Source organism: Longicatena sp. 210702-DFI.1.196, from assembly GCF_020563125.1.
GTDB classification, from domain to species: Bacteria; Bacillota_I; Bacilli_A; order Erysipelotrichales; family Erysipelotrichaceae; genus Longicatena; species Longicatena caecimuris.
This window is the reverse complement of sequence record NZ_JAJCPX010000028.1, coordinates 1-40874: the sequence shown is the minus strand read 5'-3', so window position 1 is coordinate 40874 and position 40874 is coordinate 1. Positions and strand designations below refer to the sequence as shown.

The following is a 40874-nucleotide window of genomic DNA, read 5'->3' as shown; positions in this document are numbered from 1 at the left end:
ACGCCCCGAGGGATTTTCACCCTAGATATGTGGCATGCCCGCCACACATAAAAAAAACAGGAAGCGTTCCTGTTATCCATTGAAATTCACTTTACCAAACTTTGCGCCATTTTTCTTATTTTTCAACTTACGTTCTAACAGGGAGCCTTGTGGCTTCTGTTTTACGCTGCGACTTTTTTCCAGCAAAGCTTTCGTATCTAATTTCTTTTTTTCACTCATGCATTTCACTTCCTATCTTTTACTAAGTAAATATTGTTTTAATTCTTCAACATCGTTCACGATGACATCCGCACCTGCAAGTTGTAATTCCTCTTCATCTCCATAACCAAACAATACACCGACACTGGCAAGATCATGTTCCTTTGCCCCCAATATATCATGCTTACGATCACCAACCATCACACAATGCTCTTTTTCTAGGTTTTCCTTTTCCAAAATATAGGCGATGACTTCACCTTTACGACTTCTTGTGCCATCCAATTCACTGCCATAAATACCATCAAAATATTCAGCAAGTTGATAATGATGTAAAATCGTTTTCGCAAAAACATGTGGCTTGCTCGTTGCCACAAACAACTGTCTTCCATCTTCCTTCAGTTGTTGCAACATCGTTTTTATACCAGGATATACTTTATTTTCCAGGATTCCCTTTTCTTTAAAATAAACGCGATATTGTTTGATTGCTTCATCGCACTGTTCCTTATTAAAACCATAAAATTGTGCAAACGAATCTGCTAAAGGCGGACCGATAAAGGTAATTAAATCATTTTTATCTTCGATAGGGATACCCGCTTTTTCTAAAGCATATGCCACGGAATTTGTAATGCCTTCCTTAGGATCCGTTAAGGTACCATCTAAATCAAATAGAATTGCTCGCATTATTCATCCTCCTCTAATATAGAATATAACTCTTTTAAATTGGTTATTTCATAGGTAATTGGTAAATCCTGCACATTTGGTTTTTGTTTAGGATTCATCCAACAGGTCGCAATACCTGCATGAATACCTCCCTGCATATCACTTGATAAGGAATCTCCGATTATTAATGTCTGCTCTTTTTCAAATGATGGAATATGAGCAAAACAATAATCGAAATATTCCTTCATTGGTTTTCGATAACCGATTTCTTCTGATATGAATGCTTTACGGATATGTTGATCTAAGCCTGAATCATGCAAACGCGAATGCTGCGTTGCGCTTACCCCATTTGTTACGATATACAATTCATAATCTTTCTTCAAATGTTTCACAAGTTCGAGCGCATGTGGCATGAGGGCATGTCCTTTTCCTAATTCTTTTTGATATATATGCTCAAATTGAACACCATCTTCAGCAATATGGAATTCATCAAACAGCTTACCAAAGCGTGTAAAGATAACTTCTTCCCTTGTCATTCTTCCTTCTTCATAGGCATTCCATAAAGCAGTGTTAATCTGCAGATAACGGTTTTTCATCGCTGGAGTAAAGGGAATATTCTGCATGGTAAAGGTTTTACGCAGAGCTTCTTTTTCCGTCTTATCAAAATCCAACAAGGTATTATCTGCATCAAATAATAGCGTTTTATATTTCTTCATACTGACTCCTTATGCGTAACGTTCATAATGCCATCATAACTTTTACAGCGGCATCACTTTATCACAAACTTCATTCTATTCCTTTACGTATTCATTTTAATCCCACATAACTATATCATAAACAGGAGATAAAACCTATAAAAATTGCCGATCCTATGCTTTTCTACAACTTAGAACCATGATACAATCATACCATAAGAGCAGGAGGGCATGTGAATGAAAGAATTAATTTTAGTGGGATGTGGAGGCGCCTTAGGAGCCATATTGCGTTATGGTTTAGGACTTCTTCCGATGCGTACTTCTTTCCCCTTTATGACTATGCTAATAAATATTCTTGGTGCACTCTGTATTGGTATGATAATAGCTTATGCTCAAGAAACAAAAGCACAACCGGATATCATACTTTTCATTAAGACTGGATTTTGTGGAGGCTTTACGACTTTTTCTACCTTTTCTTTAGAAACGGTGCAGCTTTTTGAAACACAACGTTATCTTAGTGGCAGTATATATGCATGTGGCAGTCTGCTGTTTTGTATCCTTGCTGTCTTGTTAGGACGATGGCTAATGTTGCTGTTTCTTTCTTGATATACTATAAAAGATGATTACAGAAACACTGTATTTATCAATGATTACTGTATTAGCACTCTCATTTATAGAGTGTGTTTATACAAGTGATGTTGATGGATGTTGATCAAATAAGCTCTTGTAGTTTTTCTAAATCAAATAAATTTGTCGGTAAGGTTAATAACGCTTTCTTCCTTCCATCATTATAATTATCTAATAAATATTGAATTTACGACGCACTCCCACCATTTCCTAATGAAAGGTTTTTTTCCTCATATGTTTTAAGGTTAAAATCATTTATAAAAGATACCCATTTTTTGTATACAACATCGGAATATAACGAATGCCTCCGGCTTCAATTTCATGATTGATGGCGCGAAAGCCTAAATGTTCGTACACTTCTTTTGCATAGAGTGAGGAATTCACCGTGATGATCATTTGTTTTTGTAAACGCAACATGCTTTGAAACAAAGCTTTCCCTACCCCTTTGCGATGGTAGTGTTCATCTACAAAGAAAAGTGAGATGTGTCCCTCACACATTGCCATTACTCCAATCAAAATATCCTCTTCATATGCTCCTAAAAAGATGAGACGCTCAAAAAGATCATCCCGCATCAGATAGGCATAGAAATCCTTCACACCTTCTTCACTATAATCAACTGCATCAAATCGCAAAAAGGTTTTCCATATCAGCTCCCTCACCTGAACATCTTCTTGTTTCGATATCCGATCAATTCGCATTTACGCTCATCTCCTTTCCATATTTGCGTATATGCAATGTTTTTTAAACCCATCGTTATACTTGCTGATAGATAAAAATATTATTTCATTATCAGATTATTTTTCTTACCTATAGCATACCATGAGCAAAAGAAAAAGCATATCCTAAGTATGCTTTTTCTTTAATCATTAAGCTGAATTCTTACTTTCTTGCATATAGTGTCTGTTTATAACTCATGCACGTAAATACATAATAGCTTCCATAAATTAAGATAACGACAATGGCACAGAAGAAATTAGCTAATCCTATATCACCGATTCCCAAACCGGACATTAAAGATGTAGATACTACAGGAATACCAACAGATGCATGAATAACAGCCAACACTAATGGCAATAAGAAATAAATAGATATCTGTGCATAGATGGAATGATTCATCATCTTTTCACTTGTACCGATTTTTCTTAAAATCAAATAACGTTTTTGATTATCCTCAGCCTCAGAAAGCTGTTGCAATGCTAATACTGCTGCACTTGCCACTAAGAAGACTACTCCCAAATACAAACCGACATACGTGAACAGCATACCCAATCCTGCCTGATTATCAATAATCAATTTACGAGTCATAGAAGAATAGCGAAGAGTTTGTTCATTCGTTCCCAACAGCTTCTTTGCATTCTCATGTACCTTCGTATCATATGCCTCGATCTTACTTTCATCTTTAACATCAATATTCCAGAAAGTATGATGGCTAGCTATTTGCGGTGGCAATATGGCATCAGGCACAACGATGGCAGCCCCTGTACTAAACCCAAATTCTGTGGCAATATTGATGGCTTCCTCTTGCTTTACTTGTAAATGCAGTTTATGATTAAACACCTGCAGTGGCTTTTTCGTCTGTTCTGCGATTTCATTTAAGGTTGGAATGATACTAGATGAGCCGCTGATAAAGAAAGTTTCATCCTGCTTTAACTGCATGGGAGATAACTTCCAGGCACGTCTGGCTTTATTAAAGTCACTTAATGTGATAATTTCCAGATCTGCATCTTTATACAACATACCAGTGTCTACATCTTTCGCATAATTAAATAAATCCTTTAATTTCAGATGATCCGTATAAACGGAAATTGTCTCACTACTCGTTATATTTTTATCCGTGTCTAGCATCAAGATCTGACGCATCTTTTGTGTATCAGCTTTTTGATATTGGGTAAAGGAATAAGCATATGGTGTCTGTGTATCCAAGGATGTTTTTAATGAATCATTCAGATTCCATCCTACAGATAAGGCTCCTACACTTAATAACAGCATAAGGCAAACTATGCTCATAGAAACAAAACTAGTATTGATTTTGGCATTTACCTGACGTAATACAAACATACGCAATCCGCGATAGTATAAACGCTTGCTGGAACGTATGAACTGTAAGAGGAAACCCGATAGGGACAAAAAGAAGAACAATGTTCCTAAGCTTCCCATAATTAGAATAGGAACTAAACAGCTCGCAAACATCTGAGTAGAGCGTGTCGCCAGATAATAAGCTGCCCCTAACAACAACAAAGAAACGATAAAGATAAGTACAGCGATGAAAGGTTTTTGAATTCTAGCTTTTTCCTGTTTACGCTCAGCCTGCAATAGTTCTATCAATTTTACTTTCGCTATAACTCTGGTGTTCAGCAACATGATAACCAGAAAAATAATCGTAAAGGAAATAGCAGTGATAATAGCTGCTGATGGCGAGAAGACAAAGTTATAATTTACTTGAACTGAGAACAGATGTGCGGTAAAGATGCCTAAGCCTTGTGAGCACAATATACCTAGTAATAATCCAACACCAAGTGATACCACACCAATGCATACGGTTTCATAAATTAAAACCTTAGAGATATCTTTTTTCTCCATGCCCAACAACATATATAAACCAAATTCTTTTTTCCGTCGTTTAATCAAAAAGTTGTTGGCATACATGACCAGAAAGGCCAGTACGATAGCCACAAAAACGGATAAGATTCCCATGAAAATACCAAGTGTTTGTAGCATGATGGATTGTGAGTCATTTAATGACATGATTTCCTTTTGCGCTTGAAAGGAATTAAAGGTATAGAATAAACAGATAGAAAACATCAGAGTTAGAAAATAGATCATATAATCTTTATAGCTTTTTCTGACGTTATGCAGCGCAAGTCTGGTTAATTTCATTTACATCCCTTCTTTCACTGCAATTATAAAAGAACAAGTATCTCGCTGCCATCGTTGTCACTTACACTTTCCTTACAAATTTGAAATAATAATAAATTTTTCCACATAGCATTGGCCAAAAAAGCATAAGAGGGGTTATGTATCTAGAATGCCTTATGATACGTTATATTATAACTATAAAAGAAAAAGAACTAAAGGTTAAGTAAGCAGCAAGAGACTATGAAGTACTTCAGCAGATGCCTACGTCATACATACAATCCGACTTTATGAAATAAAGATATCTTATGATGATAAATGCCGAATGGAATATGCTATAGGAAGTAGTCAAAGCGAAATTAGGCAACAGAATGCTGAACATGGTATGTTTGTTCCTATAAAACAAAAAGACAATATTTTCCATCCGTATGAATACTATTTTACCATATGCTGGCATGTTAGAAAGTACATATTTTTCCTTATTTTATTATTGCCAGATTTTATTTTCTATGGTAATATAGTTAAGCAGTTAAATCTTAGGGGTATAGTACAATGGTAGTATAACGGTCTCCAAAACCGCTGATGGGAGTTCGATCCTCTCTACCCCTGCCATGAAAAATAGCCAGACACCGAAACGGTGTCTTTTTTTTATAAACCGGCAGGGGCAGAGAGGTCCTTATAAACAGACCATATCTTTCCATAGCAAAAGATAATACTCAATATGCTATAATAAACGCATGAAAACAACACATAAAGAAAAATTATATCTGAATGAACATGATAAAAAACAATTAGGCGCTATGATACGATGGCTGCGATTACAAGCCGGCTGGACACAACAACAACTTGTTGATCAAGTAGGGATCCTCTCTTTACGGACATTGATATCTTTAGAACAAGGAAAAATTGTAAAAGATGATGATATTTATGATACGTTACTGGATCAATTTGCATTATCCTTTAATTATACGCACCCTATGGATAAACATATCGAGCAAATGCTATCGGCTATGCTTTCTGCTTATGCGCATTATGATGACGAAGCTATGTGTGCCATCTGCATAGCTTTATTGCAATCCTTACTTCCCTATCAGCAACATGTGCAGGAATTCTTTTATATTCGCATATTACAAGTCTTTACTCGCCTTTGGACAAGTCAGGAATATCTTTCATCAAAAGATTACCAATTATTTTTATCCTGTCATGATTTTCTAAGTGAATCCTTGCAAATCATGATGGAGGATGCTCTTTATCAATGGCAATGTACTTTTCCCCATAATAACATTGTATTAGAACAACTTTATCAACAATTCCATATGCATTACCATCATCATATCACCCGCTTTTCAATTGGTATTGTCTTACATTTAAGTGATAAACATCACGACTATCTACAAGCTTTTCTCATCTTAAAGGAATGTGAACAATATGAGCTAATGCATAAGGACAATCCCCATGCACTTTTTTCCATATATCATTGGATGAGTAATCTTGCCATTTTTATAGAGCCCCAGCAATTTGAATTCTATAAAGAAAAAGCTTTATCTTATATGAAACAAACAAGCCTTTCTTCTCATACGCTTGCTATCTTCTATTATAATATTGGCGGATGTTATTATTATCAGAAACAATATGCCAAAGCGCTGACATGTTATCAATCTTCTTTCGATACAAAGAGCCATTCCCCCTTGCCTTTATTGATATGGATGTGTCATGCACAATTCTGTCTTGATAAAACATTGCCAGCCTGTATCATGCAAAAAATTGATGTACAAGCCTGCAGTAAAGCATTACGCGATTGTTGGCACTATTTTATCTTAAAGCGTGATGGTCAAAATGCCCAGACATTGGAAACCTATATCATGAAAACACTGTTACCTGTCTTACAGACTCTGGCACCGGAATTTCATAAGGTTTACCACGATGAGTTAAAAGCTCTGCTTCCTCTAACACGCAATTATAAACAACTATTGTTATTTGAAGAAAAATTAAATCTCGCCTAACTATCTTTTCCCATTTCTTTTGCATATGCCTTGTTTTTTTCTTCTTAACAAGCGTCTTTTACCTATACATGCAGATTTATTGGAAGGCATTTTATCAGTGGTACAATAAGCTTTACAGGAGGCTGATATTTATGAATTTAGAAGAACTTTATCAACATGTTCATGAAGAAGAACGATTACAGAAATCACCCGCAGCGCATATCGAATTTCTTACGACCACGCAGTATCTTACACAATATTTGCATGGACATGAACGTATTTTAGACTTAGGAGCTGCCACTGGAGCTTATGCTTTACCGCTTGCTGAAGCAGGCTATGAGGTATGTGCCATGGATCTGATGCCCCATCACCTAAATCGTTTGAAACAACAAAAGAAGAAACAGATGAAGCTGACCCTACACCAAGGAAATGCTATGGATCTCTCCAGGTTTTCAGATGATAGTTTTGATATCATACTATGTATGGGACCTCTATATCATCTTAAAGAAGAAGAGCAACGAATCTGTTTGGATGAAATGCATCGCGTTGTAAAAGATGGTGGAATTATCTTTTGTGCATTTCTTAGTAACCTTGCCGTGTTTACCACGGAAGCCTTATATCCGAATAGTTCTTTTTTGAATAGCTCACAATATGATCCAACTACCTTTAAAGTCATCAATGATCCCTTTGTAAGCACCTATGTGCAGAAAGCAGAGCAACTCTTTCAAAGCATGGGCTTTACGCTTTTAAAAACCTTTAGTCAAGATGGACTTGCTGAAGTATTGGCAGAACGGATCAACGCATTAACAAAACCACAATATGAAGAATGGCTGCGTTTTCATCTGGCCATTTGTGAACAAAGAGAGCAACTTGCACATTCCAATCATCTCATTAGTATTTTGCAATCCCATAAAACACGTCAACGTTTACAGGATACAACGCGTTTACGGCTGCAGCGACTGTCTATGCAAGATCATGTACAAATGTACGAGATGGCTAAAGATCCTGACGTTGCTCGCATGTGCGGATGGAAGCCGCATGCTTCTCTGGAAGAAACAAAACAAATCTTATCTAATTTTCTGATAAACGATCACACATGGGGCATTTATCAGAAAACGGATAATACTCTGTATGGACTCATCAGCTTAGATGCGGATCAACATCGTCCTCGCAATGGCTATCGCATGTTGGGCTATTGGATCGGAAAATCCTATTGGGGCAAGGGCATTGTTGTCGAGGCTGCAAAAGAAGTCTTGCGCTATGCATTTGAAGATCTGCACTGCACAATGATCAGTATCTATCATTTCCCTTTTAATACACAAAGTAAACGTGTTATCGAAAAACTGGGATTTCAATTTGAAGGCACCTTGCATGATGCTTATGAATATTACGATGGTACCTACTTTGATGAAGTTTGTTATTACCTAAAGCAGAAACCGTCATAGCCATCTTGTGATTTCTCACTTTATAAAAGTTAAAAAGGTAAAATCTTGAATATGTGATGCTATACTATTGCATACAAAGTATTCACAAATTGGTGGTATTTGCCAATACGAATGGTGGTAGCATTTCTACGCTTTCTTCTGATGAATTCTTTCCTTCTTACATTGATAAATTTTTTAATCTTCATCGCGTTTCATCTGAAATAATGATACAATAATAAGATGAAAGATAAGGTGATGGTATGGAATTTACAATAGCTCAGATACGTGACTTTGCAGGCGATGAGCAAACATTTGAAAAGGGAGAAAAATTGATGAAGGAAAAAGCCATCAAATCGTTGGATATCGATGACTTTTCAAGTCCTGAGATCATTATGGTCAATGCTAATGTCGTAGATAAAAAAGTATATCGGGAAGTGAATATGTCAATCGATAAGGATGACTTCATCGTAAGAGCTCATTTGTGTGGCTGTGAAGAGCATGCCCAAAAAATGACCTGTGCACATTGTGTCGCTGTTTTGCTGCGCCTAATGGAAGACAGTAAACGCAAAAACGCGGAAAAGGAACAGATGGAAAATAAAGTAGTCGATAAACATGCCATTCAGATCATGAATATCTACGAAGAACAAATCGTCTATTCTTCATTGGCCATGAACTTAAAAACAGCCATTCATTTGGAACCCGTATTAGAAATACGTAAAAAAAACATTCTTGCGTTAACCTTAAAAATCGGCAATGAAAAACAATATATCGTCAAAGACATCGCATTATTTCTGGATGATATTGCCCATAATGTAAAAAAAGCCTATGGTAAGGAACTGGAATTCATGCATAATTATTATAGCTTTGATGAAACGAGTCAAAAGCTGATTGATTTCATGCGTCATCATGAACATGATGTTTTGTATTTTTTAAATCATCCTACCTTAGAAAAAGCCCCGCAATCCCGTAATATGTGCATGACGCCGGATGCTTTAGATGAATTTTATGAATTATATACCGATCAGGATGTCATGCATCGCATGAAAGAAAAAACATTGATCAACATGCGCTTTCTTGCTATCAATCCCCCTTTTTCTTTACAGATACACAAAGATGCCCAGCAGATTTTTCATATTTCTCTGAATGAAGGAGACTATCGTCTGTTTAAAGGACGAAACCATCTATATGTTCTTATGAATCATATCCTTTATCGTTGTGATAAAGATTTTACAAAAGCCTGTGAGCCAATGCTCAGCGGATGCTTAGAACATCATAATACCTTAACCGTGTCAGATGGCTTGATGAGTGCCTTCTATAATAATGTTATTTTAAATGTCAAAAAATATCTGCCTCTGCATGGTGAAGATATTTCTATGTATGCGCCATTACCATTAGAATGTAAGGTGTATATCGATATGCCGAAACAAAATGTCATATCTGCACGTTTGCTGTATTGTTATGGAGATGATATGTATAATGCGTTCAGTGATACTTCCTTATCTGCCAGTCGCAACTTCAATGATGAAATTGCCGTACGTCTGATTTTTACCAAATATATGACACGGATTGACGCTATGGAAGGACTTGCCTATATTGAACATTCACAAGATGCCATATATGAATTTTTAAATAAAGGCTTTGAAGAATTATCACAGACCTGTGAAATGTTTGCCAGTGAGAAATTCCGCAAACTGCAGATACGTGATAGTGTGAATATCTCCATGGGTGTACGTATTGAAAGTGATTTGCTAGAAATTGATTTTGATACCTTTGATTTTCCTGTCGAAGAGTTGCAAGAGGTATTAAAAGCATACCGTTTGAATAAAAAATACTATCGTATGCGCAACGGTTCTTTTGTCAATATTGAAGATAGTGCTTTGCAAGAGTTGTCTTTTATTTTAGATGGCATGCATGTAAGTGAAAAAGAGCTCGAAAGTGGTAAAATCAAGGTTCCCAAATATCGTTCTTTATACATCGATAAAAGCCTAAAAGATGCTGAGATGATCAAGGTTGAGCGCGATGCGACTTTTAAAGATATCATCCGTAGTATACGCAATGTTAAGGACTCTGATTTTAAGGTTCCTCACAGTCTGAAAAACATTTTGCGAAATTATCAAAAAGATGGTTTCCGCTGGCTAAAAACGATGGCCAATTATGGTTTTGGAGGAATTTTAGCTGATGATATGGGCATTGGTAAGACCTTGCAAGTAATTACTTTATTGGAAGATGAAAAGCTCCATGATCCACAGGCTATCTCTCTTGTTGTCTGTCCAAGTTCACTGATTTTGAACTGGCAAAGTGAAATCGCGAAATTTTCTGATGCCTTAACGAGCATTTTGATTACCGGGAATATGGAGGAACGAAAAGCCTTAATCTACAAAGCGAAAGATTATGATGTCGTGATCACCTCTTATGATTATCTCAAACGTGATATTGAACACTATGAAAATTTCCACTTTACTTATCAAATCATTGATGAAGCTCAGTATATCAAAAACCATAATACGAAGAATGCCGTATCTGTCAAACAGATTCAGGCAGCCCATCGATTTGCCTTAACCGGAACACCAATTGAAAATTCATTAGCGGAATTATGGAGCATTTTTGATTTCTTAATGCCAGGTTATCTATATACTTACCCTTACTTCAAAAAGCAATATGAGATTCCTATCGTGAAAGAAAATGATCCTATAACCTTAAAGGAATTAAAGCGAATGGTAGAACCGTTCATCTTGCGCCGTGTAAAGAAAGATGTCTTAAAAGAACTTCCTGAAAAAGTCGAACATACGATGATGATCGAATTAGATGAAGAAACCCGAAAATTATATATGGCAAATGTATCTTTGATACGAGAAGATTTGCATAAAAGCTTTAAACAAAAAGGCTTTGAAAATAGTAAGATCATGGTGCTGAGTATGTTGACCAGATTGCGCCAATTGTGCTGTGATCCCCGCTTGCTGTATGAAAATTACCAGGGGGTAGGCAATAAAATTAACGCGTGCATGGAATTTATCGAAAACTGTCGTGCATCGGGTAAAAAAGTCTTATTATTCTCACAGTTTACCTCACTGTTATCGTTGATTGAAAAAGAGCTAAAGCAACGCGAAATTGATTACTATCTATTAAAAGGCAGCACCCCAAAAGTACAGCGTCAGCAATATGTAAATGCCTTTAATGTTGATGCTACACCGGTTTTTTTGATATCTTTAAAAGCCGGAGGAACCGGGTTGAATCTTACCAGTGCCGAAGTTGTCATTCACTTTGATCCATGGTGGAATGTATCTGCCCAAAATCAAGCTACCGATCGAGCCTATCGCATCGGACAGCACAACAATGTACAGGTCGTTAAACTAATTGCCAAAGATACAATCGAAGAAAAAATCATGCATTTACAAGAATTAAAACAAGATTTAAGTGATAGTATCATTCACTTGAATGACGGTTTGATTACTAGCATGAGCAAAGATGAAATTATGGATTTGTTCTAACTTACAAGAACAAGAGGCTGGATCCTTGCAAAGCGCATATACTTTTAAGGACAGCCTCTTTCATTTCGTCTATAAGATTTTCAACGTTTTTTTAGTTATAGAAACAAGCTTTTTTTCAACGCTTTTTTTATTTCTTTGTTAACATGGATTGTGCCTTTGTGAATAATATCGGCTGTATCTGAGGATATGTCCACTCTGGTATCTTCTTTACATCCGTGAAGAAAGCAATTTCCTGTATCTCACTTTCAGGAAGTTCATCAAAGTCATACACCTCTGCATAATACAACATACCAAATGTTTCATGCTCATCACTGCTTTCTTTTACGCGTGTTTTACCAAGGCAGGAATACACACACAAGGGAATCAGTTGATATTCCTTCGCTCCACTCTCTTCATAAAACTCCCGTCTTGCACAATCCAGAATAGACTCATTTGCTTCTCGATGTCCGCCGCATAATTCATAGCTGTTGCGCTGTTTGTGTTTACAAAAGACCCATTGTTCCTTATATTTAGCCACTATGACAGCAAATAGCAACTTTTCATCATCAACCTTTTCATAAAATTTGATTTTCATAAGACCACCTCTTCACATTTTTCATGCAATTGTTATGGTTTTATATAGGTAAAACCTTTTTCTTGCAATGCGACAATATCAGCCACACCTGCTTCAACAATGACGATATGCTCAAGAAGATCGACAGCTTCTAACTGCTGTGCACGCAACGCATTTTGACATGCGTGAAAAGATATTCCCTTAGCAAATAAAGCAAGGATTTCCTTTGCAATATTTTCCTGTGTGTCCTCTTTCCCATATCCTTTTACGGCTTCACCATTTGCTACGACGACGATTTGAAACACCTCATCATGGTGTTCATAAAACGTGATAAGATTCTTCACATTTCCTAATGTTAATGACCAATTCTTCATTTCATCTATATGAAATACAACTTTTTTCATATTCAACACTTCTTTCTGTGCATTCTTTTTTTTATTATAGCACATCTATTCTTACACATAACGATGATTGCTAGGAAAGCATGTTTTCAACAGATCATTTGACTATTTTGTTAATGGCGAGCATACCTATTTAACAGGTGATACTATGCTGTTTGCATTAGAATTTGATGAGGAAGTCAGTGCTCGCTCTTATTTAAAAGAATTATTAAAATGTTATCCATACGATATTGAAGAGACCATGGTGCTTTCTCTTTTAACAAAAAATCCTTTCCCTTACCGTCCTTTATTAATTTTTCTGCAATACTTTTCTGCTATTGGTAAAATTCACATCATCACCAAGCCAGATGTTCCTTCTCCCTCTTTACAGCATCTTTGGGAAAATATGAGTCGTCTTGTTCAACAATCAGGCTCCATTTTACCCATGCATCAATTTGCTTTTGATGCTACCTATCAAGTAAAGAAACACCCCTTATCGCATCCCTATGCGCATCTTCCCTTGAGTCATATTCCTTTCTTAAGCGAAGTACAGTTACACAGTGTTCCGGTCATCGCTATGGCAAAACATTCTCATCAATATCCGATACGAAAAAGCGATACTTTTTTATATCGGGATATCAGTATGGATGCCACTAGCTACCTTGGCATCTGTATCCGCATCGGCAATTTTCAAGGCATTGTTTTTTTACATCGTAAAGCATTGTGGTTTGCGGCAGCTCTGTCCGCCATGTATCCTATTACAGAACCAGGTGTTACTTATGATTTTCTTCTCTTGTTTGGATTACAAAGCCATCGTAAACAGCGGAGTTACTATTACGATCAGACAAATGCCTTATACATCGGTATGGTCAGCGGTGGGGATGAGATGTTACATTTTCTCTACTTAAAAGAAATGATCTTAACCTTATACAATGCGCTTTGTATTCAAAAGCATGATCTCCCTATTCATGCCTCCATGGTGCATATTGCATATTCGCAACAGCAACAAAATCTTGTCTTTGCCGGGATGACCCACAGTGGTAAGAGTGAATTATTAGATGCCATATTGAAAAGTTGTCATACTCGCAAGATAGCCGCAAGTGCTTATTATGATGATAGCGGCATTTTGCACTATCTTGATAATGCCATCGTCAGTACCGGTAGTGAGGTCAGTGCCTGTAAAGATATCTCTTATGTAAAAAAGCAACAACTATTCGCACATTATGCATCCGGCATCTTTCTAAAAGAAGAAGATACTATTCGTTATCAGATCACTCCTTTGACAACCTATGAAAGCAGTCTGCAATTTTATCCGGTCCATGCCTTATTCTATTTAAACGCAAAGGCAAAGTTTCAAGGATGGCGAAAAGTTGAGAGTTTGGATGATGCCATCGCTTTATTTCTCGGTCATCATGATAAAGAAGATTTCTTCTGTCAAACCTTAGCTGCTTATGATCATCAGGTAAAAAGCCAAGAACTCATTCATGAATTTTTAACCATTCTATATACACAAAACGTAGGTATTTATGAGCTGAGTACGAAGGGAACACCGTATCAGAAACAATTTCTTTTTGAGCGATTGGCAAATGCTATTCTTGATGAAATCCTGGACGGGAAATGATTGCGTTTAAAGGCGGAAACAGGTATACTATGAGTAGTGTTTTCAAGGAGGATCTGCATGGAAACAAAAGAGATAATCGACGCTTTAGGATTGCGCCGCAGTTTAACCAGAATTACACATGAAATCATTGAACATAACAAAGGTGTTGAGGATATCGTTCTTGTCGGCATCAAGACCAGAGGTGAAATTCTCGCTCAGCGTTTAGCTAAAATGATTGCGCGTGTAGAGCAAGTACAGGTACCTTGTTATGCATTGGATGTTTCCCATTGGCGTGATGATCTGGAGCAGGCACACCCTTTACCAAACCAAACCATGCCGGTAAAGGATAAGAAAGTTATTTTAGTAGATGATGTCTTATTCAAAGGACGAACCGTGCGCGCTGCCATGGATGCCATTATGCATTATGGAAGAGCAAAAGAGATACAATTGGCCGTCTTGGTTGATCGCGGTCATCGTGAATTACCGATACGCGCAGACTACATCGGCAAAAACATTCCTAGCTCTTTACAGGAACAGATTCGCGTAAAAGTTGAAGAAATTGATGATTGTGATGGTGTGTACATCTCACGTTAAATCACTAAGTAAAAATAGAAAGTAGGTAAGATGATGATGAATAAAGAATATGTTGTAGCATTCGCAAAAAAGTTATTAGCAATTGATTCCCCTACCGGGTATACCAAAAAAGCCATCGACTTCGTTGAAGAAGAAGCAAAGCGATTCGGATATCAGACAAAACGTAATCACAAAGGCAATTTATGGATCTATGTAAAAGGTAATCATCATCATAAGACACTTGGTTTATGCGCCCATTGCGATACCTTAGGTCTTATGGTCCGCTCGATAAAAAGTGATGGAAAGCTTGCCTTAACCAATTTAGGCGGTCCTATCATTCCGACACTGGATGGGGAATATTGTCGTATCTATACAAGAGATGGTCAATGCTATAGCGGAACGATTTTATCCACTTCTCCAGCAGCCCATGTCTATAAAGATGCCAGCACGAAGAAACGTGAAATTGATGAAATGGAAGTACGCATTGATGAAGTCACTTATACAAAGGAAGATACGCAGAAACTTGGAATTCAAAATGGAGATATTGTTGCCATCGATCCAAAAGTACAAATTACCGAAAGTGGTTTTATTAAATCTCGTTTCTTAGACGATAAGATCAGCGTTTCTGCATTGATGGGCATTTTACATCATTTAAAAGAAAATGCCATTACCCCTGCTTATGATTTGATCTTTATGATGAGCACCTATGAAGAAGTCGGACATGGTATGGCGCATATCCCAGATGAAATTGCTGAGCTTTTAGCTGTCGATATGGGATGCATCGGCTTAGATTTAGCATGCACAGAACAAGATGTTTCCATCTGCGCCAAAGATTCCAGTGGTCCTTATGATTATGATCTTACCAGCAAACTTATTGAGCTGGCTAAACGTGAAGCCGTATCTTATGCAATTGATATTTATCCACAATATGGTTCAGATGTCAGTGCCGCAAGAAATGCCGGAAATGATATCAAAGGGGCATTAATTGGCCCAGGTGTTCACGCTTCTCATGGTATGGAACGTACACATATCGATGGTGTCCTTAACACCATGAAATTGATCCTTGCCTATATTTGCGAGGAATAAAGAATGCATTTCTTACCCGTATGATTCGTACGGGTTTTCTTTTGCTTAGGGCTTTTTCAAAGTAATCCCTATTTTACTGACGCTTACACCTTTCCTTCTTCATATTTATTTTGTCGCAGCAGGGAAAGGATGATTTTATACATGAAAGCTCTTTATTTCACATATAGTAAAATAAGAGGTGATCTTATGTTGCTGCATACGTTTTTATTTGTTTTTATCGCGGAAATGGCTGATAAAACACAACTTATGATGATGGCGCTCACCAATCGCTATCGTATGAAAAGTGTGATATTAGGGATGATGTTAGGGGTCATCATCATCAGTGCTTTTTCTACATTGGCCGGAGATCTAATAGGCGATATGATCCCTATGCAGTTTATCAAATTGGCCGCTGCCGCAATGTTTCTAGGCTTTGGTTTTTTTAACTTACGCATTACAAAAGAAGAAAGCAAGGGGCATCATATTTCCTTAGGATTGCCTATTTTTTCTATTGCCTTTACCTTTATTCTAGCTGAGCTCGGTGATAAGACGCAATTAGCAACCGTAGCGCTTTCAGCCGATCACATGGACCAGCACCTTCAAGTTTTTCTGGGAGCATCCTTAGGCCTTATCATGGCAAATATTTTTGGTATCTTCGCTGGAAAATTTATCTTTGCCCATTTAAGTGAAGATAGTGTTAAAGTAGTTTCTTCCTTTTTCTTCTTTCTCTTTGGCTCCATTACCTTGTTTGAGGCCTATCCAGCAGCCCCCTTTTTCTATATCATCTATTCCATTCTCATCATCAGCATTGCCTGTATGATTTATGAGAAAAGTCATAAAGAGATAGCATAGTATTATCTTCACATTCATCAAAAAAGAAGAATTGCTTACGGCTTACACACTCTTCCTTCTAAGAAAATAAACCTTCCATAATCTTCTCCTTCATTTTGGAATTTCTATGCTATAATAGGGGTAATCTAACAGAGAAAGAAGGTCTAAAATGAAAGAAACTTGGTCACTTGATGTCCTCTATAAGGGTTATGATGATCCGCAATTTGAAGCAGATATCAAGAAACTTGATGAATTGATTGCACAATGCAATACCTTGGCAGACACCTTATCCCATAAGGATGAAACTGCTACCTTGAAACAAATTCTAACTACATTAAATGAATTAGAACAGATCAGCTACCAGCTGTTGGCATATGCCAATCTGCGCCAAAGCTGTGATACCACTGATGCGCAAACAGCAGCTTATTTAGATAAGATCACTAAGAAAACAAGCAACGTGGCAAAAGCAAAAGCAAAATTTAATCGCTATATTGCACAAATAAAAGATCTTGATGCTTGCCTGGAAAAAGAAGAAGCATTACAGGAATATACCTACTTGTTACATTCGATTCAAGAAGATGGTCGTTACTTACTCAGTGATGATGTAGAAGAAGTATTATCCAAGATGGATATCTCGGCAGGACAGGCTTGGGAAACCATGCAAAGCTATCTGACCAGCACCTTAGAAGTAGACTATGATGGAAAAACAACTACCCTTTCACAGATTCGCAACTTGGCATATGACTCTGATAAAAAGGTGCGTAAACGCGCTTATGAAGCAGAATTAGCTGCTTATGCCAAGATTCGTGATGCTATTGCCTTTTCTTTAAACAACATCAAAGCACAAGTCTTAACAGAATGTGAGTTGCGCGGTTTCGCTTCTCCTTTAGCAATGACACTGCATCAGTCCCATATGAAACAGGAAACCTTAGATGCCATGCTATCGGCCATGGATGATTATATGCCGGTATTCCGTAAATATTTAAAACGCAAGGCGGAAATGTTAGGTTATCAAAACGGACTTCCTTGGTATGAGCTATTTGCACCTATTGGAAAAGACGACACAAAATTCACGATTGAAACAGCAAAAGACTATCTGTTGAAACATTTTGCGCCTTTTGCACAGGATATGGCGGATATGATGGAAGAAGCCTTTGCAGATGAATGGATTGATTTCTATCCACGTAAGGGTAAGGTTGGTGGAGCATTCTGCGAAAATCTCCCTTTCTTGAAACAAAGTCGTGTTTTAACGAATTTTGATGGTTCCTTAGGCGATGTTGTGACATTGGCTCATGAATTAGGACACGCATATCATGGTATGATGATCCAGGATCACAAGATGCTTAATACAGATTATTCCATGCCAGTTGCCGAAACTGCTTCTACCTTTAATGAAAATATCATCATGAATGCTGCAATTGATGAAGCAGAAGGAGAAACAAAGCTGGCATTAATAGAAACACAGCTTCAAGATCTTACACAGATTATGTGTGATATTTATTCTCGTTTCTTATTTGAAAAAAAGGTATTTGAAAAACGTAAAGAGGGGTTCCTATTCCCGGATGAACTAGAAGCGATGATGTTGGATGCACAAAAACAAGCATATGGTGATGGCTTAGATGAGCAGTATTTGCATCCTTATATGTGGATCAATAAGAGCCATTATTATTCATCAGCTCTGAGCTTTTACAACTTCCCTTACGCTTTTGGCGGTTTATTTGCCCGTGGCTTAATTGTAAAATATCATGAAATGAAGGATGCTTTCGTACCAAAATATCGTGAATTGCTACATGCGACAACGGTATCCGATGTTGAAGATGTTGCTAAATTGGCTGACATTGATCTGACTTCTAAAGATTTCTGGATCAGTTGTTTAAAAACCGCTGAGGAAAGAGTAAATGAATTCTTAACTCTGAGCGAGTCCTTTAACAAATAAACCCTATGTTCATATAAAAACGGTAACTATTCGCCATATCTTAACATGGCATGTAGATACCGCTTTTTTTGCATATTCTAATTGTATTGTTTCATAAAACACAAACAACAAAATGCTGTATCATACATCGTTTTTTTAACTGCTAGGTATCAACAATTTAGAAGCTTATTCTTCTCTATTTTGATACTAGAAAATACTCTATATGTATATGCATCATCTTTTTTATTTTTCATAGTATCATATACGGCCTGATTCATAATTTCTAAATAATCCGTAGTTATGATTTCAACATCTACTGTGACTTTCTTTTTTGACACTTTTTGCTTGCCTACTTTGAATACCACAGCGGCATAGCTTTCTTTCGTTGTCTTTTTCTGCAATGCCGAGCTTTTATCATAGGATGTTTGATCAAAATTAATACCTGCATATTCACAAGCTTTTTTGTAATCATCCGTCTTCATGGAAGTCAAAAAAAAACTCTATATTGGATTATCCAATATAGAGGTACATATACCTGTAAGATTCATTTCATAATAGGTATTCTTAAATAGTAACTGTCTTGACAGGTCTTTTATAAGACTTTCGTTTCTCATTAAATAAGCGATAAGCTTTATTGAAGGAAGCAATTACTTCTTGATCTGTTGTTTTTTTCAGTCGATAATGACGACGAAAATACTGACTGAGCTCCATCGTCACCTTTTCTGCACCAAAGATATTCAAATGTACTCCGGAATCATTCGTATCCCTTCTCCAATCGATGTTCTTCTCCATATTCGTATTTAAATCTAAATATGGCAGATGTCGTTCTTTTGCATACAACTCTACTGCCTCTTTTTTACTTTGATTCCATTCTTTGGCACCCGGTACTTTTAATAACATAAGCTTAATATGATTCTTTTTACATATATCATGAATCATATCCATATATTTTTTACTATTCGCATCAAACATCGCCTGTGAAGATGCACGCATATAATTGGTCTTCCCTTTATACGGTTTTTGCTTGTAGCTACTAATAAAGCCCTTCGTATCATTCATTGGCGAACCAAAGGTTTCAGCTATATCAACCGCATTTATTTCATTATAACGATTATGATATAAAAAGACAGGGAATAATAAACTTATTTTATCAGTTAAAGAAAATTGAAATGCTGCATCTTGAATCATATTAATTTTATTCATCGAAAGTTTCATGTGATCGATAATCTTTCGTTTATTTCCCATAGAATATTTATGATCATTAAATGCGCAATTCACTTCCATAACGACTACTTTTGGCTTTTGCGTTTTTAATGCTTCTTCCAATAAATAATACAAAGCATAGGTTCTTACCGAAGGAGCGCCCAGTGCATAACTGGTAAAACCATTTTCCTTCCACAACTTAGCAGGTATGATACTGCGATACATACTACTATCACCAAGAAATAAAACATCTAATGAGTTTTTCTTTTCTTCATAGAAGCCACGTATCGTTTTGCTCATCTTATTATCTTTGGGAATTAATATCATGGAAAATAAGTTTAATAATAGAGCAAAAATAACAATAAAGGATGTAAAGGCTAGGATAGATTTACGTCTGTTTTTCATGATGTTTGCTCCTTTCACTAAAATTCACCATATATAAAATCGCTTGCTTGATAACCATGACCATAAATACCAAATACGATAATGGATACCCCTATGATAAGGATAATACCATAACGCAACAACAGACTTTTCTGATCAAATAATGCAAATAAATTTACACGTCTTTCCTTTAAGCCTGCTATTATAAACATCAATACCAATCCCCATATCAAAATGCCAAAATCAACAAGAGTCAGCCCATGTGCTAAGATATCTGTTTCCTGCATCGTAAAGATCCGCAACAGCATTTGCAAGGCATCATCTAGTGAGTGCGCACGAAAGATCAGCATGCCACCAAAAACAATCAATACCGTACGTAAGATACAAAAGAGACGATAGCCTTTTCGCTGTTCATGAAGATGCCATGTATCTTTGATTTTCGTAAAAACAGGGGCAAGCAACAAACCCATCATCATAATTAGATAATAATATAAACCATATACAATATATTTCCAGCTGGCGCCATGCCAGAATCCATTGAAAAACCAGACAAAAAAGAGGGGAAATGCGCTTAGGATAAATCTTCCGAAATTCCCTTTCATATGCTTTTTCACAGAACGGTTCAAATTCATATTCATTTTAGATAATGATATTGAATAAAATACGTAATCTTTTAGCCAAGTCCCTAACGTACGATGCCAGCGACGCCAGAATTCAGCTATACTTTTTGAGAAAAACGGTTGTTCAAAATTTTTCTCCATGTGAACACCAAACAAATAGCCAATTCCACGTACGATATCCATAGCGCCACTAAATTCAGCATATATTTGTAATGTATATAAGGCAACAGCTAAAAAAGCGGTAAAACCTCCATGCATACCACTAAATACTGGATTCACATATAGCGCAGCTCGATCAGCGATGACTAATTTTTTAAAAAGTCCCCAAAGAATTAGATATAAACCACTCTTGAATTTTATAATGTCAAATTCATTGCCCGCATACAATTGATCGGCTAACTGATCAAAACGTGAGATCGGACCTTCTGTCATTTGTGGGAAGAAGGACAAATACAAAGCGACTTTCCCAAGCTGAGGGCTTGCTTCGTATTTGCCTCTATACACATCTACCATGTAACTGATGGCCATTAAGGTATAATAGGAGATTCCAAGTGGCAGTACAAATTTTTTTACTGCGATATTAACATTAACATGCAGTAAAGCATTTATGGCATTCAGATTACCGGCAAAAAAACCGTAATATTTTAAATAGCATAAGATACCAATATTGATTGCCAATACGACGATCAAAATCAGTTGCTTCCGTTTCTTCATCATAGCCTTATAGGCTTTCTTTTGGTCTTTTTCTAAACTTTTTATGGTAGCTTTTTGCAGCTTTATCTGTTTGTTAATAGCTAAGCCGCCGATATATACACTCAAAATACTACCTATCAGGAAAATGATCAATGCCTGCGAGGCCGCAACATAAAAGATGACATTTGCTAAGAGCAAAATACACCATCGCCACTGTTTCGGCGCAAGATAATAAAGCACACAAGATGCTGTCACTAACAGCATGAATGGCAGCGATATCAATGACATGATACAAATCCTATTCTTCCATTAATCGCTCAATCAGCGCATATAGCTTTTCTACATCATTGAAAACCTCTGGCTGCACTTCCATAACTGGAATTTCAACATCAAATTCATCATCGATAGCCGCAATGATTTCAACGATATCGAAGGAATCTAAAATACCATCCTCAATAAGTTTTTTTTCTTTTTTAAAATCGACTCCTGGCTTCATATCTTCTAAGATTGCTAGTAATTTCTCCATATTTTTTATCCTCCTGCATACATAGCTTTTAAAGCTTTCCGATCTATTTTCCCATTTGCATTATAAGGCATGCGTTTTATAGGAATAAATTTATTGGGCCACATGTAATTGGGCAGCTTGGCCTTTGCCTGTTCCAAAATTGCTTTTTCCGTTAAATTTTTGCCCTGATAATATAAGATGATCCATTTCGCTTGTGTATCATAGATACACGCACAGGCATCCATCCCCTCTATCGCAAACATAGCGGTTTCAATTTCACCAAGTTCAATGCGATATCCCATATGCTTGATTTGAAAATCCTTACGTGATAAGTACATCAACTCACCGTATTCATTGTATTTCACAATATCACCACTGCGATAAATAAGCTCTGGATAATGAGGCTGCAATGGATTTTGAATAAACACTTCGCTTGTTTTCTCCACTTGATCATAATATCCATTTGCCAAAAAACTTCCTCGTACACAAAGTTCACCGGCTTCATCGCCTTTTGCTTGTGTACCATCTTCTTTTAGCACAATAACATCACAATTGTTACAAGCATTTCCGATTGGCAAAGCTTCATCATCCGCAAAATCACGGTTTACAATATAATACGTACAAATATCGGTAACTTCTGTTGGACCATATAAATTTGCATATAAAGCATCAGGTAAATGTCTGCGCCAGATATTTAAAATCTTTGTTGGCATTACTTCACCTGCAAACAACACCTTTTTTACATCTTTAGGCGGCAATACTTCTAAACCTTTTAAGTTTGCCACGATACCTAAAGCACTCGGCACCCAGTAAATGGTATTGATCTTATTTTGAATCATGCAGTCCAAAAGCTTTGCTGGAAAAGAGAAATAAAGTTTTGGCAGCAAATAAAGACTAGCACCTGATAAAAGGGTTGCATAAATATCAAGCACAGACATACTGAAATAAAACGGTGTCTGATTACCAAAGATCGTTGTTTCATCGATTGCAAAGGTTTCAACAACCCAATGGGCATAGGCAAGGACACTGCGATGTGATACAACTGTTCCTTTCGGAATACCGGTAGAGCCGGAAGTAAACAATACATATGCCGGATCCGTATCAATCATCTTTCTTCGCCTGGATAATAAGTTTGCTTCTTCTATCGCATAGGTCTTGTTTTCTTCATAAAGCAACAAATCTCCTTTAAAATTTAACTTTTCGGCTGTTTTCCATTGCTTATGATCGCTAATAAGCAGGCTTGGCTGCAACGTATTCAGTATACATTCCATACGCTCAACGGGCATCTTTACATCTAAGATCGTATAATAATTTCCACTATATAACACTCCCATCATTGATACGAGAGCCTGAATGCTTTTATCAATCAAAATGACAACAGGCTGATTCTGTGATGGTATTTTTTCTATAATCTTACAAGCAATCGCTTTTGCTTCATTGACAAACGCTTTATATGTAATGCTCTTTTCCGGTTCCATAAGCATTGTTTTATCAGGATAACGAGAACAACTGTTTTCCAGCATCTCAACTATATTCTTCATAACAATTAGCTCCTTTACATAAGAAGGAAACACCCTTCCTGTTCACCTGTATTATAGCATCTAGATGCATTTTTACTTCTTAAGGGTTCTTAATTCTAAATGACATATATGTCACTTTTATCCTTACATTCTCCTACAAAGAAAAAAAGTCATTTTTACTTATGTTAGAATTATCGGTAAATAAAACCTAAAAAAAGTAAGCTAACATGCTTACTAGACAAACACATCATGTAAAAAAGTCATGTTCTGGGAGTAACATGACTTTTTTAAAGAAAAAGGATTCATCTAAGGCTGGCTGGTAACAGCCTTACATTATGGTATTGCAGATAGTATTATTATAGTCTCTTTATCTGCATTTTTATTATAGAATGAAAAAATAGTAAAATTTAGCTATCTTTAGCAATTCTTTGTGTTTAACCCCATACAAAGCTATTATTCCTTGTTCTCAAAGGTATTTTTATATACCTTTGGGGTAACGCCGGTATAATTTTTAAATACTTTAGTGAAATAATTTTGCCCTTGGAATCCTACTTCATAAGCGATTTCTTTTATACGTTTATTTGTTTTCAGTAATTCTTTACTAGCCTCTACACGTCGTTCACTCACCAGTTCCGTAAATGTTTTATTCAAAGAGCTGCTGAGTAATTTGGAAATATAATAAGGTGATACCTGTAATGCATCTGCCATATCACTCAATGTAATTTGTTTACGATAATTACTGTCAATATAACGAATGGCATGACGTACCAGTAAATTCGTATTACGGAATTTCTCCTCAGCAATCAGATCATACAAGCGATGTATTTGCATATGTAAATATAAAGGTACTTCTTGGTGAATACTGCTTGTCACACGCAAAGGTGTAATTTTGACTTTAGTAAAATCAATTTCCGGATATTGTTTTTCACAACTGTTTTTCAAAGACGTAATTAATTCAGATACATCTTTATACAATTGTTCTTTTTCCTCCTGAATCAGTTGAAGACTTAATTGATTCAAATGTTTTTTTAAAGATTCTTCATCCATCTTCTGAAATGCTTTCATGAATACTTCTACCTGTGTAGCAATATTTACCGCATTTTCTTCACTGCTTTTTTCATCTTCCATCAATAGCTTCAAAGCTGGCTGTGCCTGAGCACTTAATCGATCTCTCGCCAAATCAAAGGAATGATGAAATTTTATTAATTCACAAACAATAGGACCAATACCAATTACGACATCTTTATATTCACTACGCAAACCATCGATATATCCTGCCAGCTGTCGGACTTCCTGTTGGTCAATCGGACGCTCAAAAAGGATAAAGAAAATTTGCAGTCCATGAAACAATTCTTTGATACAGCGATATCCCTGCTTTTTAAAGTTTTCACAAATGGTATCCATGGCTGTGGTATGAAAAGCACATGTCAAACTCTGCATGATCATACAAAAACCACTACAGATATGGGGACTTAATAGTCGTAAAGAACGTTTTAATTCTAATTCGTTCTCATTTGAGATGATCGCATACAAACATTCATTTTCAACTACCGGAGTAATTTTTTCAATCTTCTCCAATAATTCATCATGCTGTTGCTGCTCTTTACGTTTTTCTCGATGCTGGTGTATCAATCTATCTACGACTTCTTTCAAATGTTCTATGTTGTATGGCTTTAAAATAAAATCACTCACACCTAGGCGAATGGCCTCTTGTGCATATTCAAAATAGTTATAACTGGATAATACAAGGAAGGAAGTGTCTTGTTGCTGTTGTTTGATTCGCCGTATGACCTCTAAGCCATTGATTCCCGGTATATTGATATCGGCTAAGACAATTTCCGGCTTTTCACGTTCAAAAACATCCAGTGCTTCTTTCCCGTTTTTCGCCATATACAATCCTTTTAAAGTAAAGTTATCGTGTAAGATTTTATAAAGTGTCTCGCGTTCAATTTGCTCATCCTCGATTATTAAAATTTTATACATCAGGAACGCCTCCTTAGATCAATCTTAATATTAATCTCAAAGCCACAGTTTTCCAGACTATTGATGATAATGCTTACTTCATCACCATAAAATTTCTTCAAGCGGCTGGTAACATTGTATAAGCCCAGATGCACACGATCATCGCTTCCTTTGGCATAATCATTTAAAATTAATTTTTCCAATTCATCTGAGGCCATACCAACACCATTATCACTTACACTGATGATTACATGATCGTTTTGCTGCGTAACCTCAATCATGACCTCACCATCTTCCGTAACATCCTGTAAACCATGGAGAACTGCATTTTCAACAAGCGGCTGTAAGATCATGCCTGGCATGCGTATATCAGGAAGATCCTCTTCTGCCTCGACAATAAAGCGAATGCGTTCTCCATAACGTTTCGCCTGAATATAATTATAGTTTTCAATAGCCGCTAATTCTTTTTTCAAACTGCTGATGCGGCTTGTATTATCCAAAGCATAACGCAACAGACGGCTGGTGCGTTCCATCAGTTCACTTGTTTCATATGCACCTTCACTGTAAGCCTTTTTATAAATCATATTCAAGGTATTAAATAAGAAATGGGGATTAATTTGATTTTGCAATACCCGCAATTCGCTTTGCGCAAGCAGTTCATCTTTTTTCAAATTTTCGTTTTGCTGCTCCAATACACGTTTCTCTAGATCGGATTTATCATTCGCATATTGAATATTTTTTTGTATACTTCTTGAAAGGTCCTCCAACGCCAAACAAAGCACATTCATTTCTTTGTTTACATTGGAAATTTTTGATAAGTCGTATTCACCCATTTTAATGCGATTCATATTATTCATGATTTTCTCAATCGGATCTGTCATCGAACGAATCATCGTAATGGAAAAATAAGCAAGCCAGGTAATCACAAACAGAATAAAGAATAAAGATACTAGATGCAGCGTTCGCTGATTATCATTTACCGCAATTTTCTGCAGCTGCATATCTTCGGTTACGATATCATAATATTCTCCACTTGTCTTTGCTATCAGCTCATATTCATGTATTAACTTCTGATACTTCTGATTAAAGTCTTCTTCTTGCTGTAGATTACTGGCAATGACCAATTCAGCATCGATATAATACTTATCAATCATATTCTGCAAGAGTTCAAAACGCCATTTTCGCTCATTCCCTTTTAGGCTCAGCATGATCTTATCTATGTTTTTTCCGGATGCATTATAAGAATCACGAAAAGCTTTATAATTTGCATCACTGGGCTGATATAAATAGACCTGAAAATTATCATTCATTTCCTTCACATGAAAATAAAAGCCATTTAAATCATTGTAGCTCACATAGGTATCATTAAACTTATCGATAATTCGTATATTCAGCATGACATATGTCGAACAAACAAAGGCTACAATGACGATTAACATGAGATTGTAATTAAAAATCTTATCGCTGAAGCTTTCCAGCTGATCATTATGACGCAACCACCGTTTCATCATTCCTTCAGCTCCTTTTCATATGTTTTTAGATTTCCTTTATTAAGCAATAGAATTTGCGCTGGCTGAAGCTCTTTCACCGGTTCTTTTCCATTTCTTACATACTCATATAACATCTCCACGGAATCATATCCGTAACGATAAAAAGATGTAACTATGCTTCCGGCAATTTTACCTTCTTTGATCATCTTTACCGTATCATCCATATCATCAACACCATAGATCAGCAGATCATCTTGCATATTCAGATATTCACGCGCCATCACACAGCCAATCGCACTTTCACCGGCAAAATTTAGCGTGATATTTAAATTTTTTTCTTTTTGCAAAACGCTGATCCATTCATTACGTGAACGGGATTGATCTGACTTAGATTCACTGATTGCAACAATTTCAAAACCGCCCGGATGTTTTTTAAATACCGTACGGACGGATTCAATCTGCTGTTTGGCCAAATCGAAATCTTGTTCCGATACCTGAATTCCTATGCGCAGATGTTCATTCTTTCCTATCCGTTTTTCAATATCCGTCAAAAGCATCTGTGCCTGTTGTTCAAAATCCTTACAAATAGTTGCAAGGGGCTTTGCGTCTTCTACCGGTGAATCAACAAGAACGATCGGTACATTTTGCTCCATTGATTCCATGATATATGTTTTCTTGATAACTCCCTGTGTAATAATACCATCTGCTTTTTTCAAAATTGCTGTCTGAATTACATCCTCCATTTGTTCTGTTGAAATTTTGATTGGTCCTTGCCAATCACATTGTATATGATGTAGATCACAAGCATCCTGCATACCGCTTTTTGCCTGCAGCCATAGGGTATGTGTAGATAATGGTGTTGCAAACACAAAATATAATGGTTTTTCTGTTTCCTTCTTCGTTGTTTGACATCCGCACAAAAGCATGAGCGATGCCGCTAGTACTGCTTTTTTCATATGTAATCCCTTTCCTCTTTTCATTATTTTAACATAGTTAAGCATAAAAAAAAATGATTCTTGAAAGGGATTGTAAGAATCATTTCTTTCCACCACATGTCGCTAAAATCAAGGTCCTCACACCATGATTCCTCATCTTTTTCCTTGAACTGACTCATGTCATAGGGTTTTCTTAAGAAAAGATGTGCATACAGATGATGCTGTACTGCGGGGTTGCTATCCGCTAATTACAAAATAATTATATCTTACGAAATAAGAAATATCTTGTCATTTTTAGCAAATTATTGTCGTAAGCGCTACAATCAGATTCTCACATCTCACATATTTTTTTAATTTTGCTAATTTCAATGCCAAAAGAGCTATGCGCTACATTTAATCTAATACAATAAGAGGTACGACACCTTCTTTTTATTGATGATTCCAACGTCCTACTTTTTAACTTACCTACTCATTAGCATACAATTTGTATCCTATTAAGCATGCGATCTCTTATCTATTTCAACATACTTCCCACACAACGATTAGCGATCCTCTTAGAATCCCTTATATTGTATTCCTAATAAAGCAAAAAAGGATATCTTTGCGTGATATTACCCTTCAAAAGTTAGACTCACTTTAGGAGGTCACTACAATAAGATACCCTTTTCAATGATTAATCCACTGCTTTTTTAACTAAATCAAGTACTTCTTCAGCAGTAGCAAGTTTTAATGCTTCATCAGCAAGTTTTGCTGCTTCATCTTTGCTTAAACCGTTTACCATCTTACGTGCTTTCAGAATTTGTGTAGCAGACATTGAGAATTCATCCAATCCCATACCTAACAGCAAAGGTACAGCATATGGTTCTCCAGCCATTGCGCCACACATACCAGCCCATTTGCCTTCTTTATGTGCACCATCAATCGTCATCTTGATTAAACGCAATACAGATGGATTGTATGGCTGATATAAGTAAGATACATGCTCGCTCATACGATCTGCGGCCATTGAATACTGAATCAAATCGTTTGTACCAATAGAGAAGAAGTCTGCATGTTTAGCAAAGTTATCCGCATTAACAGCTGCAGCAGGAATTTCCACCATCATACCAACTTCGATATTATCGGCAACCTTTACACCTTCGGCAATCAATTTTGCCTTTTCTTCTTCATAAATAGCTTTTGCGTCACAGAATTCTTTTACGGTTGCAATCATCGGGAACATGATGCATAATCTACCATAAACACTAGCACGAATCAAGGCACGCAACTGTGTACGGAAGATATCTGTACGATCCAGACACAGACGAATTGCACGATAGCCTAAGAATGGATTCATTTCTTCTGGGAATTCAAAGTATGATAATTTCTTATCTCCACCGATATCTAAGGTACGAACAACGACACGGCGTCCTTGCATACCTTCTAATACAGCCTTATATGCTTCAAACTGCTCTTCTTCTGTTGGGAAGTGATCGTTGTCCATATATAAGAATTCCGTACGGAATAAGCCTACACCTTCACCACCGTTTTTCAATACACCTTCAACATCTTTAAAACCACCGATATTACCAGCTAATTCTACTTTATGTCCATCAGTTGTGACAGATTCCGCATTCACTAAAACTTTTAATGCTTCTTTTTCTTCAGCATAAGCCTTTGCTTTTGCTTCATATTTCTTAATTGTTTCTTCATCAGGATTTACAAATACTTCGCCATCTAAAGCATCCAAGATTAATGTATCCCCATGTTCAACAGCACTCAGGATATCTCCACATCCTACAACTGCTGGTATTTCTAAAGAGTTTGCCATGATGGCAGAATGACTTGTTTTACCACCAATACTAGTCGCAAAGCCTTTTACAAATGTATTCAGCTGTGCCGTATCTGATGGTGTTAAATCATAAGCAACAATAATAGAATCTTCACTGATGCTTGATAAATCAGGAATTGTCAGTCCCAGCAGGTTACATTTCAAACGATACGTAACATCCTTGATATCCGCAGCTCTTTCACGGAAATAATCATTATCCATAGACTCAAACATAGCTACCATCTGGTTGGCAACCGTATCAGCAGCATATTCTGCATTTACTTTATCATTTTCGATCATGCCGACAATCTGTGATGCGAATTCAGGGTCACCAGCCATCATCAGATGAGCATCAAATACAGCCAGTTCTTCTTCAGACAGACGTGCTGCTGCTCTTTCTTTTACACCCTCGATATCTGTTTTTGTCTTTTCGAGTGCTGCATTGAATTTTTCAACTTCAATTGCAGGATCTCCTTCTTTTTTAACGATCTCAACTTTTGGAGATTCCAATTTGTATGCTTTTGCGATGGAAACTCCCGCTGATGCTGCAATACCTTTTAACATAAGTACATCCTCCTCTTACTCTTGCAACTTATAAAAAAAGTGTTTTATATTGATAGAAACGTGGTTTTCTAAACGCTTCCATATCTCTATCTCTATATTAAATAATAACATTTTTTAAGCCGTTAAGCAACGAAAGAATGCATGTAAAGCCATGTTTTTCTTCTTATCAAACATCTCTTTCTCATAGTTGATACACCACCTATTTTGATCTGCCGGTAAAAAATACTCATTCATCATCAATATACACTCCTCCCTTTTCAGCTTAAGCAGTGCCTGATTAATTATTTCATGCAGTTCATATAGCCTTTCAATGTCTTTGCAAGTGCGTAAATAATCACGGCGATATAATTGTGCCAGATAATTTGCTTTTGCATGCAATTGACTCATAGATTCCATGTGTCATCACTTCCCTCTACTTATCTATACGACACAAAGAGTCTAAAAACGTAATTTTTCTTCCTTTTTTATCAATTTGCCTAAAAAAAGATGTCCTGCTTTCACAAGACATCCGTATATCAACGAAGGAAAATCAGCCAGAGCACAAAATAAATAATGGCACAGGCAATCAGAATAGGAGGTAAAAACGTGATAAATGCCGCAATTACCATTGCCAACATATCATGTTTTTCCAGATCCACATCCTTTAATTTATCTTCATCAACTTTATTTAAACGATTTTTTATTTCGCGTGCCTTTTTGAGAATCACTTTTTAAGACTCCTTAAATGACATGCGACAAAGTGTTCAGGCTCAATTTCCACCCATTCCGGACGTTCACATTTACACTTCTCCATAGCATATTTACAACGTGTATGGAATTTACATCCTTTTGGAGGATTTACCGGACTAGGAATATCTCCTTCCAAAATCTGTAATTCTTTGTTATGGATATCGGTTGTCGGAATAGCATTTAATAAAGCCTCGGTATATGGATGTAATGGGTTGCGGAAGATATCTTCTGATCTAGCGCTTTCCACCATGTTACCTAAATACATAACACCGATACGATCGGAAATATACTTCACGACACTTAAGTCATGAGAGATAAACAAATACGTCAGATTCTGGGTTTCTTTCAATTCCTGCAACAGGTTTAATACCTGTGATTGAATAGAAACGTCCAGTGCGGAAACCGCTTCATCACAGACAATGAATTTAGGATTCAAGGCTAATGCACGGGCAATGCCGATACGCTGACGCTGTCCACCAGAGAACTGATGTGGATAACGATGGATGAAATAAGCCTCCAGACCACATTTATCCATGACCTCGATAATGTAATCCTCTAACTCTTTACTTCCTTTTTTAAATTTCTTTTGTCCAACTAATGGTTCCGAAATAATCTGTCCGACAGTTAAACGAGGATTCAAAGAAGAATATGGATCCTGGAAAATAATCTGAAGATCCTCACGTAAGATACGCATTTCTTCTTTTGTCAATCTTGGTAATTCAATACCATGTTCCCACATCGCATCAATCTTGGCAAAGTTCTCGTTTGAGCGATAGCTGTCTTTCATCTGTTCAATGGATTTTAAGATGGCATCATGCTTCGCTTCTGCTGCTTTAAGTTCTTCTGCACTGGCATTTTTCTTTTCCAGCTGTGCAACATTACAGCCGGCCTTATATTCTTCCAATAATAGTTTGGATACTTCGCTATAATTGTCAGAGAAAACCAGACCACCACATAAGCGATATAAATGGCGCATTGCGTCATCATAAGCATCAACAGATGTATGATTTGGATCTTCGTTATTAATCTTGCTTTCTAAATGCTTCGCTTTTTCATGTAATTTGGCCAAGTCATTTAAATCTTTTTCATAATACTTTGGTTGATATTCATATACTGTACGTCCAAAGTATACCGTATCACCGCGTGTCTGATCATATAATTGCAACAAGACACGTCCTAAGGTTGACTTACCACAACCGGATTCACCAACTAGTCCATAAGTTTCGCCTTCATGGATCGTAATGGTGATACCGTCATTTGCCTTTACATACAGCTGTTCTTTCTGTAATAAAGATTCTTTCTTGACAGGAAAATACTGTCGCAGATTTGCTATCTCAATCAGTTTTTTCTTTTCCATTACTTGTTACCTCCTCTTTTGACAGGGAAGAAACAACGAATCTGATGATTAGGTCCGATTTCCTTCAACTCAGGTTCTTCGTTTCGACATTTCTCTGTGGCATATTTGCATCGAGGAGCAAATTTACATCCTTGTGGCAATGCTAACGGATGCGGCACAGAACCAGGGATAACATCCAGTTTTTCACCACGCTTGGTATTCAAACGCGGAATGGATGTCAGCAGTCCTTCTGTATATGGATGGATATATTCGCTATCCATAAAGATATTGTCAACAGGTGCAGTTTCAACGACCTGACCACAATACATAACGGCAACATCATCTGCCATCTGATTGATAACTCCAAGATCGTGTGTGATAAACATGATTGCTGTACCTGTTTCAGCTTTTAGTTCATTCATCAGTTTTAAGATCTGCGCCTGAATCGTAACATCCAGTGCAGTTGTCGGTTCATCGGCAATTAACAGTTTTGGCTTACAAGCAAGTGCCATAGCAATCATGACACGCTGGCGCATACCACCGGATAATTGGAATGGATAGGATTTGTTGACAGTTTCCGGATTGGCGATTTTTACTTGTTTCAGCATTTCGATACTGCGTGCTTCTGCTTCCTTCTTATTTAAGCCCTGATGCAACATCAGAACTTCACTAATCTGACGATTAACAGTAAATACCGGGTTCAGAGACGTCATTGGCTCTTGGAAGATAACAGAGATATCGTTACCACGAATTTTCTGCATTTCCTTTTCACTAAGCTCAGAAATGACTTTACCCTCGAACTTGATTTCACCTTCATATATTTTCTGATTATTTTCAAATAATTTCAAGATACTCATTGCTGTCTGACTTTTACCACTGCCAGACTCACCTACTACACCAAGTGTACGACCTTCTTCAATCGACAGGCTAACACCGTTGACTGCCTTAATCAGACCTTTTTTGGTATCAAAATAGGTGTGCAGATTATTAATTTCCAGTAATTTCATGTTCTTCACCCCTACTTCTCATTCTCTTTTGGATCTAAGGCTTCACGTAATGCATCGCCGACCAGGTTAACACCCAATGCGGCAATCACGACGCAGACAGCAGGTGTGATCCATTGCCACCAATAGTTCTCGATAACGATCGCTCGCTGCGCTCCATTTAACATGTTACCCCACGACGGCATCGGTTCTTGAACACCAAATCCCAGGAAGGATAATGCAGCCTCCATCAGCATCTTATCGGCATAACTTAAGGTCATATTTACGATACAGATATTCATAACGTTTGGTAAGATATGACGAACAATGATAGAGCCTTCTTTAATACCCAAAGCACGCGCAGCAAGTACGAAGTCCTTTTCACGTTCGATCAAGATCTGTGCACGTACTAATCGTGCCATACCTGGCCAGGAGATAACACCCAAGATAATCATAATCAGATACATTTTCTGATCAGTTGATAAATCATTTCCAAGTGATGCTGATAAGGTGATAACCAAAGGCATAAATGGAACAGAACTTACAATTTCCGTAAAACGCATCAGCAGATTATCAACCTTGCCGCCTTTAAATCCGGAAATCATACCGATCAATAAACCAAGAACGGTTTCAATGATAACTGCGATGATACCAACAACTAAGGTAACACGACCACCATGCATTAAACGTGTGAAATAATCACGACCTTGAGCGTCTGTACCTAATACATAACCATCATTTCCCCATGCGTGGATTTCATTGTTGTTATCCACAGCATAATTTTGGAAATAACCACTGAAAACCTGCTTGATATTCGTTGCACTGCTAGGTACACTGATATCATTTAAGTCATCATTTCCCCATGCATACACTTTACCACTTTCACCAACAGCAAATAACGCATTACGGCTTCCGGATACATCAACGACTTTTTCATTGATTGCCGGTACACCATCACGCATATTATCGCCATTTGCACCCCATACATGGATCTTGCCTTGGTCATCAAGCGCAATACCGTTTGCATAAGACATTTTTGCTTTTACGATTTTAATGCTGCCATCTGTTAATTCTTTTGGCACATCTGAGAATTCATTACCGGAAACACCCATGGTTGCAATGGTTCCATCTTTTAATAAAAGAACCATATTGTAGCTGTTTGCATCAACAGCCGCAACTCTTCCTTGAATTTCGGAAGGTACATAATCCATGTTGTTTGCGCCGGTTGCACCTAAAATAATTACATTTCCTTTATCCGTAACAAGTGCTGTATATTTATCACTTGCCGATACATCAATAACCTTTTCATCGCTTTTCAGCTGGGCTTTGGCTTCATAAGTCAATTCTGCCTGATGGAAGTCGTTCTTACCCCAACCGATAACTTCACCGCTGTCTGTCAATGCCACCACATGACGGTCACCAGCAGCAATTTTTACTACATTCGTTCCTAAATTGCTTGGAACTTCTGTAGCTCCATCGGTATCTTTACCCCAGGCATATACTTTTCCATCATCAGTTAAGGCAACTGAGAATGTAATACCTGAACTGATTTGTACAATCTTCTTTCCTTCTAATTCTGAAGGGAAATCCAAATAACCAGTACCCGGTCCGATATTTTGCAGGATAGGTTCCTGATAAACCGGATCCATTTGACGGAACATACCGCCAATATAAGCAAAACTGAAAATACCAATGAATAAGATCAAACCAATAATGGTAAACTTATTATGTATGAAGTTGGAGAAAATGACCTTAGAAGGTGATTTGATTTCTTCCTCTTCAAATACATTTAATTCTTTTTTCTTTCCACCAAAGGAGAACAGACGTTTGAACATTCTGCCAAAGGAAGAAAAGATTGATTGCTTTTGCTTGTTGTCTTTCTTTTCCATCTGTTATCCTCCTAATCTAACTTCACACGTGGATCTACTAAAGCATACGTGATATCCGCAATAAAATTGGAAATCAAGTAAATGACTACGTAGAACAGGTTCATGGATACAACCAGCCACAGGTCACGTTTTTGCAGACCCTTCAACAAGATGAAACCTAAACCATTCCATTGGAATACGGTTTCTGTAATCATGGAACCACTAAACAGCATACCGATCTGTGTGATAACAATGGTTACAACAGGAATCAACGCATTGCGGAAAGCATGAGAATATACGATAACTTTCTGGCTTAAACCTTTTGAACGTGCTGTTCGGATGAAATCCTGACTCAATACTTCCAGCATTGCATTACGCACATAACGCATCGTACCGGCTAACTGGATGACGGTCAGGGTCGTAACAGGCAAGATCAGATGCCTGAACCAGGAAGTAATATAGGCTCCTGTAGATAAGCCTTGCTCTGGCATACCAAAAGAAGGCAGCCAGCCTAATTTGAAGGCGAAAATGAAAATAAGACATAAACCGACGAAGAATGTTGGTACACTCATACCGATTAATGAGAATACCTGCCAGAATTGATCGAAGAACGATCCTTTCTTTACGGCAGAGCGGATACCTACCAAAATAGAGATTCCTAATGAAAAAATCAAAACAAAGAAGTTTAGGAATACGGTATTCTTTAATGGTTCTGCAACTACGTTTTTCACTTCTGTTTGATATGTAGAGGATACACCTAAGTCACCATGTGCCAGGTTACCCATCCATTTTACATACTGTGTTACAACATCTTGGTCAAGTCCAAGACTCTTTCTTGCTGCTTCTACTCGTGCGTCATATGTTTCCGGTCGTCCACCTTGTACCATTAACTTCGCAGGGTCTCCAGGCATCAGCTTTGTTAAACCAAACAGCATGATGGAGATAATAAAGACCACCGGGATCAATGACAAGATACGCTTAACTGTATATCTAAGCATTGTAATTCTCCTCTCATTTATAAACACTAAGAAAGAAGATAGCTTTTTGGAGCCATCTTCTCCCTCGTGTGTTTCGATATTACTTCAGACGTACTGCTTACTCAATTGAGAAATTGCAGATACTGTTTGCCCAGTCACGGAATGGAGTAGTCTTGAATCCTTTTACCTTGCTGGCAGCGAAGTCATAGTAATCGTTCGTGTAAGTTGGAATTGTTGGCAATAAGTAGTTCCAACGTTTCTGATATGCTTTCCAGTTTTCTGAAAATTCTTTTTCATCTTTAGATGCTTTCAAGTTTTCAATAGCCTTGTTCAATTCAGCATCATTTAAACCATAAGGGTTGAAGTTTGCTACTTTTTCATATTTACCATGGTAGTCAGCTTCTGGATCTGGTACTTCGTTGAAGCCAGATGCCATGTTATATACGTTGTATTTAACTTCAGCTTTTTGTTTCTGGTAATAGATGTTCAGCATTGTTTCAAAGTCTTTAACTGTAATTTCATATTTGATACCAACCTGAGGAGCGTTCTTTGTCAGCTGCAGTTTGATATTGTCAGTAATGGTATTCTTTTCAGAACCTAAGTGTGAAATCAACAGAACTTCACCTTTGCTGTTGTAACGCAGGTAATCTTTGCTAGCTTTCTTAGCATCGAATGGAGTTTTTCCATCTTTTTCATACTTATAATCAGATTTGTCTAATGCTTTGTTAGCGTTAGCAATTGAGAAAGAATATGTGTTTAGGTTTTTGTCAACCCATTCTTTGTTGTCAATATAAACTTTCTGAGCTGCACCGTAGTCAGAGTAGCATGGTTTACCATAAGCACCCATAGCTGCCTGAGCGATCTTGTTTGTATCTACAATGTAAGCTAAAGCCTGACGTACGTTAACGTCTTTTGTAGCTCCATAGTAGCAAGATATTGGCATGTTACCATAACCATTACGTGGGTAACTAGAGATTGTGAATTTATCTCCTTGTGCTTTTACTTTATCGATTTTTTCAGCTTCGATTGCACCGGCAACGATGTCAACTTCTCCAGCAACCAGAGTATCTACATCCTTGTCTATGTCAATTGCTTTAACGGTAATCTTTTCAATGCTTGGTTTTTTACCTTCCCAGTTTCCAGCATACTCTTTATTCAGAGTTAACTGTACCTGCTGGTTCTTGAAGCCTTCAAATTTGTAAGGCCCGCAAGTTACGGTAGGGTTCTTTAAGAAAGTATTCTTTACATAATCAGCGATAGCTGCCTGATCTTTCTTAGCGATCTTAGCACCTTTGTCATCACTAGTGATCTTCACATCTTTAGCAACAACGTGAGCTGGTAATGGGTAACTCCACAAGAAGTTCTTTTCCCAGTAGTAAGGTAAGTTCTTAGCAGCGATTGTGATTGAGAAGGAATGATCATCAATCATCTTAACGCCTGAGAATGTTTCTGTTTTTCCTGCACTGAATGCGTCGTAACCTTCGATTTCGTATCCTGTTGGGTTACCATTTGCATCGATCCAAGATTTTGATGCACGCATCAAGTAAGTCATTACATAGTCATTTGCTGTAACAGGTTTTCCATCATTCCATTTCAAACCATCGTTCAGTGTAACTGTGAATGTTTTAGAACCGTCTTTGTTGTTCTTAACTGCAGGTTCACCTTTCAGTGTTACCTTCGTTTCCCATTTAATGTTTCCATCGTTGTCAACAATAATTGGGTTGTATCCATGAATTAAGTCACGGATGGATTTGTCATAAGAGTTATTTCCAAAACCTTCGATGAATTCACCGTTCATTTTGTCCTGTCCTACGACAAGTTTGTTTTCTGCCTTGCTGCTGCCACAACCAGCAAGTGAAACCGTCATTAACGCTGCGACTGCAAGAGTTAATAGCTTTTTCATATTTTTCCCTCCTATCATTCCTGATAATGACCATATTATACTCTAAAAGAATTGAAAATACAATATTTTTTCGGTCATTTTCACACAAATTTAGTGAAATTTTTTACAATTGTGTGTAACATGTTTACATTTTTGTGAAAATTACCATATGACACCGCAATGCAATTCATCATTTTCAAACATTTGTGGAAATGTGTACACCAATAATAAACAGCGCTTACGCACCTATAAATTCCATGTTTTAAAAAAAAGAGAAGTTACTTACCATCGTAAGCACTTTCTCCTACTTGTTCATTCGGTTGTAAACATATTGACTTGCCATACGGGCTAGGATATGTAGAATCCAAGCAATCATTTGGTAAGCGATACCATCAATTCTTCATGCTTTGTATTCCTTATATACATAACTTTTATTAGAATACGTGCCATCAAGTTTATATAAATCTTCTTCGTCTTATTTTTCAATGGATTTCATATATAGAAAAATACTTACTGCATTCATCACGAGATCGTTTAGGACAAGATATCCCGCTAAGGCTAAATTTTTAAATGCCAAAATGGTATAGCCTGCAAGGATGCCGATATTCAAAAATGTCAACATCTTTTGTTCTTCTTTGGTACTGGACATCATCATACGGCCAAATTCCATGACATGATAGTGTTTTAAAAGATAGCTGTCCATAAAAAGCAGTAACATCCAAAAAAATAGCTTATCCGGAGTATACGTATAAAGGAACAGTGGCATGCAGATAAGCTGTATGACACAGACCTTGATGGCTTCTTTCATGGCATTATGTTTCATTAAGATCCCTTTCCTTCCTTACTATTATAACAGAAATTTCCATAGGCGTCTGAGCGATCTGTTAATGGATCAGAAAAGGGAAGAAGCTATGACATTGCATTTCAGAGATCATTAGGAACGATTGCTACTTTTGCCACGCAGTTTTTTACGTGCAAAAATCATTTTAAAATCATGGGCATGGAAGGGAAATAAGGGATAAAAATAAGAGGTATGCGTAATCGTTTTATTAGATGCTAAAATAAAAGCCATAATGGCTAGCCCGATCCATAGTCCAAAACGTGGCAGAAGGGCAATGATGATAAGCATCATCATTCGCATAAACTTAATGGCATATCCTAATTCATAACTAGGCTGAGTGAAGTTTGCTAAGGCCACAAATGCCATATATAAAATTATTTCCGGAGCTAACCATCCGGCATTGACCGCAAAATCGCCAAGGATCAATGCCCCTATGATACTAAAGGAAGAATTTAAGGAGCTTGGGGTATTTAAGCTGGCAAGCTTTAAAGCATCTATTCCTAATTCTAGCATTAACAACTGTAAGATAATAGGAAGATTCATATTATCCTGAATTAAAGCGAATTGAAACCAATCCGGAGCGAAATCCGGATTGCAGTTAAGATAATACCAGATTGGTGTCACAAACAAGGTTAAGAAAAAGACCATGATCCGAATAAGACGTAAATAGCTTCCGGTAATCGGAGGAAGATAATAATCCTGAGCTTCCTGCACAAAATCAAAAAAAGTCGTTGGTAAAATGAGTACCGAAGGTGAATTATCAATCATAACGATGACCTTTCCTTCTAGGACATTACTGGCTGCAGCATCCGGACGTTCGCTATAGCGAACCTTAGGGAAAGGATTTAACCATTTATGTGGGACAAGCGCTTCGGCAATGCTTTCCTGTGCCATGGTTAACGCTTCTACTTGTATCTGCGATAACTTATGGCGAATATCCTGCACCAATGCATCATCTGCCAACCCTTCCATATAACATAAGACAATATCCGTTTTACTGATAGAACCGACACTGTGATATTCCATATGTAAGCGTGTGTCACGGATACGGCGGCGAATTAAGGCTGTATTAAAGACCAACGTTTCGACAAAGCCATCACGGCTGCCGCGTAAGACTCGATCATCTTCGGGCTCAGCCATACTGCGGGTAGGATATGTTCTGGCATCAATCACAATGCCTTCTTCATAGCCATCAACGATCATTAATACCGAACCGCTTAATACCGCTGTAATCTGTTTCTCTTCCTCAGCAACCACATCGGTTTCTAAATAGGAGACAAAACGATCACAAAATACATAAACACTTTCCTGTTGTACCGTTGTTTTCATATCTGCCTTTAATAAGAATTCCATCATTTTCTCTAATACTTCATCTTTAACAAAGCCATCAACAAAATATAATGTCATATGAACATCCTGCACTTGCAAAGTTTTCGCAACAATATCAAAATTTTCCTGCAAACGCAGTTTCTCATTCAGTTGTTTACATCGATCTGTATACTTCATAATATCACCTGTTGTTAAGATGCACGGATTTCCTTTTTTTATACCCATGACTGCTAACAAGGTTTTAAAAATAACTGACCATTCTCTCAAGGAGATCACATAGGTTTCTTAAACCTATTTTCCTTTTCCACAATGATCCTATCTTTCTATCTGTTTCTGCTTTTTGAATCGAGTAGGGTGAAATAAATCACCCTCTCACACCACCGTACGTACGGTTCCGT

34 protein-coding genes and 1 tRNA gene are annotated in these 40874 nt (G+C 37.1%); 10 read left to right on the top strand and 25 right to left on the bottom strand.

The window, feature by feature from the left end; genetic code table 11:
- Nucleotides 1-72: 72 nt before the first annotated feature.
- The 3 genes from LI241_RS11485 to LI241_RS11475 are packed head-to-tail and all read right to left on the bottom strand — an operon-like array spanning nt 73 to nt 1574.
- Complete coding sequence (locus LI241_RS11485) at nt 73-219, bottom strand: hypothetical protein (protein WP_008689780.1); 147 nt, start codon at nt 217-219, stop codon at nt 73-75.
- 12 nt (nt 220-231) lie between these two features.
- On the bottom strand, nt 232-879 hold the full coding sequence (locus tag LI241_RS11480) for an HAD family hydrolase (protein ID WP_008689781.1): 648 nt from the start codon (nt 877-879) through the stop codon (nt 232-234).
- On the bottom strand, nt 879-1574 hold the full coding sequence (locus tag LI241_RS11475) for a YjjG family noncanonical pyrimidine nucleotidase (protein WP_008689783.1): 696 nt from the start codon (nt 1572-1574) through the stop codon (nt 879-881). Before LI241_RS11475 ends, LI241_RS11480 begins: the two co-directional genes overlap by 1 nt.
- 216 nt (nt 1575-1790) lie before the next feature.
- On the opposite strand from LI241_RS11475, the gene crcB reads away from it, so the two are divergent.
- Nucleotides 1791-2159, top strand: coding sequence for a fluoride efflux transporter CrcB (gene crcB, locus LI241_RS11470; RefSeq protein WP_008689785.1), 369 nt, complete (start codon nt 1791-1793; stop codon nt 2157-2159).
- A 276-nt stretch (nt 2160-2435) separates the two neighbouring features.
- Here the strand turns inward: crcB and LI241_RS11465 are convergent, their stop codons facing one another.
- Nucleotides 2436-2879 (bottom strand): GNAT family N-acetyltransferase, encoded by a 444-nt coding sequence (locus tag LI241_RS11465; protein ID WP_008689787.1) that lies wholly within the window; start codon nt 2877-2879, stop codon nt 2436-2438.
- 181 nt (nt 2880-3060) lie between these two features.
- A complete protein-coding gene (locus tag LI241_RS11460; protein WP_008689788.1) occupies nt 3061-5058 on the bottom strand; it encodes an FtsX-like permease family protein in 1998 nt (665 codons plus the stop codon).
- Nucleotides 5059-5572: 514 nt separating this feature from the next.
- Here LI241_RS11460 and LI241_RS11455 point away from each other — a divergent pair.
- The 4 genes from LI241_RS11455 (at nt 5573) to LI241_RS11440 (ending at nt 11928) form a co-directional block, all read left to right on the top strand.
- Nucleotides 5573-5646: transfer RNA gene (locus tag LI241_RS11455), tRNA-Trp, on the top strand.
- 125 nt (nt 5647-5771) lie between these two features.
- Nucleotides 5772-7037: a hypothetical protein gene (locus LI241_RS11450; protein ID WP_008689790.1), complete on the top strand. Its 1266-nt coding sequence runs from the start codon at nt 5772-5774 to the stop codon at nt 7035-7037.
- A gap of 131 nt (nt 7038-7168) precedes the next feature.
- A complete protein-coding gene (locus LI241_RS11445; protein ID WP_008689792.1) occupies nt 7169-8461 on the top strand; it encodes a GNAT family N-acetyltransferase in 1293 nt (430 codons plus the stop codon).
- Nucleotides 8462-8700: 239 nt separating this feature from the next.
- Complete coding sequence (locus tag LI241_RS11440; protein WP_008689794.1) at nt 8701-11928, top strand: DEAD/DEAH box helicase; 3228 nt, start codon at nt 8701-8703, stop codon at nt 11926-11928.
- 127 nt (nt 11929-12055) lie between these two features.
- Here LI241_RS11440 and LI241_RS11435 read toward each other — a convergent pair whose 3' ends face one another.
- Together LI241_RS11435 and LI241_RS11430 are read right to left on the bottom strand one after the other, a co-directional pair.
- Nucleotides 12056-12502 (bottom strand): NUDIX domain-containing protein, encoded by a 447-nt coding sequence (locus LI241_RS11435; RefSeq protein WP_008689795.1) that lies wholly within the window; start codon nt 12500-12502, stop codon nt 12056-12058.
- 32 nt (nt 12503-12534) lie between these two features.
- Nucleotides 12535-12885: a DsrE family protein gene (locus LI241_RS11430; RefSeq protein ID WP_026006688.1), complete on the bottom strand. Its 351-nt coding sequence runs from the start codon at nt 12883-12885 to the stop codon at nt 12535-12537.
- 145 nt (nt 12886-13030) lie between these two features.
- On the opposite strand from LI241_RS11430, the gene LI241_RS11425 reads away from it, so the two are divergent.
- The 5 genes from LI241_RS11425 to LI241_RS11405 all read left to right on the top strand — a co-directional run bounded on the left by LI241_RS11425 (nt 13031) and on the right by LI241_RS11405 (nt 18866).
- Entirely contained in the window at nt 13031-14482 is a 1452-nt protein-coding gene (locus LI241_RS11425) for a hypothetical protein (protein WP_008689799.1), read from the top strand.
- A 57-nt stretch (nt 14483-14539) separates the two neighbouring features.
- The gene (pyrR, locus tag LI241_RS11420) at nt 14540-15055 is read left to right on the top strand and encodes a bifunctional pyr operon transcriptional regulator/uracil phosphoribosyltransferase PyrR (RefSeq protein WP_008689801.1); all 516 of its coding nucleotides are present in this window, start codon (nt 14540-14542) and stop codon (nt 15053-15055) included.
- Between the two features lie 36 nt (nt 15056-15091).
- On the top strand, nt 15092-16120 hold the full coding sequence (locus LI241_RS11415) for a M42 family metallopeptidase (protein ID WP_008689802.1): 1029 nt from the start codon (nt 15092-15094) through the stop codon (nt 16118-16120).
- A 186-nt stretch (nt 16121-16306) separates the two neighbouring features.
- Nucleotides 16307-16951 (top strand): TMEM165/GDT1 family protein, encoded by a 645-nt coding sequence (locus LI241_RS11410; protein WP_008689804.1) that lies wholly within the window; start codon nt 16307-16309, stop codon nt 16949-16951.
- A 148-nt stretch (nt 16952-17099) separates the two neighbouring features.
- Nucleotides 17100-18866, top strand: coding sequence for a M3 family oligoendopeptidase (locus LI241_RS11405; RefSeq protein ID WP_008689806.1), 1767 nt, complete (start codon nt 17100-17102; stop codon nt 18864-18866).
- Nucleotides 18867-19015: 149 nt separating this feature from the next.
- Here LI241_RS11405 and LI241_RS11400 read toward each other — a convergent pair whose 3' ends face one another.
- The 18 genes from LI241_RS11400 to LI241_RS11315 all read right to left on the bottom strand — a co-directional run bounded on the left by LI241_RS11400 (nt 19016) and on the right by LI241_RS11315 (nt 40653).
- A complete protein-coding gene (locus tag LI241_RS11400; RefSeq protein WP_008689808.1) occupies nt 19016-19327 on the bottom strand; it encodes a hypothetical protein in 312 nt (103 codons plus the stop codon).
- Between the two features lie 82 nt (nt 19328-19409).
- A complete protein-coding gene (locus tag LI241_RS11395; RefSeq protein WP_008689809.1) occupies nt 19410-20453 on the bottom strand; it encodes a hypothetical protein in 1044 nt (347 codons plus the stop codon).
- A gap of 17 nt (nt 20454-20470) precedes the next feature.
- On the bottom strand, nt 20471-22033 hold the full coding sequence (locus LI241_RS11390) for an MBOAT family protein (protein WP_008689810.1): 1563 nt from the start codon (nt 22031-22033) through the stop codon (nt 20471-20473).
- A 10-nt stretch (nt 22034-22043) separates the two neighbouring features.
- A complete protein-coding gene (locus LI241_RS11385; RefSeq protein ID WP_008689811.1) occupies nt 22044-22271 on the bottom strand; it encodes a phosphopantetheine-binding protein in 228 nt (75 codons plus the stop codon).
- A gap of 5 nt (nt 22272-22276) precedes the next feature.
- A complete protein-coding gene (locus LI241_RS11380) occupies nt 22277-23791 on the bottom strand; it encodes an amino acid adenylation domain-containing protein (protein ID WP_008689812.1) in 1515 nt (504 codons plus the stop codon).
- A 432-nt stretch (nt 23792-24223) separates the two neighbouring features.
- Nucleotides 24224-25753, bottom strand: coding sequence for a response regulator (locus LI241_RS11375; protein WP_008689813.1), 1530 nt, complete (start codon nt 25751-25753; stop codon nt 24224-24226).
- The gene (locus tag LI241_RS11370; protein ID WP_008689814.1) at nt 25753-27243 is read right to left on the bottom strand and encodes a sensor histidine kinase; all 1491 of its coding nucleotides are present in this window, start codon (nt 27241-27243) and stop codon (nt 25753-25755) included. The genes LI241_RS11375 and LI241_RS11370 overlap by 1 nt, the downstream gene beginning before the upstream one ends.
- The gene (locus LI241_RS11365; RefSeq protein ID WP_008689815.1) at nt 27240-28178 is read right to left on the bottom strand and encodes a substrate-binding domain-containing protein; all 939 of its coding nucleotides are present in this window, start codon (nt 28176-28178) and stop codon (nt 27240-27242) included. Before LI241_RS11365 ends, LI241_RS11370 begins: the two co-directional genes overlap by 4 nt.
- Nucleotides 28179-28830: 652 nt before the next feature.
- A complete protein-coding gene (gene ptsP / locus LI241_RS11360; RefSeq protein ID WP_008689816.1) occupies nt 28831-30531 on the bottom strand; it encodes a phosphoenolpyruvate--protein phosphotransferase in 1701 nt (566 codons plus the stop codon).
- A 114-nt stretch (nt 30532-30645) separates the two neighbouring features.
- On the bottom strand, nt 30646-30927 hold the full coding sequence (locus LI241_RS11355) for a hypothetical protein (protein WP_227151290.1): 282 nt from the start codon (nt 30925-30927) through the stop codon (nt 30646-30648).
- A 119-nt stretch (nt 30928-31046) separates the two neighbouring features.
- On the bottom strand, nt 31047-31238 hold the full coding sequence (locus tag LI241_RS11350; RefSeq protein ID WP_008689819.1) for a hypothetical protein: 192 nt from the start codon (nt 31236-31238) through the stop codon (nt 31047-31049).
- The gene (locus LI241_RS11345) at nt 31235-32617 is read right to left on the bottom strand and encodes an ABC transporter ATP-binding protein (protein ID WP_008689821.1); all 1383 of its coding nucleotides are present in this window, start codon (nt 32615-32617) and stop codon (nt 31235-31237) included. Before LI241_RS11345 ends, LI241_RS11350 begins: the two co-directional genes overlap by 4 nt.
- The gene (locus LI241_RS11340) at nt 32617-33603 is read right to left on the bottom strand and encodes an ABC transporter ATP-binding protein (protein WP_008689822.1); all 987 of its coding nucleotides are present in this window, start codon (nt 33601-33603) and stop codon (nt 32617-32619) included. The genes LI241_RS11345 and LI241_RS11340 overlap by 1 nt, the downstream gene beginning before the upstream one ends.
- 11 nt (nt 33604-33614) lie before the next feature.
- Entirely contained in the window at nt 33615-35468 is a 1854-nt protein-coding gene (locus tag LI241_RS11335; protein WP_008689823.1) for an ABC transporter permease subunit, read from the bottom strand.
- A gap of 11 nt (nt 35469-35479) precedes the next feature.
- Nucleotides 35480-36445: an ABC transporter permease gene (locus LI241_RS11330; protein ID WP_008689825.1), complete on the bottom strand. Its 966-nt coding sequence runs from the start codon at nt 36443-36445 to the stop codon at nt 35480-35482.
- A gap of 97 nt (nt 36446-36542) precedes the next feature.
- Nucleotides 36543-38327, bottom strand: coding sequence for an ABC transporter substrate-binding protein (locus LI241_RS11325; protein WP_227151291.1), 1785 nt, complete (start codon nt 38325-38327; stop codon nt 36543-36545).
- Nucleotides 38328-38781: 454 nt separating this feature from the next.
- Complete coding sequence (locus LI241_RS11320) at nt 38782-39129, bottom strand: hypothetical protein (RefSeq protein WP_008689827.1); 348 nt, start codon at nt 39127-39129, stop codon at nt 38782-38784.
- A gap of 111 nt (nt 39130-39240) precedes the next feature.
- Nucleotides 39241-40653, bottom strand: coding sequence for a spore germination protein (locus tag LI241_RS11315; RefSeq protein ID WP_017144566.1), 1413 nt, complete (start codon nt 40651-40653; stop codon nt 39241-39243).
- Nucleotides 40654-40874 lie beyond the last annotated feature (221 nt).

Excerpts from the sequence above, each read along its gene's own strand:
- LI241_RS11485 (WP_008689780.1), bottom strand. The coding sequence starts at position 219 with ATGAGTGAAAAAAAGAAATTAGATACGAAAGCTTTGCTGGAAAAAAGT.
- LI241_RS11480 (WP_008689781.1), bottom strand. The coding sequence starts at position 879 with ATGCGAGCAATTCTATTTGATTTAGATGGTACCTTAACGGATCCTAAG.
- LI241_RS11475 (WP_008689783.1), bottom strand. The coding sequence starts at position 1,574 with ATGAAGAAATATAAAACGCTATTATTTGATGCAGATAATACCTTGTTG.
- crcB (WP_008689785.1), top strand. The coding sequence starts at position 1,791 with ATGAAAGAATTAATTTTAGTGGGATGTGGAGGCGCCTTAGGAGCCATA.
- LI241_RS11465 (WP_008689787.1), bottom strand. The coding sequence starts at position 2,879 with ATGCGAATTGATCGGATATCGAAACAAGAAGATGTTCAGGTGAGGGAG.
- LI241_RS11460 (WP_008689788.1), bottom strand. The coding sequence starts at position 5,058 with ATGAAATTAACCAGACTTGCGCTGCATAACGTCAGAAAAAGCTATAAA.
- LI241_RS11450 (WP_008689790.1), top strand. The coding sequence starts at position 5,772 with ATGAAAACAACACATAAAGAAAAATTATATCTGAATGAACATGATAAA.
- LI241_RS11445 (WP_008689792.1), top strand. The coding sequence starts at position 7,169 with ATGAATTTAGAAGAACTTTATCAACATGTTCATGAAGAAGAACGATTA.
- LI241_RS11440 (WP_008689794.1), top strand. The coding sequence starts at position 8,701 with ATGGAATTTACAATAGCTCAGATACGTGACTTTGCAGGCGATGAGCAA.
- LI241_RS11435 (WP_008689795.1), bottom strand. The coding sequence starts at position 12,502 with ATGAAAATCAAATTTTATGAAAAGGTTGATGATGAAAAGTTGCTATTT.
- LI241_RS11430 (WP_026006688.1), bottom strand. The coding sequence starts at position 12,885 with ATGAAAAAAGTTGTATTTCATATAGATGAAATGAAGAATTGGTCATTA.
- LI241_RS11425 (WP_008689799.1), top strand. The coding sequence starts at position 13,031 with ATGCTGTTTGCATTAGAATTTGATGAGGAAGTCAGTGCTCGCTCTTAT.
- pyrR (WP_008689801.1), top strand. The coding sequence starts at position 14,540 with ATGGAAACAAAAGAGATAATCGACGCTTTAGGATTGCGCCGCAGTTTA.
- LI241_RS11415 (WP_008689802.1), top strand. The coding sequence starts at position 15,092 with ATGAATAAAGAATATGTTGTAGCATTCGCAAAAAAGTTATTAGCAATT.
- LI241_RS11410 (WP_008689804.1), top strand. The coding sequence starts at position 16,307 with ATGTTGCTGCATACGTTTTTATTTGTTTTTATCGCGGAAATGGCTGAT.
- LI241_RS11405 (WP_008689806.1), top strand. The coding sequence starts at position 17,100 with ATGAAAGAAACTTGGTCACTTGATGTCCTCTATAAGGGTTATGATGAT.
- LI241_RS11400 (WP_008689808.1), bottom strand. The coding sequence starts at position 19,327 with ATGAAGACGGATGATTACAAAAAAGCTTGTGAATATGCAGGTATTAAT.
- LI241_RS11395 (WP_008689809.1), bottom strand. The coding sequence starts at position 20,453 with ATGAAAAACAGACGTAAATCTATCCTAGCCTTTACATCCTTTATTGTT.
- LI241_RS11390 (WP_008689810.1), bottom strand. The coding sequence starts at position 22,033 with ATGTCATTGATATCGCTGCCATTCATGCTGTTAGTGACAGCATCTTGT.
- LI241_RS11385 (WP_008689811.1), bottom strand. The coding sequence starts at position 22,271 with ATGGAGAAATTACTAGCAATCTTAGAAGATATGAAGCCAGGAGTCGAT.
- LI241_RS11380 (WP_008689812.1), bottom strand. The coding sequence starts at position 23,791 with ATGAAGAATATAGTTGAGATGCTGGAAAACAGTTGTTCTCGTTATCCT.
- LI241_RS11375 (WP_008689813.1), bottom strand. The coding sequence starts at position 25,753 with ATGTATAAAATTTTAATAATCGAGGATGAGCAAATTGAACGCGAGACA.
- LI241_RS11370 (WP_008689814.1), bottom strand. The coding sequence starts at position 27,243 with ATGATGAAACGGTGGTTGCGTCATAATGATCAGCTGGAAAGCTTCAGC.
- LI241_RS11365 (WP_008689815.1), bottom strand. The coding sequence starts at position 28,178 with ATGAAAAAAGCAGTACTAGCGGCATCGCTCATGCTTTTGTGCGGATGT.
- ptsP (WP_008689816.1), bottom strand. The coding sequence starts at position 30,531 with ATGTTAAAAGGTATTGCAGCATCAGCGGGAGTTTCCATCGCAAAAGCA.
- LI241_RS11355 (WP_227151290.1), bottom strand. The coding sequence starts at position 30,927 with ATGGAATCTATGAGTCAATTGCATGCAAAAGCAAATTATCTGGCACAA.
- LI241_RS11345 (WP_008689821.1), bottom strand. The coding sequence starts at position 32,617 with ATGGAAAAGAAAAAACTGATTGAGATAGCAAATCTGCGACAGTATTTT.
- LI241_RS11340 (WP_008689822.1), bottom strand. The coding sequence starts at position 33,603 with ATGAAATTACTGGAAATTAATAATCTGCACACCTATTTTGATACCAAA.
- LI241_RS11335 (WP_008689823.1), bottom strand. The coding sequence starts at position 35,468 with ATGGAAAAGAAAGACAACAAGCAAAAGCAATCAATCTTTTCTTCCTTT.
- LI241_RS11330 (WP_008689825.1), bottom strand. The coding sequence starts at position 36,445 with ATGCTTAGATATACAGTTAAGCGTATCTTGTCATTGATCCCGGTGGTC.
- LI241_RS11325 (WP_227151291.1), bottom strand. The coding sequence starts at position 38,327 with ATGAAAAAGCTATTAACTCTTGCAGTCGCAGCGTTAATGACGGTTTCA.
- LI241_RS11320 (WP_008689827.1), bottom strand. The coding sequence starts at position 39,129 with ATGAAACATAATGCCATGAAAGAAGCCATCAAGGTCTGTGTCATACAG.
- LI241_RS11315 (WP_017144566.1), bottom strand. The coding sequence starts at position 40,653 with ATGAAGTATACAGATCGATGTAAACAACTGAATGAGAAACTGCGTTTG.